The sequence below is a fragment of the Archangium sp. genome, assembly GCF_057119385.1.
Map to the genome: position 1 here is coordinate 1 of NZ_DBNGVP010000018.1, position 55,754 is coordinate 55,754.

Annotated in this window: 49 protein-coding genes (1 of these 49 running past the window's edge); 20 read left to right on the forward strand and 29 right to left on the reverse strand. The window is 68.5% G+C overall.

What is annotated here, in order from left to right; genetic code table 11:
* The 3 genes from AC16DP_RS04610 to AC16DP_RS04620 form a co-directional block, all read right to left on the reverse strand.
* A partial coding sequence (locus AC16DP_RS04610) for a hypothetical protein (protein WP_483956637.1) occupies positions 1-202 on the reverse strand: 202 nt, incomplete at its 3' end.
* Positions 203-279: 77 nt separating this feature from the next.
* Positions 280-933, reverse strand: a complete 654-nt coding sequence (locus AC16DP_RS04615) for a type IV toxin-antitoxin system AbiEi family antitoxin domain-containing protein (protein WP_329725852.1) — start codon at positions 931-933, stop codon at positions 280-282.
* Between the two features lie 753 nt (positions 934-1,686).
* Positions 1,687-2,889 (reverse strand): DUF2381 family protein, encoded by a 1,203-nt coding sequence (locus AC16DP_RS04620; protein WP_414640666.1) that lies wholly within the window; start codon positions 2,887-2,889, stop codon positions 1,687-1,689.
* Between the two features lie 266 nt (positions 2,890-3,155).
* Here AC16DP_RS04620 and AC16DP_RS04625 point away from each other — a divergent pair, with 266 nt between their 5' ends.
* A complete protein-coding gene (locus AC16DP_RS04625; RefSeq protein ID WP_329725854.1) occupies positions 3,156-3,299 on the forward strand; it encodes a hypothetical protein in 144 nt (47 codons plus the stop codon).
* A gap of 3 nt (positions 3,300-3,302) precedes the next feature.
* On the opposite strand, the gene AC16DP_RS04630 is transcribed toward AC16DP_RS04625, so the two are convergent.
* From AC16DP_RS04630 to AC16DP_RS04650, 5 genes are all read right to left on the reverse strand, one after another.
* A complete protein-coding gene (locus tag AC16DP_RS04630) occupies positions 3,303-4,121 on the reverse strand; it encodes a hypothetical protein (RefSeq protein ID WP_329725855.1) in 819 nt (272 codons plus the stop codon).
* Between the two features lie 278 nt (positions 4,122-4,399).
* Positions 4,400-6,445, reverse strand: coding sequence for a lipoxygenase family protein (locus AC16DP_RS04635; protein WP_329725856.1), 2,046 nt, complete (start codon positions 6,443-6,445; stop codon positions 4,400-4,402).
* A gap of 54 nt (positions 6,446-6,499) precedes the next feature.
* Positions 6,500-7,213 carry a hypothetical protein gene (locus AC16DP_RS04640; protein ID WP_329725857.1) on the reverse strand — a complete coding sequence of 238 codons (714 nt, stop codon included), beginning with the start codon at positions 7,211-7,213 and terminating at the stop codon, positions 6,500-6,502.
* Between the two features lie 103 nt (positions 7,214-7,316).
* Entirely contained in the window at positions 7,317-9,257 is a 1,941-nt protein-coding gene (locus AC16DP_RS04645; RefSeq protein WP_329725858.1) for a M56 family metallopeptidase, read from the reverse strand.
* A complete protein-coding gene (locus AC16DP_RS04650; protein ID WP_043397949.1) occupies positions 9,254-9,649 on the reverse strand; it encodes a BlaI/MecI/CopY family transcriptional regulator in 396 nt (131 codons plus the stop codon). Before AC16DP_RS04650 ends, AC16DP_RS04645 begins: the two co-directional genes overlap by 4 nt.
* Positions 9,650-9,753: 104 nt before the next feature.
* On the opposite strand from AC16DP_RS04650, the gene AC16DP_RS04655 reads away from it, so the two are divergent.
* Positions 9,754-10,260: a hypothetical protein gene (locus AC16DP_RS04655; protein ID WP_329725859.1), complete on the forward strand. Its 507-nt coding sequence runs from the start codon at positions 9,754-9,756 to the stop codon at positions 10,258-10,260.
* 59 nt (positions 10,261-10,319) lie between these two features.
* Here the strand turns inward: AC16DP_RS04655 and AC16DP_RS04660 are convergent, their stop codons facing one another.
* Positions 10,320-12,032, reverse strand: a complete 1,713-nt coding sequence (locus AC16DP_RS04660; protein WP_329725860.1) for a lamin tail domain-containing protein — start codon at positions 12,030-12,032, stop codon at positions 10,320-10,322.
* Positions 12,033-12,354: 322 nt separating this feature from the next.
* Here AC16DP_RS04660 and AC16DP_RS04665 point away from each other — a divergent pair, with 322 nt between their 5' ends.
* Together AC16DP_RS04665 and AC16DP_RS04670 are read left to right on the forward strand one after the other, a co-directional pair.
* Positions 12,355-13,365 carry a DUF2169 family type VI secretion system accessory protein gene (locus AC16DP_RS04665; protein ID WP_329725861.1) on the forward strand — a complete coding sequence of 337 codons (1,011 nt, stop codon included), beginning with the start codon at positions 12,355-12,357 and terminating at the stop codon, positions 13,363-13,365.
* 55 nt (positions 13,366-13,420) lie between these two features.
* Positions 13,421-14,446, forward strand: coding sequence for a hypothetical protein (locus tag AC16DP_RS04670; protein WP_329725862.1), 1,026 nt, complete (start codon positions 13,421-13,423; stop codon positions 14,444-14,446).
* Between the two features lie 9 nt (positions 14,447-14,455).
* Here the strand turns inward: AC16DP_RS04670 and AC16DP_RS04675 are convergent, their stop codons facing one another.
* The 9 genes from AC16DP_RS04675 to AC16DP_RS04715 form a co-directional block, all read right to left on the reverse strand.
* A complete protein-coding gene (locus AC16DP_RS04675) occupies positions 14,456-15,232 on the reverse strand; it encodes a hypothetical protein (RefSeq protein WP_329725863.1) in 777 nt (258 codons plus the stop codon).
* Positions 15,229-16,194, reverse strand: a complete 966-nt coding sequence (locus AC16DP_RS04680; RefSeq protein ID WP_329725864.1) for a type VI immunity family protein — start codon at positions 16,192-16,194, stop codon at positions 15,229-15,231. Before AC16DP_RS04680 ends, AC16DP_RS04675 begins: the two co-directional genes overlap by 4 nt.
* A gap of 45 nt (positions 16,195-16,239) precedes the next feature.
* Complete coding sequence (locus tag AC16DP_RS04685; protein WP_329725865.1) at positions 16,240-17,115, reverse strand: DUF4150 domain-containing protein; 876 nt, start codon at positions 17,113-17,115, stop codon at positions 16,240-16,242.
* A gap of 219 nt (positions 17,116-17,334) precedes the next feature.
* Complete coding sequence (locus tag AC16DP_RS04690; protein WP_329725866.1) at positions 17,335-18,432, reverse strand: hypothetical protein; 1,098 nt, start codon at positions 18,430-18,432, stop codon at positions 17,335-17,337.
* Positions 18,433-18,449: 17 nt separating this feature from the next.
* Positions 18,450-19,865 carry a vWA domain-containing protein gene (locus tag AC16DP_RS04695; protein WP_329725867.1) on the reverse strand — a complete coding sequence of 472 codons (1,416 nt, stop codon included), beginning with the start codon at positions 19,863-19,865 and terminating at the stop codon, positions 18,450-18,452.
* Between the two features lie 106 nt (positions 19,866-19,971).
* A complete protein-coding gene (locus AC16DP_RS04700) occupies positions 19,972-22,503 on the reverse strand; it encodes a hybrid sensor histidine kinase/response regulator (RefSeq protein ID WP_329725868.1) in 2,532 nt (843 codons plus the stop codon).
* A gap of 136 nt (positions 22,504-22,639) precedes the next feature.
* Entirely contained in the window at positions 22,640-25,147 is a 2,508-nt protein-coding gene (locus tag AC16DP_RS04705; protein WP_329725869.1) for a sensor histidine kinase, read from the reverse strand.
* A gap of 112 nt (positions 25,148-25,259) precedes the next feature.
* Positions 25,260-26,966, reverse strand: a complete 1,707-nt coding sequence (locus AC16DP_RS04710; protein WP_329725870.1) for a sensor histidine kinase — start codon at positions 26,964-26,966, stop codon at positions 25,260-25,262.
* A gap of 91 nt (positions 26,967-27,057) precedes the next feature.
* Positions 27,058-27,570 carry a GreA/GreB family elongation factor gene (locus AC16DP_RS04715; protein ID WP_329725871.1) on the reverse strand — a complete coding sequence of 171 codons (513 nt, stop codon included), beginning with the start codon at positions 27,568-27,570 and terminating at the stop codon, positions 27,058-27,060.
* Between the two features lie 62 nt (positions 27,571-27,632).
* Here AC16DP_RS04715 and AC16DP_RS04720 point away from each other — a divergent pair, with 62 nt between their 5' ends.
* Complete coding sequence (locus AC16DP_RS04720; protein ID WP_329725872.1) at positions 27,633-27,914, forward strand: rhodanese-like domain-containing protein; 282 nt, start codon at positions 27,633-27,635, stop codon at positions 27,912-27,914.
* 189 nt (positions 27,915-28,103) lie between these two features.
* On the opposite strand, the gene AC16DP_RS04725 is transcribed toward AC16DP_RS04720, so the two are convergent.
* The 4 genes from AC16DP_RS04725 to AC16DP_RS04740 form a co-directional block, all read right to left on the reverse strand.
* Complete coding sequence (locus tag AC16DP_RS04725) at positions 28,104-29,387, reverse strand: MFS transporter (protein ID WP_329725873.1); 1,284 nt, start codon at positions 29,385-29,387, stop codon at positions 28,104-28,106.
* A 99-nt stretch (positions 29,388-29,486) separates the two neighbouring features.
* Positions 29,487-30,044 carry a hypothetical protein gene (locus AC16DP_RS04730; RefSeq protein ID WP_329725874.1) on the reverse strand — a complete coding sequence of 186 codons (558 nt, stop codon included), beginning with the start codon at positions 30,042-30,044 and terminating at the stop codon, positions 29,487-29,489.
* Positions 30,045-30,234: 190 nt separating this feature from the next.
* Positions 30,235-30,816, reverse strand: coding sequence for a class I SAM-dependent methyltransferase (locus tag AC16DP_RS04735; protein WP_329725875.1), 582 nt, complete (start codon positions 30,814-30,816; stop codon positions 30,235-30,237).
* Between the two features lie 34 nt (positions 30,817-30,850).
* Positions 30,851-31,663 carry a prolipoprotein diacylglyceryl transferase gene (locus AC16DP_RS04740; RefSeq protein ID WP_329725876.1) on the reverse strand — a complete coding sequence of 271 codons (813 nt, stop codon included), beginning with the start codon at positions 31,661-31,663 and terminating at the stop codon, positions 30,851-30,853.
* 433 nt (positions 31,664-32,096) lie between these two features.
* Between AC16DP_RS04740 and popC the strand changes: the two genes are divergently transcribed.
* Both popC and AC16DP_RS04750 read left to right on the forward strand, forming a co-directional pair.
* On the forward strand, positions 32,097-33,524 hold the full coding sequence (popC, locus tag AC16DP_RS04745) for a subtilisin-like protease PopC (protein WP_329725877.1): 1,428 nt from the start codon (positions 32,097-32,099) through the stop codon (positions 33,522-33,524).
* A gap of 55 nt (positions 33,525-33,579) precedes the next feature.
* Positions 33,580-33,978, forward strand: a complete 399-nt coding sequence (locus tag AC16DP_RS04750) for a hypothetical protein (protein ID WP_329725878.1) — start codon at positions 33,580-33,582, stop codon at positions 33,976-33,978.
* A gap of 483 nt (positions 33,979-34,461) precedes the next feature.
* On the opposite strand, the gene AC16DP_RS04755 is transcribed toward AC16DP_RS04750, so the two are convergent.
* The gene (locus AC16DP_RS04755; RefSeq protein WP_329725879.1) at positions 34,462-35,208 is read right to left on the reverse strand and encodes an SDR family oxidoreductase; all 747 of its coding nucleotides are present in this window, start codon (positions 35,206-35,208) and stop codon (positions 34,462-34,464) included.
* Positions 35,209-35,313: 105 nt separating this feature from the next.
* Here AC16DP_RS04755 and AC16DP_RS04760 point away from each other — a divergent pair, with 105 nt between their 5' ends.
* The 6 genes from AC16DP_RS04760 to AC16DP_RS04785 all read left to right on the forward strand — a co-directional run bounded on the left by AC16DP_RS04760 (position 35,314) and on the right by AC16DP_RS04785 (position 42,045).
* Positions 35,314-36,000: a TetR/AcrR family transcriptional regulator gene (locus AC16DP_RS04760; protein WP_329725880.1), complete on the forward strand. Its 687-nt coding sequence runs from the start codon at positions 35,314-35,316 to the stop codon at positions 35,998-36,000.
* Positions 35,997-36,992 (forward strand): 3-oxoacyl-ACP synthase III family protein, encoded by a 996-nt coding sequence (locus tag AC16DP_RS04765; protein ID WP_329725881.1) that lies wholly within the window; start codon positions 35,997-35,999, stop codon positions 36,990-36,992. The genes AC16DP_RS04760 and AC16DP_RS04765 overlap by 4 nt, the downstream gene beginning before the upstream one ends.
* A gap of 36 nt (positions 36,993-37,028) precedes the next feature.
* Positions 37,029-38,576, forward strand: coding sequence for an acyl-CoA synthetase (locus tag AC16DP_RS04770; RefSeq protein WP_329725882.1), 1,548 nt, complete (start codon positions 37,029-37,031; stop codon positions 38,574-38,576).
* 127 nt (positions 38,577-38,703) lie between these two features.
* Positions 38,704-39,300: a hypothetical protein gene (locus tag AC16DP_RS04775; protein ID WP_329725883.1), complete on the forward strand. Its 597-nt coding sequence runs from the start codon at positions 38,704-38,706 to the stop codon at positions 39,298-39,300.
* Between the two features lie 91 nt (positions 39,301-39,391).
* Positions 39,392-41,017, forward strand: a complete 1,626-nt coding sequence (locus AC16DP_RS04780) for a hypothetical protein (RefSeq protein ID WP_329725884.1) — start codon at positions 39,392-39,394, stop codon at positions 41,015-41,017.
* Between the two features lie 8 nt (positions 41,018-41,025).
* Positions 41,026-42,045, forward strand: a complete 1,020-nt coding sequence (locus AC16DP_RS04785) for an alpha/beta fold hydrolase (RefSeq protein WP_414640667.1) — start codon at positions 41,026-41,028, stop codon at positions 42,043-42,045.
* Positions 42,046-42,147: 102 nt separating this feature from the next.
* Here AC16DP_RS04785 and AC16DP_RS04790 read toward each other — a convergent pair whose 3' ends face one another.
* Positions 42,148-43,191, reverse strand: coding sequence for a lipase family protein (locus AC16DP_RS04790; RefSeq protein WP_329725886.1), 1,044 nt, complete (start codon positions 43,189-43,191; stop codon positions 42,148-42,150).
* A gap of 209 nt (positions 43,192-43,400) precedes the next feature.
* Between AC16DP_RS04790 and AC16DP_RS04795 the strand changes: the two genes are divergently transcribed.
* From AC16DP_RS04795 to AC16DP_RS04805, 3 genes are all read left to right on the forward strand, one after another.
* Positions 43,401-44,159 carry a DUF2381 family protein gene (locus tag AC16DP_RS04795; RefSeq protein WP_483956638.1) on the forward strand — a complete coding sequence of 253 codons (759 nt, stop codon included), beginning with the start codon at positions 43,401-43,403 and terminating at the stop codon, positions 44,157-44,159.
* Positions 44,160-44,197: 38 nt separating this feature from the next.
* Positions 44,198-44,371, forward strand: coding sequence for a hypothetical protein (locus tag AC16DP_RS04800; protein ID WP_329725888.1), 174 nt, complete (start codon positions 44,198-44,200; stop codon positions 44,369-44,371).
* A 138-nt stretch (positions 44,372-44,509) separates the two neighbouring features.
* Positions 44,510-45,649, forward strand: coding sequence for a hypothetical protein (locus AC16DP_RS04805; protein WP_329725889.1), 1,140 nt, complete (start codon positions 44,510-44,512; stop codon positions 45,647-45,649).
* A 14-nt stretch (positions 45,650-45,663) separates the two neighbouring features.
* Here AC16DP_RS04805 and AC16DP_RS04810 read toward each other — a convergent pair whose 3' ends face one another.
* A complete protein-coding gene (locus tag AC16DP_RS04810) occupies positions 45,664-46,968 on the reverse strand; it encodes a cytochrome-c peroxidase (protein ID WP_329725890.1) in 1,305 nt (434 codons plus the stop codon).
* Between the two features lie 227 nt (positions 46,969-47,195).
* Positions 47,196-48,401 carry an alanine racemase gene (gene alr / locus AC16DP_RS04815; RefSeq protein ID WP_329725891.1) on the reverse strand — a complete coding sequence of 402 codons (1,206 nt, stop codon included), beginning with the start codon at positions 48,399-48,401 and terminating at the stop codon, positions 47,196-47,198.
* A gap of 205 nt (positions 48,402-48,606) precedes the next feature.
* Between alr and AC16DP_RS04820 the strand changes: the two genes are divergently transcribed.
* Positions 48,607-48,801 (forward strand): hypothetical protein, encoded by a 195-nt coding sequence (locus tag AC16DP_RS04820; RefSeq protein WP_329725892.1) that lies wholly within the window; start codon positions 48,607-48,609, stop codon positions 48,799-48,801.
* A gap of 212 nt (positions 48,802-49,013) precedes the next feature.
* Positions 49,014-50,246: a metal-dependent hydrolase family protein gene (locus AC16DP_RS04825; RefSeq protein WP_329725893.1), complete on the forward strand. Its 1,233-nt coding sequence runs from the start codon at positions 49,014-49,016 to the stop codon at positions 50,244-50,246.
* 10 nt (positions 50,247-50,256) lie between these two features.
* Here AC16DP_RS04825 and AC16DP_RS04830 read toward each other — a convergent pair whose 3' ends face one another.
* Positions 50,257-50,817: a regulatory protein RecX gene (locus AC16DP_RS04830; protein WP_329725894.1), complete on the reverse strand. Its 561-nt coding sequence runs from the start codon at positions 50,815-50,817 to the stop codon at positions 50,257-50,259.
* A gap of 82 nt (positions 50,818-50,899) precedes the next feature.
* Entirely contained in the window at positions 50,900-52,717 is a 1,818-nt protein-coding gene (locus AC16DP_RS04835; RefSeq protein WP_329725895.1) for an acyl-CoA dehydrogenase, read from the reverse strand.
* A gap of 160 nt (positions 52,718-52,877) precedes the next feature.
* On the opposite strand from AC16DP_RS04835, the gene AC16DP_RS04840 reads away from it, so the two are divergent.
* Together AC16DP_RS04840 and AC16DP_RS04845 are read left to right on the forward strand one after the other, a co-directional pair.
* The gene (locus tag AC16DP_RS04840) at positions 52,878-53,846 is read left to right on the forward strand and encodes a hypothetical protein (RefSeq protein ID WP_329725896.1); all 969 of its coding nucleotides are present in this window, start codon (positions 52,878-52,880) and stop codon (positions 53,844-53,846) included.
* A 63-nt stretch (positions 53,847-53,909) separates the two neighbouring features.
* Positions 53,910-54,941, forward strand: a complete 1,032-nt coding sequence (locus AC16DP_RS04845; protein WP_329725897.1) for a synaptic vesicle VAT-1 family membrane protein — start codon at positions 53,910-53,912, stop codon at positions 54,939-54,941.
* 406 nt (positions 54,942-55,347) lie between these two features.
* On the opposite strand, the gene AC16DP_RS04850 is transcribed toward AC16DP_RS04845, so the two are convergent.
* Positions 55,348-55,754 carry the 3' portion of a type II TA system antitoxin MqsA family protein gene (locus AC16DP_RS04850; RefSeq protein WP_329725898.1) on the reverse strand. It continues 79 nt past the right edge of the window, so 407 of the gene's 486 nt are visible here — the last part of the coding sequence; its start codon lies off the right edge, out of view — the gene reads right to left on this strand; its stop codon occupies positions 55,348-55,350.

Sequence of the window (55,754 nt, forward strand, 5' to 3'; positions counted from 1 at the left end):
TGTGTGCCCAGAAACGGAAGACCAGCCCGGCACCGGCTTCCTCCACGTGGCTGGCTACTCCACGCATGCCCGAGAGTGCTGCAGTGGCCTCGGCCCGGCGCGCTTCTTCGTCCGTCTCCGCGTGACGTGTCTCCCACGGTGGAGGCAGGTCCCTCCCGACGTCTTCAGACGGAATGTCTTCCTCGGGCTCGATGCCATCCATCGCTCCTGTTGTCGCGCAGGCCTGGAGCACCAGTGCCAGGAGGCATATCCACCCGGCGGTTCGAGTCGTTCCCCATCTCATGGGGAACGAGCCTGGCTGGCCTGGTTTCGGAAGAGCTTTCGGGAAGTCTTGCGTTTCTGTCGTGGCGACGACGCGAGGTGCCTCCCTTCAAGGAGCGGGGACAACCTGTCCCGTAGTTCACGGGGAGATGCGAGACCCCGCTGTTGTATTTGCCTGTAGGCGGCGTGGATGAACTCGGGGAGAACGGCCGCGGTCGCGCAATCAACGAGCGTGCGCAGAGGCGACGTCACGGGGACTCCGCCAGCCCAGGTCCGATCGGCCCCCTTCACGTCCGCGAAGTACAGGCGAACGCCAGATGGAGTGCGGAGCCGGCGCCGTGACCATGTTGCTGGCAGCGTGAGGTGATACACCGCTGCCAGGGCATCCGAGAGATGGTGCAGCGAGAGTGCTGTCTCATGGCTGAACACGCCCGCCTGTTCGCTCCACAGCCAGAGCACGATGAGGTCTTCATGCTCCCCCGCCGGGTAGTGCGTGAGCCGGTAGACGCCACGTCGTGCGCGCTGCAGGCGGCCCTGCTTCACATGGTGGGTCAGGAGAGGCAGGGAGTAGCCCGCCTCCTGCGCCTGCCGCGTGGTGACGTAACCACCCTGGCCCGCGGCGACTTCGTAGAGCTGCCCCCAATCGGGTGGATTCGGGCGATTCGGCTGCATGCACGAACGTTAAATCAGATTGAACATTCGTGCACGAGGTAGACCCTGACCCCAACCCTCTCCCAGGGGGAGAAAGGGTCCTCCAGTAGTTTCGGGCACTTAGACCGAATTGATGGGGGCAAAAACCATCAATTCAGGTCTCCTCTGGTGCTCGCAGCTACATTCTCCACTACACGGGACACGCACCCGACGTGAACCGACCGGCTGGGGCGTTCGGGCGACGTGTCCCGGTGGGTGTGGGTCGGCTCACCGGAACGAGTTCACAATGAAGACCCCAGCACTGGAGAATTCGAGGATGGCCGTTCCGGGCTTGGACTCGGGCTTTTTCTGCATCTGCCCGTGAGCAAGTCGAGCCACGGCGCAAATGGGGAAGGGCTCGCCGTCTGCTGGGTGTGCCTCGTAGTACCGGACAGCGACCTGTGGCCCCCCGGTCCACACGCGCCCATAAAGACGGGTTCCTGTCGAGAGGGGTCCGAGGCTGCTGGTCAACATGCTTTCAATGGGACCATCCGACAGCGTAATGGGACTGGTAAGACTCTGATTAACATCTAGTTCAACCGTAGCGCCGTCCCCCACACGCAGGTTGAGGACCCGCATCGCTTCAAGAGCCTTTTGCGGACACTCCTGTGGGCCCGGGCCCCCGTCCGCACGAAGCGGAACACCTCCGGTGGTCGTGCAACCGAAGAGCACGCAGAGCAGTAGAACAGTTGCGACAAGTGGCGCGTGGGTTGGACTCATAGGGATACCCATCTACTAGCGCAGCATCACCGGGTCCAGATTCACCAGCGCCTCCCGCAACCCGCTTCCTCGGCGGAAAAGTTCCAGCACCAGCCGCTCAGGACCTGTATTCGAGTCGAAGGCGCTTGCATCCAAGACAACCGCTATCCGCCCGCTTTCACCACCCGGTCCCCAAACCCCCCGGGTGGCTCGTAGAGCACACGGCTTCTTCTCTCTACTTGCCTCGCTAGCCAAGCGGGCATCCAACAAACTCCAAGACTCGGTCGGGTGGTTGTTGGTCACGGTGAAGACCACCGCAATCTTATCGTTCTTTTTTCTATCCTTATTCTTGGTGCCGAGTACGGTTATCATTACCTCAACATCGTAGGGATTCTTGAAAAGATGGACGAAGAGCGGAGTAAAAGGAGTCAGTTTCACCGCGTCCGTTGCCAAGAGCGCGGCAAGGGCATGATCAATTGAGGTCTCTTCCTTCCGGTAGCGCTCGTTTTCTTCCGTGAGACGCTGCTCTTTGTATTGGGAATACTCCAGTCGGCTCTGGAGAGCGCCCTTAGTCTCATTGTCTGGGAATACGTTCACCTGATGGTCGAACTGCTCATTGCGCGCCGTCACGGTGAAGGGTACTTCCTTCCCGTCCGCTAGCGTCACCACCAACAAGAAACCATCCTCGGGCTTGAGGTCTTTGAGCGGCTCTACGATCACCTTCCTTCCGACGCATTCCACAGGCTCAAAGCGACCTTCCCAGCCCAGCAGCTTCGTTCGCTCCCGGTCACAAGGTTGCTCAAATCGGAGGACCGTTACCATTTCGCCCGCGACGTAAACCGATGGCACTTCCGCCTTTGGTTCGTCCGAAAGATAGAGGTTACGAGACACGGGCTCGTGTCCCTTGGCCACAGCCACGGGCGCCAGCAGGACGAGAAGCAGGGTAGACCAGGGAGGTAAGAAGTTCCGCATATCGCGGGTTGACCTACCAGATAAGGGATGGGAGCGGCCAGCCCCCTGTGCGAGGGCCTGTCGTGGCGTCTCGAAAAGAGACTGTCCTGCGCTGGCCGTATGAAACCCTTGACTTCTGTTGTGTTCGTGGATGTGGCCCTGCTTTGGGGGCTGTTCGCGTCCGGTTGTTCGGCTGGTAGGGCGCATTACGCCTACTCCAGCGGGACGACGGACTACACCTACATGTCGAGCCGTCCCGTAGTCCCTGGCGCAAGCGGCCTGCTGCATCAAGAAGCATCCACAGGACCCAGTGGGCGCTTGTGGGGCGACGCAATCCGAGGTTGAGCAGGTGCTCAGGGCTGCGCGCGCCGATGCTGACGATGACGACTACTCCAACAACGCTTCTCTGCCCGAGTGGAAGCAGGCTTGCATTCGCAACTTCAATAGGTGCCAGGATCGTAGATGTTACCGCGCACGCTTGTTGATGGGCGCGTGAGCGAGTTGGTTGATGGGCATCACGTCGGTGGTGGTGTGCCACCGTAGGTGATGGGGAGGTGTCGCGCATCGTGAGCGGGGAGCTTTACGCCCGCGTACCGCTCAGCACGAAGGAACAGGACCAGAGCGCTCGACGCAAGGCGATTACCGAGATGCTCGAACGCGAGTACGCCAAGGTGACGGCGAGCCTTCCGCGCGCATAAGAGCTACAGCCCGACCAACCGCTCGGCGGACTTGATAAGTCCTGGGACGGCGTGCTCGATCACCATCCGGACCGCAGCCCATCGGGTTGCCCGGATGTACCAAGTCATGTCGCGCTCTAAGTAGCTGGTTTCGACACCGGCGAGGCGGGGTTGATAGTGCCTGTTGCCGTCCATGAAGATCTGCCACACGGGTGCCCCACTAATTCCTTGCAACGCTGGGGCTGAGGTGGGCTGTCCATCAAAAGTTCCGAAGTCGTTCCTTTCGAGGGGGAATAGGAGCTCGGTTTCGGGGTTGTACGGCTCTGTTCCCGCATCGAACTTGGCCGTGAACCGAAATTTGTCGGCCTCCAGACCACCTGTTGTGCGAGCACAAAGTTGAAGCGGCCAGCCGGTGACGTGGAACCACGCTTCTTTCAGATCCTGCTGTGGCGCCAGATCGGCCACGGTGACCGGTGTCCAGTTTTCTCGGATCGGGTTTGGGTCTGTGAGCCGGAGGATGGCTACGTCGTATTTCGGCGACGCACTCCATTTGCCTGATAGGGGCACCAGAACACCGCCAACTCCAGGAACCAACAGGTCGGAGTCGTGCGGAGTGCCCCTTGGAGATCTTGGCGGGGCAAGATCTCTGAGGACATGCTCGGCGGTGACCAGGAACCATTCCTGTTCGCATCGAAAGAACCAACCAGTTCCGAAAAGCCGGGGGTTGCCACCAACCTGCTTGGCTACCAACGGAACTGAGTAGGCGTCTCCGAGTTTGCGGAGTGGCTCCGCAATATCCCGCAGAACTTGGAGACCGGCATCGGTGGTGGACTTGATGACCATGGTACTAGTGGACTGTCCACGAAGTCCTTGGACATAGTCGAAACAGGATCCCGCGCGGCGCTATAGGCGGGAAGTGTTGGCCTGTTTGGAGGTCGGCGCTCCGAAGATACTGCAAGGGGAGCGCTCAGCGCTCAGGCCGAAAACTCCCGATGGGAACACCTTCCCTCCGCGAGATGCTCCGACTGGTCCGACAATCGGACCAGCTGCTCATGTTCGCCCCCGGAAGCAGCCCGACTCTTCGCTCCGCGACTATGTCCAAAAACTTCGTGGACACTCCACTAGATGTTGATGCTCTGCGGAATCGCCGTGGGCAGCAGCGTCTCGTAGGGGATGCGCGAGAGGTTGCGCCGGCCGATCTCCTGCTCCGTGGCGCGCAGGCGCTTCTGGAAGACCTCGAGCGCGGGCCACACGCGCGCGTCCGCGAACCAGGGCTCGCGCAGGTACGTGTCGTAGCCGCCCAGCCGCGTGAAGTACACGTTGCCCAGCCCGAAGGTGACCGCCTGCTGCAGGAAGGCCATCTGCAACGGCGGCAGGTGGGTCAGCTCCGTGCTCGCCGGCAGGTACTGCACCGAGGTGGGCGCGGGCGCGTAGGCCGCCAGCGGCAGGGCCGGCGTGTAGCTCATGACCGTGCGCTGCGGGAAGTTGACCGCCGCGTGCTGCACGCTCGCGGTGAAGAGGACGTAGGTGGCCAGCTCCACCAGGTACTCGAACGTCTGGATGCCCCCGCCATTCTCTCCCACGTCCTTCAGCTTGCCGGCCTCGGGGCTGCCGAGCTCCGTGACCCAGGCCTGCAACTCGGAGTCGCCGCGCACGGCGGCGTCATCGTTGTAGTAGATGGCCAGGTAGTCGTTCACCCACGCGCGGATGTCATTCCAGAGCAGCAGCGCGTCGTCGCGGTACGGGTAGTCCGGCAGCTTCGAGGCGTCCTCCACCCGGCGGGCCGCCAGCGCCCGGGGCAGGAAGGCCTGGTTGATGGAGTGGTGGGCCACGGCCTGGATGCTCACCTGGGTGGAGGCCTTGATGTCTCCGGCGAGCAGCCGGTCCACCGGGCCTCCGGGCGCGATGAGCGACGTCTCCGCGGCGTTGTTGATGGCCAGGGTGCCCTGGAAGTGCGGCGTCAGCAGCAGGTAGAGCGGGTGCTGGGGCGCGAGCTGCCGGTGCGTGGACAGGGTGAACTCCTCGAGGACCAGGTGCGTGAGGCCCAGGTGCGAGATGAGCTCGTGGTAGTTGCCATCCGCCACCTGCACGTGCAGGCGCGCCAGGCGCCAGGAGGTGCCGTCCTTGGGGGTGAAGATGGGGTTGGCGCGGCCCGGCGTCTGGGCGCACTGGATGGCCACCGCGCGCAGCTTCCGGTCGGGCTGGCCCGCGGCCGGCACGGCGAACAGGGCGAGCGGCGCTTCGATGTACTTCTGCCCGCCCGAGGTCTGTCCGGTGGGAATGCCCTGGAAGACGGCGTAGTCCAGCAGGTACAGCCGTCCCTCCCTGCCCGCGCGGGCCAGGGTGTCCTCCGGTCCCATCACGGATTGGAACTGCGGGTCCGTCACCGGGAACTTCTCGGGGAGGACGTCGATGCCCTGGAGCAGCACCGGGTTGGGGCCGGCCAGCCGCATGCGCGCGAAGATGAGATCGGTCTCGTAATTGCTCGCCACCGCCGGGGGCTGCAACAGCGAGAACTGGGCCGAGTAGGCGTCGAGCGACCCCGCCTTGCCGGACAGCCCCAGGTATTGCAGGAACAGCTCACCGGCCTCGGACAGCAGCTTCTTCAGCAGCTCATCGATGAGGCCGAAGATGTCCTGTGCGAGGGCGGCGGGCGCATCCTTCCCGGCCTCGGTGGCGATCTCGGAGACCACCGCGACACCGGCGGTCTCCTCCAACACCTGGCCCGCGGCCTTGAGCAGTGTCCGGGGGCGCTCGATGATACCGGCGATGAACGCCACCCCCGGGGTGTGCGGAGCCTGGTGGAGCCGGGCGGTCCGGTCCGACAGCCGGCTGAAGCCCTCCGTCAAATCCTGATAGAGCGCTTCGACCCTGCGCAGCTCCGTCTCGGACAGGTTGGCGTCGTTCTGGACCGCCTCTCCGTTGTCGAAGAGCTTCGCGCCGATGGCCAGCACGTTGCCCAGGAGCTGCAGGGCGGTGGTGGCGATGCCATCCAACCAGACGAAGGAGAAGTTGTCCTGACGGGGGACCTGGGCGGCGATTCCCAGCGGACTCAGCCGGCTGTCGAAGTTGTAGGCGTAGACCTGCCGCTGTTGCGTGAGCGTGGCGAGGCGCTGCTGCTGCTGGGCGGGAGAGTCATTCTGGGGAAGGGAGGGAGTGGGACGCATGGCGCTCCTGGGCGGTGGGGCCATGCATCATCTTTCATTTCCCCTCCCGGCCCGTCATTCCTTTCGGCCGCTTCCCTTGTTCTTGGAAAGAGAGCGAACGTAGTTCCCATCGATTCGGTGGATGCGCATGTCCACGAGCTGCTGGAGGGTCACATTCGGGTAACCCGCCTCGCGCATCTCCTTCACGAACTGCGGGGTGACGCCGTGGATGCGCGTGGCCACCAGGTCATCGAAGTCCAGCTTGCGGAAGCCCAGGTCCGCCATCTCGCGGATGTGCTCGGGCGTCACCTGGAAGATGGCCACCTGGAGCAGCTCGTCATGGGACAGCTTCGTGTAGCCGAGCTCCGCCAATGCCTTCACCCGCGCCGGCCCCAGGTCGAAGATGGCCAGCTGGAAGTGCTCGTCCGGGGTGATGTTCGTGTAGCCGAGCTTCCCCATCTCCTCGAGGTACGCGGCGTTCGGCTCGAAGGTGTAGTGGCCCGCGCCCTCGCCGTTGGCGAAGCGGCCCTCGAAGCGCAGCGTGCCGGCCTCGCGGGCGAGCTGGAACTTCGTGTCCGCGCCGTCCTGCGTGTTCAGCCCCTGGATGGCGGAGCGGGGGATGCTCAGCCCCATGTTCCCGTGCTCCTGGACGCGGAAGTTCATCTGCAACGTGTCCTCGCGCGGGGTGGCCGTCCACGTGCCGCTCTTCGCCGGCGCGGCCAGCGCGGAGAAGGTCCACATCAGCAGGGCGGAGACGAGCAGTGCGTACGTCGTGCGTGGGGTGTTCATGGTTCGGGCTCCTTCGGGAGACTTCGGGCAAAAGGGAGCCCGGCGGCGCGCGCGCGAGGCGCGGCCGGGGGCTCGTGGGAGGTGGGGGGAAGGGGACTGCGCGTTACTGCTTCTTGCGCAGCTCGCGGATGAAGTCCGCGTCCACGCCGAGGGCGCGCATCTCCACCACCTTCTCCGCGGGGAGCTTGTCGAGCCCCGCCTCGCGCAGCGTGCGCAGGTACTCCGGCGACACGCCGAGCGCCTTGAGCTGCGTCAGGTTCTCGGCGGAGAGCTTGTCGTAGCCCGCGGCCTTCAGGGCCTGCACGTACTCGCCATTGACGCCGAGGGCGCGCAGCTCGACGAGGTCGTCGAAGTCCAGCGTGTCGTAGCCGGCGGAGCGCAGCTCGGTGATGAAGCGCTCGTCCACCCCGAGGGCCGCCGCCTGCGTCAGCTCGTCGGCCGAGAGCTTGCTGTACCCGGCCGCCGCGAGCCCCTTCACGCGCTCGGGCGTCACGCCGACGTGCCGCAGCTCCACCAGCTCCTCGGCGGTGGGCTTGCCGCCGAGGAGGGCCGTCATCTCCTTCACGTACTCGGGCGTCATGTGGGCGTGGCCGAACCGCACCAGGTTGGCCACCGTGGGCTCATAGCCGAGCGACTCCACTTCCTTCACGCGCTCGGGCGTGACACCGGCCACCTTGAGCGCGACGAGCTGATCCACCGAGAGCGGCTTGTCGCCCACGCGCGTGGTGTCCTCGTCCGAGTCGTAATCCGAGTCCGCATCCACATCGATGTCCACATCCCCGCCCCGCTTCCCGGAGAGCATCGGCCTCGGAGCGGGAGCAGGGGCGGGCGCGGGAGCGGGGACGGGCGCCTGGGCAAGCATCAGCGCTGGAGGCGCGGGCGGAGCCGGAGGCGCGGCGGGGAGCGTGGGTGCCAGGGGCGCGCTCACGGGAGCGGGCGGCTCGGGGGCCTCGGCCGTCGCCGCGGGAGGCGCGGGAGGAAGGGCGAGGGCCACCAGGGGGCCGGCCACGGCCATGCCGCTCATCAGCGTGACGACGGACGCACCGGCCACCCACCGCGAGGAGCAGCGCGCCGCGGGGGTGCCCACCAGCCGGCGGACGCGGTCCGTGAGCGAGCCGCCCAGGGCGGACATGGCCGGGCTCGCCGTCTCCAGGGGCATCAAGCGCAGGGACTCGAGCGCGGTGAGGGCGCGGGCGTAGGAGATGGGGTTGCCGCTGGTGCCCACGGCGATGTCGTCACAGCAGTGCTCGCGCTCGACGCGGATGACGCGCGACATCCACCACACGGCCGGGTGGTAGAAGAGCAACGTCTCCACCAGCGTCTGCACCAGATTGACGGCGAAGTCGTAGCGGCGGATGTGGGCCAGCTCATGGGCGAGCACCATCTCCAGCTGGCGGGCGGACAGTCCGGTGAGCGCCGTCACGGGGAGCAGTACCACCGGCCGTAGCCAGCCCACCGCCGCGGGCACGTCCAGCGCCGCCGAGCGCAGCAGCCGCACCGGGCGCGTCATGCCCAGGCGCCGCGCCAGCCGCTCCAGCGCGTCCTGCCACTCGGTGGGCGCGGGCTCGGCCTCGCGCACCAGGCGGCGCAGCTTCAGCCACCCGGACAGCAGCCGCAGCGACGACACCGTCACGCCCAGCCCCCACGCCAGCACCAGCCAGTGCATGTGCTCGCCGAGCAGCGGCAGCACCCGCTCCAGAACGGGCGTGGGCCGGGCGGCGAGGGGCGCCACCGGGGAGCGCTTCTCCACCGCGCGCTCCATCACGAGGCCGGGAGCCCGGGCCACGGTGGAGGTCCGCTCCACGGAGGCGGGGGTGCTCGGAAGGGGCTCCGCCTTCTGGAGGGAGGCGTAGTGGTGCCAGCCGGTGAGGGCGGGCAGCACGAGCAGGAGGGCCAGGGCGCCACAGGAGAGCAGGTAGCGCACGGAGGCCGCGCGCCGGTCGAGCACGCGCAGCGCCACCGCGAGCGCCGCGGCCACCAGGGTGCCCTGCCACAGCAGGTGCAACAACGCCCAGCCCAGGGACTGCGACACGGCCTCGCTCATGGCGTCTCCTCCCCTTCCAGGGTGTCCAGCAGCTTGCGCAGCTCGGCGAGCTCTTCCGCCGAGGCCTTCTTCGTCGACAGCGCCTGCATCGCGAGCTGGGCCGGGGAGCCACCGAAGGCCCGGTCCAGCAGGTCCGTCACGAGCTGCCGCTGCGTCTTCTGCTGCGTGGCCCGTGCCTTGTAGACGTGGGCTCGCTGGGACTCGTCGCGCTCGACGAGCCCTTTTTCCGTCATGATCTGCATCAGCTTGAGCACCGTGGTGTAGCCGGTGCCCTCCTGGCCCTTGTTGAGGGCCTCGTGCACGTCGCGCACGGTGCTGGGGCCTCGCTCCCACAGCACCCGGAGGATGCCCAGCTCCGCGTCCGTCGGGCGCGGCAGCGTCGGTTCACTCATCGCACTCCCTCCCGTCAGCTTTCTCCCTCAAGGTATACGAAGGGGTTCGTAGATGTCAACGAAGGTCTTCGTAGATGGTGGGGCGGTAGGCCGGGGAACAGGCAATGGCCCTACGTCATGGGAGCGTGCTGATTGCCGACTGTCTGCCTGGCCGCACCCGCACCGTACCGGGAGGGGACTTCCGGCTCCTGGGAGCGCACCCCACCTTCCGGGGAGATCGGAATGTGGAGCAGGAGGCCGCGATGGCGGACAAGCGCAAGGGTGGAGCGGGGAAGCAGAAGCGTACGGTGGTGCGCCGGCGCCGGACGGCGGGAAGCTCCGCGGGACGCATCGCGGTGCGCCGGGACACCGCCGCGTATCGCAGCGCCGCGATGGACGAGCACTCCGTGGCGGTGCGCGAGCAGATCAACGCCGCGCTCGCCGAGGCCCGGAAGATGCGCGAGGACATCGAGCAGCGCATCGAGGAGCGCCTGAAGGAGGACGACCAGGGCACGCCCGGTCAGGTCATCTCCCGGCTGACGGCCGAGGCCCGTCTGCACATGGTGCGGCCCCTGGGTCTCGAGGCCCGTGCGAAGGCCGAGGACAAGGGCCGCTCGAAGAGCTCGAAGTAGGAGCGGGGCCCACCGGCTCCAGCCAGGACGGCGCTGGAGCCGAGGGGAACGGCCGTGACTCAGTAGGCGGTGCCGTTGGCGCGCGTGCCGGGCGAGGACGTGGCGCTCGACAGGGTGGTGTGCAGCACGAAGGTGGCGCCGCTGGTGACATCCGGGCCGCGGTTCATGGACACACCGTCGGTGCCCGCGAGCGACGAGCTGTAGGTGGTGGTGTCCACCGTCGTGCCCGCCGCGTTCTTCAGCGTCACGGTGTCGCCGCTGTTGCTCAGGTTGAGGCCGCCCGAGGTGGAGCCCACCGCGTTGCTCACGCCCGTGGGAATGCCCGCGGCGGCGCCGAACACGGTGATGGCCTTGCCCGCGGCGAGCGTCGTGCCGCTCGCGAAGGTGTGGCGCAGGCCCGCGGCATCGGAGAGCGTCCAGCCGGAGAGGTCCGCGGCCGTGCCGCCCGAGTTGACGATCTCCACGAACTCCCCGTTCACGTCCGAGCCGGCCTCGTTGGCGAGGATCTCATTGATGAACACCACCGCCGCGCCGCCCCCGCCACCCGAGGTGGTGATGGAGAAGTTCGCGTCGCTCGTGTCGGTGATGGCGGAGTTGGAGGCATCGCTCACGCGCACCTTCGCGGTGGTGGTGGTGGTGCTCGGGACCGTCCAGCCATAGGAGCCCGTGGAGGCCGAGGTGCTGGCGGTGAGGGGGGTCCACGTGGAGCCGTTGAGCGTGTACTCGATCTTCACGCTCGTCACGCCGGTGGCCGTCCAGGTGATGCTCTGGGCGCTGCCGGCGGCATAGCTCTCGCCGCCGTTGGGCGAGCCCACCGTGATGCTCGCGGTGGTGGTGCTGTCGGGGATGAGGAAGTCCTTGATGACGGCCATGTGCTGCATGTTGGTGGCGCCGCTGTCGGAGCTCAGCGCGGGAGCAATCTCCGAGATGGGCGAGTACACGCGGGTGTCGATCACCGTGCCGGCGGCGAAGGAGCTGGAGCCGATGACGGTGGCCGTCTGCCAGGCGCGCAGGTCCGCGTCCACGAGCACGTGGTCATACGGGCTGCCGCGGCTGGCGTTGGTGTTGGTGTTGCCGTTGCGGTCCGCGGGGTACGGGCTGGCGGTGCTCACCACCTGGGAGAAGGTGGTGAAGCAGGACTCGGTGCGGCTGCTGGTGTTGTAGTCACCGGCGATGACCAGGTAGTCCGTCGTGGGGACGTTGGCCTTGATGAAGTTGACGAGGTTGGTGGCCTCGGTGTTGCGGATGCTGCTGCTGGTGGTGAGCAGGTGCACGCTCACGACCCAGAGGTCCTTGGGGCCCGGCACGTCGATGCGCGCCCAGGCGAAGTCGCGGTTGGAGACCTGGGTGTCGTCCCACTCGCCCGAGGCGATGATGGGGTAGCGGCTGATGATGCCGTTGGGGATCTGCGCGCCGCCCTCGCGGTAGTAAGAGAAGCCCGTGCCGAACGCGGTGTCGACGAAGCTCCGGATGGCGCTCGCGGAGTTGTCCCCGTAGTTGAACTCCTGGATGGCGACCACGTCCGGCCTGGTGCCCTGGAAGATGCGGATGCCGTGGCCCGGGTCGTAGCTCTGGTAGTTGCCGCTGGAGATGTTGGCGGCCATCACGCGCAGCGGCACGCTGACCGCGGCCTCCTGGGTGCCCAGGGGGTCGTTGACGGCCTCCTCCTGTGACACGCCACCGCAGGCCGCCAGCGTGAGGGAGAGCACGGCCGCCAGCAGACGGCTGTCGAGCCGCGTGGGCCTCGAGGACGAGGTTTCTGTCTTTCGCACGATGTCGGTTCCTGCCCCGGGAGCCGGGAGCGGTGGGAGGGTTCCTCTCGTTATCGGCGGAAAAACGAACCTTGTTGCGTGACGGTGTGTGAATTCCGCTATGGCGCGATGCGTGAGCGGAAGCGGGGCGCTCAGCTCCCGACGCGGGTGGACTCGGGGAGGGGAGCCGGAGCGGCGGGAGCGCCCGAGTCCTCCTGGCCATCTGGCTCTGATGCCTACACCCCGTGCGACCGTTTCGTCGACTCAGGGGCCTCGCGGACGCATGCTGGGCCTGTGGGTCACTGCGCCCGTTTCAAAGGAGCATCCCTTACAGGAGTATGCCATGTGGCAGTTGGTCAACCAGACCCCCTACGCTGCGGAGCGGTGTTTTGCTCGGGACCGTGACGGAGCGGAACTGTGGGTGGTCGCTGTCAAAGGAACTTTCGACATCCTCCCTGATGGCTCGACGAAGCTCTCGGCATCGCAAGAGGAGGTTTGCAAGGTTCCCCGCTTTCATGGCGAGCCCGGTAAATCAAGCTTGATGTACGAGAGCGAACTCGTTCCTGGCAAGCAGGCGACGGACGTGCTTCTTCACGGCTCGGCTTGTGCTCCCGGGGGGCGACCCGTGACTCAACTGGATGTTGCCATGCGGGTGGGTCCTCTCACGAAGGTGCTCCGTGTCTTTGGTGAGCGGCGCTGGCGCAAACGCGTGGGGCTCGGTCTGACGTCTCCCGAGCCGTTTGTAGAGATGCCTATCGTTTACGAGCATGCCTTCGGTGGGGTGGACACGGAAGCAACCCCACGGACTGACGCGTGGGAGCGACGTAATCCCATCGGAACTGGCTTCGCATCATCCCCCGACCGGTTGGTAGGCCAGCGCGCGCCATGCATCGAAGACCCACGGTTTCTCATCAGCTCTTGGGCGGATCGGCCGCCGCCCGCGGGTTTTGGTCCCCTGTGCCGTGACTGGTCTCCTCGTCGAGAGCGTGCGGGCACGTATGATGCGAAGTGGCAGCAGGAGCGCCAGCCTCTCGTCCCGCTCGATTTCGACGACCGTTTCCACCAGTGTGCTCCTGACGACCAACAGGTGTCCGGTCACCTGCGAGGCGGGGAGCTCGTGACATTGCTCAATCTGGGGCTGCGTGAGGAACTGCGCTTTGCCCTACCTCGCGTCTGGCTGGTATTCAGCACTCGGCTCGGTCGACAGCGGGTGGAGCATCGGGCCCGGCTGCACAGCGTCATCCTCGAGCCGGGCGCTCCCCGCGTGATGATGGTCTGGGCAACCAGCGTGCCGTGTCATCATCGCGAGCATATGCTGGAGCAGACCACCATTCGCGAGAAGCAGTTCATTTGATGGGTCAAGCCTTGTGGGAGGAGGGAGCCGCACGATGCAGGAGAGTTCTTCCATCATGATCGCTGGCCTGGGGGCGCGTACGCCTGTGGGCACTAGCGCTCCTATGTCTGCTGCGTCGGTGCGCGCCGGCATTGTGCGCTTTGCCGAGCACCCCTTCATGGTGGACGGAGCGGGCGCCCCGATGGTGGTGTCGGCTGCATCGTATGTCCCCGCGACGGTTCTCGGGCTCGAGCGCTACCTTGCTCTTGCCGTGCCCGCGATGATGGAGGCGTTGGAGCCACTCGCGCAGGTGCTGCCCTCGCTGCGGCCTGTCCCCGTGGCATTGGGGCTCCCGCTCGAGCGTTCGGAACTGCCCCCACGCTCACAGGTCGCGTCACGGTTGGAGGCTGCGCTCGAAGGGCCGCTGGAAGGCCGGGTCCGCATCTCGCGAGTACACTCCGCCGGACACGCGGCGGGGTTGTTGGCGCTGCAGACGGCGGCGGAGTGGCTGAACCAGGGTGCCGAGCTCTGCCTCGTCGGTGGAGTGGAGAGCTATATCGAGCCCGAAATCCTGGAATGGTTGGATCGGCGCGAGCAGCTCAAATCCCAGACCCATCGTTGGGGCTTCGTCCCTGGAGAGGCCGCGGCTTTTTGTCTCGTCGCTTCCGAGCGAGTGATGAGCCGGTATGGACTTCGGCCGCTGGCACGTGTCACCGCAGTAGCCTCGGCGATTGAACAAGACCGGCCGGACACGGGCCGGGTGTGTACGGGGATTGGGTTGACGCGAGCGCTACAGGGGGCTCTCGCCGCGCTCCCATCGGGTGCGAAGGTCGATCACGTCTTCGGGGATCTGAATGGGGAGCGCTCCCGTGCCGACGAGTACGGTTTCAGTATTGCCAGGCTCGGGGAGCGCTTCGTGGATGCCACGGAGGTGTGCACACCGGCGGACTGCTGGGGAGACGTGGGCGCCGCCTCGGGGCCGCTCTTCGTCAATCTGGCGGTGGCTGCCAGGCTGCGACGTTACGCCAGGGGGCCTTGGAGCCTGCTGTGGACCAGCTCGGAGTCTGGGGATCGCTGTGCCGCCCTCGTGGGCCCGGCGTGAGTGTGCACGTCATTCAATGATGAGCCGGCTCAGCCTGGCCTCTCGCGCGTGGAAACCTGCCAGCATGTTCAACAAGGGGATGACGCAATCCGGGGTGACTCCGTACTGCGTCACCTGCCATGCCACCTCATCCCCGGAATCCACGGGAAGATCGAGGAGCATTTCCAGGGACTCCTCCTCGACGGGGGCCTCCAACTGCGACGGCGTAGCGTAGGCCCCCAGGTCGCCGAGGACGACCCACGCGGCGACGATATCGTCGAGATGATCCACCACGCTCGGGTCTACTTCCGATGCGAACTGCACGGTGAGCAGTGGGCGCTTGGTGCACCATTGCACGGAGGCGGGGAAGGGGAGCTGAGATGTTTCGGGTGGATACTCGAGGATGTCCGCGGTCCTCCACAGGCGGGTGGATGCGGGGATGCCAATGCCTGCTTCCGTGTTGGAGAGGGTGACGTCTACGCGCGAGCTCCAGTGCCGGTGCTGGTACACCAGTGCGCGGACGAGCAGCCCGATGCTCTGGGGCTGATAGGGATACGACGTGAAGGTGATGTGAATCGCGTCCCTGTCCACATGAAGCGTACCCGTGGGTGCTGTTCCCGCTTGTGCAGCGAGCGGGAGCCTGAAGGCCTCCCACTGGAGGTGGGTGTTGAACGACTTCATTGCCCTCCCATAAGTGTCCGCGACCTGCTCGGTGGTAGCGCCCTGTCCATCCCACGTGAGTGTGAGCTGAAGGGGTCGGGAAGGATCGACAGGCATGGGGAGCAACACCATGGGGCGAGCCTTCATGCAGCGGCGTCCTCCGCGAGCCTGCGCATCCACGAGAGCGTATCCTCGTACGCTTGTTCCTTGAAGAGAACGGCGGGTCTGTCAGAGAGGAGCGGGCGCAGGCGCCGTGCGAGGGTCCGTTGCTCCTGTGAGACATCCTCCTGGCGGTTGCGGTCGCCCAGCCGTGGCTCCGAGCCGGCCTGAATGCTCCACCCGTGCTCCAGGGGTCTGAAGACGAAGTCCCCCTTCAGCGAGCCCCGGAGTTCCTTCTCTCCCCCGAGTTTTTCGAGGAACGGGTGGGAGAGGAACGTGATCCAGCTTGGAGGCCGCAGGACGGCCTTCATCTCATAGTTCTCCAGATGGGGCTTGGTGATTTCCAATCCAGGGTACCGTTGCGCCGCCGCGTAGACCTTGGTCGCGATGATGCTCGAGTACGGGCGGATGGTATCCAGGGCGGAAGTCCCCAGCGTGTACCCCAGGTAGCCGGAGTGAAAGGGTAGGTGCTGGAGCATCTGGTGGAGGCGGGTCACCAGGGGCTCCAGACCCATCGTTTCGAGCAGATTCCAGGGGAAGAAGATTTGTAGGAATCCGGAATCGTCCGGGCGGTTGGCGTGGTCCTGACCGAACAGGCGGAAGAGATGCTCTCCAGTGCCCATGTCCGTTGGGCCATCCTGAAGCCAGATCGCGCAACTGCTGCCATAACTTCGGCGCAGGGAGAGCCATCCGTCTATGGTCGAAAAGGCGCGTGACGCGATGGGCTTGTAGCTATTGGAGGTGCCACCGAGGCTCTGCCAACGGAAGACGGTCTTCGGAACGAGCTGGAGGTATTGTTCGAACAACTCCCTGACAGCACTGGCCACATCGCGGAAGGGAATGGGCAGGAAGAGGGTGAGTCCCATGCTCAGGCTGACAAGGCGGACGCTCTGTCCGTTGATGGTCTCGATGTGCTCCAGGTTCCTGGCGGAGGTTTCGGTTATCGGCATGAGAGGCTCTTTCACGAGAGCTCGGGTTGAGCCCAGGGGCGCGGCTCAGCCGCATATGGATTCAGATGGCATGATCATTTCCACATCTTGTGGAGGCGTGCTTAGTTCCCGGTAGGCGTTCCGCTCTTTGTCGTTAGGCTTTTGCGGTTGCCCGTAGCCTTTCCCGTCGCTGGAGGGATCGGGATAGGGCTTGCGTGTGGACGGGGGGCAGGGGAACTTGAACTCCACCACCCTTTTGATGTCCCCTGGCTTCAGCGTCGATTTAAGGGCACGCTTACGCTTACCGACGCTGATGGTGCTCTCGGGAAATGTCCCCGGAGCTGTCAGCACCACATCAGGTATGATTCGAGTGACGGGCTTACCTGTCTTCGGGTTGGTCATACCCTGCGGTGCCTCGAAGCGTGCATTGACCCAGATGCCCTCCCCCTCCTTGTCCTTGAGCTTGCGCGTTGCGCACTTGCCGCGCCGGTCGATGAGATCCGCGCACTGCTTTTCCTGAGGGAGGTTGCGATTGGGCTGCTCATCATTCTGACACTTGCAGGCGACCTCCTCGAGTGTCTTGATCATCGCGGCAAGCTGTGTGGGCTGTATGAGGCCCGCCATGCAGAGGGTGTTGCCGTGATTCATGGTCATCTTGTCCGTCAGCCGGCACGCGTTCTTTCCCTCCAGCTTCACGTCGAAGGAGTAGGTGAGCCACTTGGCCTCCTTCATGTTGGTGCTGGACTTGACCCCACCCGCAGTCCCCGGTTCGTCTCCGTTGCTGCTGCTGAACTCGGACCCCTTGATGGCGCTTTTCTTGCCGTCGGACGTGACCGTCTTCGTCCCGTTCTTCAGGGTGCTGGACTGGGCGATATTGGGATAGGGAATGGGAACGGGGCCACCGGGGCTGGGCGTCTTGCAGACGTTCGGCAAGGTGGCCATGGAAAACCCAGTACTCTCCTCATGAACGAGTGTCAGTCCGTTGACGATGACAGTCACTGGCATGGAGAGCCCTCTGGCATGAGTACACGGAGAGTGTGAGACGTCAGTCTCACGCAATCGCGTAGCATACTCAATGTCGTTCTGGCCACCACGAGTGGGGTGGCCAGCGTCACTCTTCATGGCTCAGAGCGTCTCGGCGGTGTCGTGCTCGCGGGGCGCTCAGCTCCCGACGCGGGTGGACTCGGGCAGGGGGGCCGGAGCGGCGGGAGCGCCCGGGTCCTCCTGGCCGAGGGCCGCGAGCTTGCGCGCGAGTTGCTCGGCCTGGGCGCCCTTGGAGCCGATGTCGCCGCCCTTCACGCCCACCAGGGACACGCGGGCGCGCTCCAGCAGGGCCACCTGCGCGTGCAGCTGCGCGAGCAGCCGCTCCCGCTTGCGGCCCAGCAAATCCAGGTGGTTGAGCTCCTCGCCCAGCGACGAGGCCGCCAGCTCCAGCTGCCGGCGCGCCACCGCGTCCGTCGCCGCGGCCGCCTTGGCGCGCAGCTCCTGCACCTGGGCGTCCACCTCTCCCTGGTGCACCGCGCGCAGCTGCGCCTCCAGCTCCGCGTGGGACTCGGCGAGGGAGAACACCTCGCGCGCCATCTTCTCCAGCACGCCCAACAGCTCCGTCTTCCCGGGCCCCGGCGTCAGGCGCGCGGCCTCCTTCTGGCACTGCCGGTACAGCGTCACCGCGCGAGACACCAGGCCCTGGGCCTCGCCGGACAGCTGCTTCTCCAGCGCGGTGCCCTTCGCCTCCACCGCGTTGCCGTGCACCGTCACGTGCGTGGCGAGCATGCCCACGCTCCAGAAGAGCGCCACCGCCGTCAGGCCCAGCACCGTGCCCACCGCGCCCAGGCGCCCGTCGAAGAGCCGCGCGTCCATCACCGTCTTCACGTACAGCCCCAGGGGCACCAGCGCGCCCGCGCCCACCGCACCGGCCAGCACCTGCAGCGGCTTGGGCTTCCACTGCGTCCCCAGCCAGCCCACCACTCCGGCGGCGATCGCGCCCGTACAGGCCTCGGACAGGGGCGAGGGGACGAAGAGCATGTCCGGGAGGTTCAGCAGCACGGGGAAGCCCAGGAGCATCCCCACGCGCACCTTCCAGTCCGTGCGTGCCCCGGCCAGTGCCGCGCCCGCCACCGCGAAGAAGCCCACGTCCACCTGCACGTTCAGCCGTGAGGCCGCCACCGCCAGCAGGCCCGCGGCGGCTCCGCCACCCAGCGCACGCAGGGTGCGCACCTCGAAGTCCTCGCGTTCCTGGAGCTGTATCGACAGGGGCATGGCCGGGCTTTCCTGAATCAGTCTGTACCGTAGGAGTTGTTCTGTCCGAACGTCTTCAGCGACTTGCGATGAAGCTGTAACGCCTCACGCTTCACGGAGGTTTCATCCTGGGCGTTGAGATAGGCTGCCTTCGTCTGGTCCACGTCCGCAAGCTCCCCCGCGAGCGCCGACGCGGAGCTGCCGAACAGCCTCCGGGCGTTGTCCAGCAGGCCCAGGGCCTTCTGCCGGTTGCCGCGCTTCATCTCCTCGGCGGCCGCCTGCATCTCCCGGGCCCCGAGCGCCTTCACCGCGTGCACCCGCACCTCCTGGTCCAGGTTGGCTCGCACCAGCGCCTCGTCGTTCGTCACCCTGGCCGACAGGGGCAGGGACGTCTCCACCGCCCGTGCGGCCTCCACGTCCTGGTAGCGCAGCTGTACCCCCAGCACGCCCCGCTCCGCGCTGGAGGTCTCCCTCAGGCCCAGCTTCAGCTTCACCACCACCTGGACCTCCTGGCCGCCCGCCAGGTCATACAGGCGCACCACCCGGGTCAGGCCCTCGAGCCGCGTCGGCACGCCCATGACCTCCACGTCCTCCACGCCCTCGGGCAGCTCCAGCCGCAGCTCCACCCCGCGCGCGACCGTCCCCGCCGCTTGATCCAGCTCGCGCCGGAGGATCTCCGCCAGCTTCTCCGAGTCCTGGATGTAGCCGTAGAAGCCGCCGCCCTGCTCGGCCATGCCCCGCATCAGCCGCTCGTTGAAGTCCTCGCCCACGCCCAGGCCGCTCACCGTCATGCCCTGGTGCTGGTACGTGTCCACCAGCCTCAGCAGCTCCGCGTCCTCGACGAGGCCCTCGGTGGGCTGCCCGTCGCTCAGCAGGAGGATGCGGCTCACCCGGAAGTGCTCCACATGCGCGAGCAGCTGCTGGGCCGCCGCCTGCAGGCCGCCGCTGATGTTGGTGGCGCCCTCGTCCTGGATGGCGTCCACGAACGCGAGCATCCGCTGGCGTGCCTCCTCCGTCACCTGCTCGCTGGGGAAGACGCGCACGTCCGAGCCGTAGTGCACCAGGGCCAGCCGGTCCTCGGCGCTCAGGCGCTGCACCAGCAGCCGCGCGGCGCGCTTGGCGTCCGTCAGCTTCTGGCCCTGCATGGAGCCCGAGCGGTCGATGACGAGCGCCAGGCTCACCGGCACGCGCTTCTCCTCGCGGGGCTTGTCCGCGCGCACCGTCAGCACGGCGTAGGCCTCGCTGGGCCCGGTCATGAGGTACGCCCCGGACAGCTTGCCCTGGAGCGTCAGCGGGCCGTCCTTCGCGCTGGCCAGGGGCAGCACCACGCCGGTGGGAGCCTCGCCGGGCCAGGCCAGGGTGTGGCTCGTGTCCTTCGCGCGGGGCAGCCCCACCACCGCCGCCGTCAGGGCGAGCAGTCCGGTGGTGGCCAGCAACAGGGTGGTGCGGTTCATCGGCGGTCCTCGACAGACGGGGGAGGGCGGAGAGCGCAGCCTGTCCCAGGTACGCCGCTTTCCCCATCCGTCACCCGGAGGAGGGTCGGACAACCGGAGGATGCCGTCAGTTCCCCACGGCGGCCGCGTTGTTCATCACCAGCTCGCGCACCACGCGCCGCACGGCCGTCTCGTCGAAGGGCTTCTCCAGCGTGGGGTTGGGCACCCGGGCCAGGAAGTCCCTCGCCCCCTGGGTGAAGGCGCCGCCCGAGACGAAGACGAAGCGCCGCTCCAGCCCCGAGCCGCCCTGCTGGATGGCCTCGTACAGGTCCTTGCCGCCCAGGTCCGGCATCATCACGTCGCACAGCACGGCGTGGAAGCGGTGGTCCGTGGTCAGCTTCTCCAGCGCCTGCCGCCCGCTGGTGGCCAGCTCCACCTCGTGCTCGCGAAGAATCCGCCGCAGGGCGCGTCCCACGGCGGGCTCGTCGTCCACGATGAGCACCCGGCCGCGCTGGGTGATGGGCACCTGGGGCGGGGGCGCCGGCTTCTGCACCCGGGCGCCCTGCTCGGCCGCGGGCAGCACCACCCGCACCGTGGTGCCCCGGCCCGGCTGGCTCTCCACGGAGATTTCACCGCCCAGGCTGGTGATGATGCCGTGGCAGATGGACAGGCCCAGTCCCGTGCCCACGCCCACCGGCTTGGTGGTGAAGAACGGATCGAAGATGCGGCCCATCACCTCGGGAGGGATGCCCGAGCCCGTGTCCTGCACCTCGGCGATCACCCGGCCCTGCTCGCCCTCGCGCGTCACCAGGCGGATTTCATTCTTCTCCGCCGCGCCCTCGGGGATGGCCTGCGCCGCGTTCACCACCAGGTTGAGGAATACCTGGCACAGCCGGCCCTCGTTGCCCTTCACGTGGGGCATCGGCCCGTACTCGCGCTTGAGCCGAGCCCGGTGCTTGATTTCATTGGCGGCCAGCATCACCGCCGAGTCCAGCACCGCGTGCAGATCCACCGCCTCCAGCCGCTCCTCGTCCGGGCGGGAGAAGGCCTTGAGCTGGCGGACGATCTGCCGCACGCGCTCGGCGCCCTCGCGGGCCTCCATGATGACCGAGCGCCACTCGTCCACCTCGGGCCGGGCCGCCAGCCCGCCCGGCATCATGGACGGCATGCGGCGCATCTCGTCCAGGAGGAAGCCCAGGTTGGAGATGACGAAGGCCAGCGGGTTGTTGATTTCGTGCGCGATGCCCGCCGCCAGCGTGCCCATGGAGGCCATGCGGTCCGCCAGCGACAGCTGGGACTGGAGCTTGCGCTGCTCGGTGACGTCTCGCGCGATGGACACCACGGCCGGCTCGCCGTCGAAGAGCAGCGGCAGCGAGGCGAACTCCACCACCCGCACCTTGCCGTCCTGCCGCCGCATGCGCCGCTCGCCCGTCACCAGCGACACCATGCCCTCGGGCGTGGGCGGCTCGTCCACCAGGAACTCCTGCAGCCGCCGGCCCATCAAGTCGTGCGGCCGCTCGAAGCCCAGCGCCGTCACCAGCGCCGAGTTGGCGTAGATGATGTGCTCGTCGCGCTGGATGGCCGCCGGCTCCGGCACGCCCTCCAGCAGCAGGCGGAAGCTGGCCTCGGACAGCTTGAGGGCCTCCTCGAACTGGCGGCGCTCGGTGATGTCCCGGGCGATGCCCTCCACCGCCACGCACAGCCCGGTGGCGTCCAGCACCGGCGTCACCACGTGCTGCAGCCACACCAGCCGCCCGTCGCGCCGGGTGAAGCGCACCACCACGGGCGTGTCCGCCATGCGCTGTGGGTCGGACAGCAGCTGCTCGAGCACCTGCAGGTCCTCCGAGTGCACCTGGCGGTGCCACAGGTCGGGGTCCCGGTAGTGCTCCTCCGGGGAGAAGCCCAGGTTGTTCGTCACCACGCCGCTGATGAAGGCGAAGCTGCGCGTGCCCGCCAGCTGGTAGCGGTACAGCACGTCCGAGGCGTTCTCCGCGATGCGCCGGAAGCGCAGCTCGCGCTCACGCAGGGCGCGCTCGGACTGCCGCTGCTCCATGCACAGGGCGATGGCTCCCGCCGCCGCCCACAGCAGGTCCACCTCCAGCTTGTCCCACGCGCGCTCCTCGGCGCAGTTGTCGAAGCCGATGAAGCCCGCCAGCGTGCCGTGCACCCACAAGGGCAGCGTCAGCACCGAGCGGATCTGCTGCGGCTCCAGGACGGCCCGCTCCTCGGGCGGAAAGTCCTTCACCAGCCCCGACAGCACCTGCCCGCGCGACAGCCGCTCGTACAGGTACGGCATCTGCCGCTCCAGCGGCATGTCCTGCAGCACCGGGTTGTGCAGCTCCGGCGTCACCCCGGGCGCGCACCACTCGGCGCGTTGGCTGAAGAGCTGATTGCCGTCCGGCGAGCGGTGCGCCTCGAAGATATAGGCGCGGCTGGCGCCCGAGGCCTCGCCCAGGGGCGCCACCAGCCGCTCGAAGAGGTTCTCCGAGGCCGTGGCCGCCAGCAGCCGTTGTTGGATCTCCACCACCGCGGTCAGGTAGCGCTCGCGCCGGGCCAGCGCGTCCGTCGTCGCCCGCCGCTCGGCGACGTCGTTGGGCGGGCCGCACGTCCCGAGGGCCGTGCCATCTTCCGCGTGGGTCTGCAGGGGCTTCGGATGCATGAGGATGGGGGTGCTTCGGCTCCACGGGTTCGGGGGGGGCCCGGGGGAACCGCCTCGCTGGAGAATTACGATAGCCTGCCCTACACCCTTCTGCACCATCCTCCAAGAAAACCGTGTCTTCCTGCTTGTTCGTGGATCAGCTGGCTGCGGCGGCCACGCGGGCGATTGGTGCCTCGCGGGGCAGGCGGACGTGGAAGCAGCTGCCGAGCTGGGCGCCAGGGCTCTCCGCCCAGATGGAGCCACCGTGGCGCTGGATGATTTCCCGGCAGATGAAGAGGCCCAGGCCCAGGCCGCCGAAGTGGCGCGCGGTGGCGTTGGAGGCGCGGGCGAAGGGCTGGAAGAGCAGGGCGATGCTCTCGGCGGGGATGCCGATGCCCTGGTCTCGCACCTGGAGCTCCACCGCGTCGGGGGACAGGTGGAAGCTGACGTGCACGGTGCCGCCCTGGGGCGAGTAGCGCACGGCGTTGGCCAGCAGGTTGGTGATGACCTGCTCCAGCCGGGGCCCGTCCCACAGGCCCTCCACCGCCTGGGCGGGGGCCTCCAGCACGAAGCGCAGCCCCTCGTTGCCCCGCATCTCGAAGCGTTCGATCACCTCGCGCACCAGCGGGAGGAGATCCAACGGGGCGCGCTCCAGCTCGAAGCGGCCGGCCTGGATGCGGGAGGTGTCCAGCAGATCATCCACCAGGCGGGTGAGGCGGTCCGTCTGGCGGGCCATGGAGCGCAGGGCCTTGAGGGTGCGCTCGCGCTCGGGGAAGTCGCCGCCCTTCTCCATGCGGCTGAGGGTGAGGGCGGCGAAGCCCTTGAGGGGGGTGAGGGGCGTGCGCAGCTCGTGGCTGGCCACGGAGAGGAACTCCTCGCGCAGCCGCACGGCCTCGCGCAGCTCGCCCTGGGCGGCCTCGGTGCGGGCGGCCATCTCGTTGAAGCCGTGGCACAGCCCGCCCAGCTCGTCGTTCTCCTCCACGGGGACGCGGCGGGACAGCTCGCCCCGGCCGATGGCGGAGGTGGCCTCCACCAGCGTCTCCAGGCGGCGGATGATGTCGCGGGCGACGAACCGGGACAGGGCCAGCATGAGCAGCACGCCCAGCGCGAGGATGGCGATGAAGGCCACGCTGGTGCGGGTGATGGCGCGGTAGGCCACGCCCAGGTCCTGGGCCACGACGACGCTCCACTCGGTGCCGGGCACGGGCGCGTCCGCGGCCAGCAGAATCCGTTGATCCTCCGGGCCGAACGTCTCCACCACGCCCTCCTCGCTGGTGGACAGCTGCTGGCGCAGGACGGCGGGCAGGTGGGTCTCGCTCAGCAGGGGGGCGCCGGGCTGGGTGTCGCGCAGCAGCAGCAGGCCGCGCCGGTCCAACACCTGGACGCGGAAGCGCTGGGCGGCGGGCGTCACCGCGGCGGACAGGCGCTCCAGGGAGAGCAGGCCCACCAGCATGCCGTCCAGCTTGCCCTCCTGCTTGAAGGGCAGGGCGATGGCGACGTGGGGCAGGTCCAGGATGCTGATGTAGGGGCGCGAGATGTAGGGGGCGCCGGTGCTCATCACCCCGGCGTAGTAGTCGCGGTGGGCGAAGCTGCCGAGGTTCTTCGTGCCGTAGGAGGCGGCGAAGCCCTCGCCGTCCTTGTCCACGACGATGGCGGCGTCGAAGGCGCGGGCCTGGGCGGGGAGGTTGCGCAGGTAGAGGGCCACCTGGGCGTTGTCGCGGTGGGCGTAGGCCTTGCGGAAGCCGGGGGACTCGAGCAGCAGTTGCAGGGACTCGCGCGCGTCGTCGAGGTAGCGCACGAGGAAGTCGGCCTCCCCGGCGGCGGCGCGGATGGTGTCGTCGCGCACCTGGCGCTCGATGGCGTTCTGGGCCATCCAGGCCGCGAAGCCGCCCAGGGCGAGCAGGGGCACCACGCCGGCGAAGGCCAGGCCGCGCAGCAGCTTGAAGCCGATGGTGCGGGGAGCGCGGGGGCTCAGGCCGAGCGCCGAGGCGACGCACGCCAGGGTGAGGATGAGGTAGATGCTGGCGCCGGGCCCCGCGCCGAGGCGGCTCTGGGCCCAGGCGAGGACGGAGAAGTCCAGCGCGAGCAGGCCCAGCAGCAGGCGCGGCAGCCGTGGCCAGCGGGGGTGGGCGGGGGAGAGCAGCCCCACGCCGCAGCCCAGGAAGACGAGCCCCATGGGCACGAGCAGCGGCGCCACGGAGGCGTAGAAGACGGGAGGTAAGTGCTGGCCGGCCAGCAGCATGAGCAGGCCGAAGGCGAGCGCGACGAGCGCCACCACGCCGCGGAACACCTCGCGCCGCCGCCACGCGGGGGACGCCTCCAGGGCCAGGCCCGCCAGCAGCAGCGGGTAGAGGATGGCGCCGGTGAGGCCGCCGGTGCGCACGTTGAGCACCCACCAGTACAGCCCGGTGACGGCGCCGAAGCCCACGCGTCCCAGCACGTCCAACCAGCGGGGGACCTGGGCGTAGAGCAGGGTGGCCATGAGCACCACGCTGCTGGCCAGGTAGGCCACGCCCATGGGGCGCACGTACGGGTACAGGGGCCGGAAGGAGGCCGCGTGGAATTCGTACGGCACGTACGTCATCGCCACGCCGAAGATGAGACCGAATACCGCTGCGGGCCAGGTGAGGGGTAACGGTGGCGGGCGAGCGGGCTCGGCTCTCATGCTCCCCCCTTCCAATCAGCTTGCCCGTTCCAAATCCACCGCCCCCGCGTGATTCGTCCATCGCCCGACACCCGGGGCCTGCCCGTGGGTGTGGGGAAGGGTGCTCAGGCGCTCAGTGGGTGGCCTCGAGCGGGAGCAGGACGGTGAAGGTGGCGCCGGCCCCCGGGGTGCTGGTGACGCTCACGGTGCCGCCCAGGGCCTCGACGATCTGCCGGGTGATGTAGAGGCCCAGGCCGAGGCCGCCGTAATGCCGGTCGGACACGGCGCGCTCGAAGCGGCCGAAGAGGCGGGGGAGGCTCTCGGGGGCGATGCCGATGCCCTCGTCGCGCACCTCGAGGCGGGCGCACGAGGCGTCGGAGGAGACGCGCAGGCGCACGGGCTTGCCGGCGCCGTACTTGAGGGCGTTGGAGAGGAGGTTGGTGACGACCTGCTCCAGGCGGAGCCGGTCCCAGGAGCCGGTGGCGGGGCCGGAGAGCTCCAGGAGGATGGGGCTGTGGGCCTGGGAGGCGGGCAGCTCGAAGCGGGCGGCCACGTCCTGGACGAGCGCGGCCAGGTCCACCGGCTCCAGGTCCAGGCGCAGGCGGCCGGCGTGGATGCGGGTGACGTCCAGCAGCTCGTTGACGAGCGCGTTGAGGCGGCCGGCGTTGCGGTCGATGTTCTCCAGCTTGGCCAGGAGGGAGGGGGGAGTCTGGCCGGCCTCGGCGCGGCGGGCGCCGCGCAGCAGGGACTGGACGTTGAGCTTGAGGGAGGTGGTGGGGGTGCGCAGCTCGTGGGCGGCGACGGTGAAGAACTCATCGCGCTGGGCCACGGCCTGGCGGGCCTCGCGGAAGAGCAGGACGTTGTCCACGGAGAGGGCCACGCGGTCGGCGAGGTCCTCGGCGAAGCGCAGGTCCTCCCGGCCGAAGGAGCGGGGGGAGAAGGTGAAGAGGACGAGCGCGCCGAGGATGCGGCCGCGCGCGCGCAGGGGCACGGCCACCAGGGAGCGGGGCCCGAGCGCCTGCATGAGGCGCAGGTGCTCGGGGTCTCGGGTGAGGGACTGGAGGAGGGCGGGGGTCAGCTCGGTGAGGAGCTGGGGGACGTCCTGGGGGAGCAGCAGGCCCACGAGGCCGGGCTGGCCGGGGACGACGCTGGAGGCCTCGCCGCTGGAGTCCTCGCCGCCGGAGTCCTCGGACGAGCGCCGCAGGACCTCGAGGAGCAGGGCCTCCTGGACGGGCTCGGTGGCGACGGTCTCCCGCAGGAGGGGCTGGCCGCGGCTGTCCATGACCTGGAGGACGCAGGCGTCGGCGAAGGAGGGGACGCAGCGGCGGGCCAGCTCGTTCATGGCGCTCTCCACGTCGAGCGAGGCGGTGAGCAGGTGGCTGGCCTCGGCGAGGAAGGTGGACTCGCGCTCCTCGCGCTTGCGGCGGGTGATGTCGTTGAACCAGACGGAGAGCCCATCGCCGCGCTTGAGGGCGACGAGGCGGAACCAGCGCTCGCGGTTCTCCAGGGGGAAGTAGACCTCGTCCACGTAGGGCTGGCCGGTCTCCACCACGAGGGCGAAGCGGGAGTGGATGCCGCGGCTGCGCGCGTCGGGGAGCAGCTCGACGATGCCGCGGCCGAGCACGAAGGCGAGGCTCATGCCCATCAGGGTCTCGGCGGCGGGGTTGGCGTACAGCCAGCGGAAGTCCACCAGGGTGCCGGAGTCGTCGCGCACGGCGGACACGGCCATGTAGCCATCGGGGTGGTCGGCGGCGAAGGACCAGTCGTCCCCGGAGGTGGGAGAAGGCGCCTCGGCAGGCTCCGGCCGGATGCTCTTCGCGGCTCCACGGGATTGGGACATGGCGCGCGACCTCCTCTCGGGCAGGGCCCCCCGGCGACTGCTCACCCTGGAAGCGTGAGAGGAGTCGGGGTCGCGGAGCAAGCCGGGGAGGTCAGGCGACCTCGAGGACCGTCCACTCGCGTACCTCCCCGGCGAGGGTGACCTCGATGGTGTCACCCGCCCGACGTCCGAGGAGGGCGCGGCCGACGGGGGAGGCGGGGGTGATGACGGAGAGGAAACCATCGCCGCCGGGGCCGGTGAGCTCGGTGCCGGCGCCGACGGGGAGGAGGAAGAAGGTGCGCTCGGAGAAGCCCTCCTCGTCCTCGGTGGACACGTCGATGAGGGCGCCGAGGCCGACGGGGCTCTTGCGGGAGAAGCGGGGGAGGCCCTCCTGCTGGAAGTCGGAGAGGGCCTTGATCTCCTCCTGGACGCGGCGGGCGCGTTGGGCCTGGCCGGTGGCGAGGCTGCCGTACTCGATGACGGCGCGGCCGTCTTCCTTCTTCTCGGACTCGGTGGCGAGGGTGCGGGCGGCCTCACGGGCCTCGAGCTCGGCGCGGTGGGCGAGGCGGTCGCTCTGGCGGAGCCTTTCGGCGAGCTGATCGAGCAGGGCGTGTTTGTCCAACATGGTGCGACGGGACTGTAGCGCCGTGGTGGGAGGGCTCCAGTTTCCGGCTACAGTCCGGGGGCATGACGCCGAAAGAACTGTCGGAGAAGGCCCGGGAGCTGGTGGGGGAGGGGTGGGTGTTGCTGGACGTGAGGACGCCGGAGGAGTTCCGGATGGGGCATCCGGAGCCGGCGAGGAACATCCCGGTGCAGGAGTTGCCGCAGCGGGTGGGGGAGGTGGGCCCGCCGGGGACGAAGGTGGTGGTGTACTGCCAGGCGGGAGGGCGCAGCGCGATGGCGACGCAGATCCTCCGGGCGCACGGCATCACGGACATCTTCGATTTGAAGTCCGTGAACTACTGGTAGCAATAGCAACTGAGTGGCGCGGAGGAGCAACAGCAGCTGAGTGGCACGGAGGCCCCTCCCTCTCCCTCCGGGAGAGGGTCGGGGTGAGGGTATCCGGACCCCGGGTCGAGCCTGTGAGAGCGCCTCGTGGACCCCAAGGCCCCGTGCTCCACCGCGAGCAGGGGCCGTGGCGCCGAGCACCCCCCGTGCTCAGGACAGCGCGGGCTCGGTGGACGGCTTGGGCGGAGCGGCGGCGGACTGTTCGCGGATGCCGGCGAGCACGAGCAGGGCGGCGACGACGAGCGCACCGAGCATGAAGTGGAAGCCGGTGGCGTAGTCATTGCCGTTCCACTCGATGACCTTGCCGATGAGGATGTTGGTGAGGAAGCCGCCGATCTGCCCGCCGGTGTTGATGAAGCCGGAGCCCGAGCCCATGAGCTTGGGGGGGACGAGAATCATGGGGAGGGTCCAGATGGCGCCGGCGGCCATGAAGAGCAGGAAGCCGGCGATGCACTGGGCGATCATGTACGGGACGGGATCGTTGATCTGCGTGAAGAGGTAGAGGCAGATGCCGCCGAGCGCCTGGCAGCCGAACACGAGGTACTTGCGGCGGCCGCGGAACCAGCGATCGGACACGTAGCCGGCGAGCGTGCAGCCGATGCCGCCGAAGAGGAACGGCAGGGCGCCGAGCAGGCCGGTCTTGGTGAGCGAGAGCTTCTTCACCTCGAGCAGGTACGTGGGCAGCCAGTTGAGCCAGCCGTACATGGTGAGGTTGTAGATGAGGGCGACGAAGAAGAGGACCCAGATGGCGGGGGAGCTGAGCAGCTGGCCGAAGCTGGCCTTCTCGAGCGTCTGCTCGGCGTTGGCGGCCTGGGAGCGGCTGTCGCGCTCGAACTCCTCGAGCTCCTCGCGGGAGACCTTCGGGTTGTCCTGGATGGAATTGGTGATGTAGAGCCAGGCGGCCAGCAGGCAGAGCACGCCGGCGCCTCCGAGGGCGAAGAAGCTGCCGCGCCAGCCGAGCTTGGGGAGGAACCAGGCCAGCAGCAGGGAGGAGATGGCGGGGCCGAACGCCACGGACGAGAGGATGATGGCGTTGGCGGTGCCGCGGTTCTTCTTGGTGTACCAGTTGCCGATGACCTTCCAGACGGCGGCGGGGAAGATGCCCTCACCGATGCCGAAGAGGAAGCGCACGGCGAGCATGCTGGCGAGGCCCCCGACGACGCCGGTGAGGGCGGTGAAGACGGACCACCAGGCGAGCGCGAAGAGGATGACCTTCCGGGGCCCGATGCGGTCGGCGAGCATGCCGCCGGGAATCTGGAAGAGGGCGTAGCCGAGGAAGAAGGCGCTGAGGATCCACCCGATGCGCTCCGGCCCGACGTCGAGCTCCGTGCGGATGAACGGGATGGTCATGTTGATGGCCATCCGGTCCAGCCAGGCCACGAGGTAGCACAGGAGCACCGCGAGGCCGACCTTGTAGCTGGTCTTGAAAGTCATGGCGCGGGAGCATATCCGCCCGGTTCACTGACAGGTAGGCGCTCCGAGGAGATGACGCGGCGTGCTGGGGGCTGGGACCGCGGGTGGAGGCGCCGGGGTTCAGAACTCGTAGCCGAGGGCGAGCGCCACATCCGGGAGGAAGTTGGGGGAGGGGATGGGCCCGAGGGCCCCGAATCCGAGCTCGTGGTCCACGACACCGGCATGGGGACCGTCCTGGTGGTCCGCGTGCTGCGCGTAGCTGAAGGACTGGCCGATGCCGAGCTCGAGGAACGTCTCGCGCCAGCGGAAGCGCCAGCCGACGGTGGCCGAGAGCGAGGCCAGCGAGACGAGCCCGCTGCCGTAGGAGCCGAAGTAGCTCAAGTGGAGGGAGCCGACGAGGCCCGCTCCGGGGCGTGAGAAGGCCTTGATGCCGAGGACTCCCGAGGGCCCGCGGAGCAGGGGCAGGCCGGTGCCGGCGAAGACGGCCCAGTGGGAGGAGCGGGCTTCCAGGTGGACGCCGAGCAGGGCGTACGCATGGCCCGCGCCGGTGGCGAGCGCGAGCTTCACGGGCTCCGGGTGCTCGGGCTGGAGCACCGTGTCCCCCTCACTGGCGCGAGGGGTGAAGGGGACGAGCAGGACAAAGGCAGACAGGAGCACGGAGAGGGAGCGCGTCTTCATGGCCCCTGGGCGATAGCAAGAACCGGGCGCACGGCGTTCCTGCTCTGACACCGCTGATGCGAAGGTTTCACGGAGCGGGAGCGGGATGCCAGAAATCCGAGGACCCGTGCATCCCGTGTCAGGCCAGGGGCCCACGCGTCGGGCCACTACTCCGCGCGAAGTAAGTGCAGGAACCGCTGCACACCGAATCTCAAGCGGGAACGGCGACGAGCTCCTCGACGAGCTGACGAAGCCGCTGGGCGCGGTGGGTGATGCGGAAGCCGGAGGACTGGACGAGGGAGACGGTGTCGCGGTTGAGCTGACAGCCCATGGCGAGGTGGCTCCAGGCGGGGGTGAGGCGGTCCTGGAGACGGGCGACGGTGGGGTGTGGGGAGCGGACGTGCTCGAGGAGGCGGAGCTGTCCGCCGGGGCGGAGGACGCGGCGGATCTCCGAGAGACCGCGAGCGGGGTCCGCGACGGTGCAGAAGACGAGGCAGGCGACGACGGCATCGAAGGAGCCATCGGGGAAGGGGAGCTGCTGCACATCGGCCTGCAGGAGGGAGACGCCGGGGCGGCGGAGGCGAGCGCGGGTGAGGAGCTCGGGGTCGATGTCGATGGCGACGACGGAGGAGACGCCGGGCGGATAGGTGGGCAGTTGGAGTCCCGTGCCGGTGCCGACCTCGAGGACGGAGCCGGAGAGGCCGTCGACGAGCCGTTGCCGGGCGCGGTCGAGGCCGAACCACCCGGCGGGAACCATGACCGCGTCGTAGATCAACGCCCTGGCATTGCACATGGAGCCCCCTCCATCACCCCGAGACCCGTGGAACCTACCGTGCCTGGGCCTGAACCCCGGCGTCCGTGCCGACAGCCGAAGACTCCTTGCGTTCAGGAGCCCGCCACTTCGCCAGGCCATAAACGCCAAAAGCGATGAGGGCGAAGCACCCGAACTGAGCGGGCGTCAGGCCGAGGTACCGGGCATCGACATAGGAGAGGTCGGTGGCGCGGAGGGAGTCGAAGAAGAACCGGCCGCACGCGTACAGAATCGCGAGCAGCGGCAGCAACCTGCCGCGCAGGGCCCCGGCGTTGCGCAGCAGCAGCAACAGTCCGGAGATGGCGAAGAGGAAGACGGCGTCATACATGCCCAGGTCGTGGCGGGGCCCGAGGGGCTGGGGGAAGTTGACGGCGAGGAAGAAGTCGGTGCGGACGCCGGGGTGGTCATGGACGGCGAAGCAGCCGAGGCGGGCGATGGCCCAGCCGGGGGCGACGGAGAGGGCGAAGGCGTCGGCGTAGTCGCGGAAGCGCAGCTTGCGGACCTTGAAGAAGACGACGGCGGCGAGGATGCCGCCAATGAGCCCGCCGAAGGAGGACAGCCCGTCCCACACCTTCAGAATCTGGAAGGGGCTCTTGGAGAGCTCCTCGGGGTGGTAGGCGAAGAGGTGGAAGAGGTGCCCGACGACGACACCCACACCGACGCCCCAGGGGGCGTAGTCGGCCAGGGGGTTGGAGTCGAGGCCCTCGCGCTCGGCGTGGCGGGCCAGCATGCGGGCGGCGAAGAGGACGCCGAGTGCCACGAAGATGCCGAAGGGCTCGAGGGTGAAGGGACCGAGCGGGATGGAAGGCGGTTTGATGTAGGGAATCAAGAGTCTCTCCGGCGGGCGGGCGGGGCACAGCCATAGTCCGCCCTGCCACCAGGTGGCGAACAAATGTGGGGGGGGGGGTGCTTCCCCCCGGTTCACCCCAGGGGCAGGCGGGCGAACGCAATCTCCCCAGCGGACATTCCGTGCGGCCGCTATTTTCCGGCCTGTCGCGGCTCGTATTAGGCTTCCCCGAAGTGAATGGTTTCCGGTTTCGTACGTTGTGTCAGTCAACCACTGGAACACACGGGGGGCCGATGGCGTCCAGAGCGGGGATGCTCGCGCTTCATGTCAGGGGGGGCCGCTCTAGTCACACTGTGAGCCGACGGTGTGACGCAGGACGGTGTCGCACCCCGGCGCCGCGGGGGCGCGGCCGGAGTCAGGGCGTGGCCGCCGGGCAGTCCGAGCAGTCGGTATCGAGTAAAGGAGCGAACCCATCATGAAGTCCTACCTCCTGGTTCCGAAGGAGTCGATCGAGACCCGCGCCCATCCCGGCGTGCGGGGCACGGAGCAGGGAGAGCGCGTGCTGCAGCGCACCACCGCCCTTCAGTTCATGATCAGCGGGCGGGCGCCGGACATGCTGCGCAGCCTCGGGTTGCGCTCCGCCACGCTGCCCGGGCGGCTGCCCGAGGTGAGCACGCCTCCCACCGCGCCGAAGAAGAAGACGGCGAAGCCGGCCAGGGGCCGCGGCCGCAAGAACGAAGTGCAGGTGTCGGTGAACAACGATGGCCCGGTGATGGAGCCGGCCACGGCCTCGGAGGTGGGCACCTACCGCCACATGCCGCTCATCGGCGCCACCATGGCGCACTTCACCTCGGAGCAGGCCGAGCGCGTGGCCAAGGAGGAGCTGGGGCGCGACTTCGAGTTCATCCCGGACACGGTGCAGCTCACCTTCCCGGGCCCGGTGTCCGCGGGGCAGCTCGGCCCGCGCAACCAGGGCCTGTCCTCGCTCGTCAACCGCGAGTGGCCCGAGGAGTGCGGCATCAACTCCGCCCATGCCCAGGGAATCAAGGGCGCGGGTGTGATGCTGGGCATCCTCGACACCGGCGTGGACGCGGACCACCCCGAGCACCAGAACCGCATCATCCAGTTCCGCTACGTCTCGCTCTTCCCCAACTCGCCGCACAACCCGGCGCGGGACGTGCGCGGCTTCGACCCGGATGGGCACGGCACGCACGTGGCCGGCATCGCCTCCGGCCAGTACCACGGCGTGGCGCCCGAGGTGGACCTCTACGTCGCCTCGGTCATCGAGTCCGAAAGCATACGCACGAGCCTGGGCCGTGTAGCCGCCGGCATGGAATGGCTGCTACACCAGTTCTCACGTCCCGAGAACGCCACCCGTCCCGCGGTGGTGAACATGTCCCTGGGGTTCCCCGTGCAGCCGCCTCAAGGTGTCAGTGACATGGAGTACCGGCTCAACATCCGCGCGCTGCAGACGCTGCTGCGCCGGTTGGTGGACTCCAACGTCCTGCCCATCGTGGCGGCCGGCAATGGAGGCGCTGGGACGGCTGGTTACCCGGCGGCCTTCCCGGAGGCCCTGGCCGTGGGGGCGGTCGACTTCTCGCGGCGGGTGGCCAGCTTTTCGGCCAGCGGCGTGGTGAATCAGCGATCTGTTCCCGACGTGATGGGTTATGGCGTGAACGTCTACTCGAGCACAGAACGAAGGTGTAACAACCAGGCGTTCTATGAACGAATGAGCGGAACGAGCATGGCCGCCCCTTACGTCGCGGGACTCGCCGCGCTATATCGCTGCCGTTCCCCGGACTTGACGGCACTTGAAGTCAGGGATTTGATTCTGGACAATGTGCTGAAGCTGCCCAAGACGCCTTCCGGGCGCGCGGGCAGGGGTCTGGCGGTCTACAAGTGATGGCGGCTACCAGGGCCGGCGGCAGGTGAGCGCCGGGCCTGCGGGAGGAAGCAGGATGAGCAGGAAGACAGCCACATCGCCGCGCCGGGCCTCCGGCCGCTTCCCGAAGATCTCCGCGGTCACTCCGCTGCCCGGCTCTCGCGTGGAGAGCGCGCAGGGGTGGATCGAGGCCATGGTCATGCCCCGGGAGCAGCCCGGAGCGACCTGGCAGCCGTCCATCGCCCGCGACCGTTCGCACGCGCACAAGAGCGCGTGTGAGCAGAGCAAGTGCTTCCGCGACGCCGTGCTGAACTACCTGCAGGCGCACCACCTCATGGGCGCCGTGCGGTGGATCAGCGAGCCGGGCTCCACGGAGATGGTGACGCTCTACTGCACGCCCCGCGTGTTGGAGCAGCTCCAGCGCTCGCGCGAATTCGATGCCGGCCGTGCCGCTGGCCTCGAGATGTACACCTGAGCCATCCCCTCAGTTGTGACACCTGAGCGGGGCTCGAGGTTCCCCTCGGCGTCGGGACTCCCGGACTGCGTGCGGTTCGCTCGGCTCCCTCGACTCGCGGGGCTCGCTGCCCTGGGTGGGCGTGTCCCGCCTGCCGTGCTCGACCTTCCGAGCGTCCCGTCTATTCCCGACTGGAAATGATTTACTCACTTGACTTGCAAGCGGCAACCCCCTGAACGCTTGTTGCGGTTGCATCTGGGCGAAGAAGTCCCACCTTGCACCCTTTTTTCCCGGCCTCGGTTTTCAAGGGGCCCCCCCGGGCGCTCCCTCTCCCTCTGGGAGAGGGTGGGGGTGAGGGTCTTCCCGAGCCCTCACCGCCTCCTTTCCTTCTGAAACGCACGGGCCGGGCGGATGGGTCTGACCCGTTCCGCGCCGGCCCGTTGGATGGTGAGCGCAGCCGCGAGGCCCACGTTCACCGGCCTACATGCTGGCCTACATGCTGGCCTACATGGTGAGGCCGCCGTCCACGTCGATGGTGCGGCCGTTGAAGTAGTCGCACTCGAGGACGAACTTCACCGCCAGCCACAGGTCCTCGGGCAGGCCGATGCGGCCCACGGGGATGTTGGCCACCAGGGCGTCACGGGCCTTCTGGTTCATGCCCTGCGTCATGGGCGTCTCCACCATGCCGGGGGCCACGGCGCCCACGCGGATGCCGAAGGGAGCGAACTCGCGCGCCCAGGTGAAGGTGTTGGCGGCCAGGGCGGCCTTGGCGGACACGTAGTTGCTCTGCCCGCGGTTGCCGTGCCGGGCAATGGAGCTCATGTTGACGATGACGCCGGGCTTCTGGTCCGTCTGCACCATCTTCGCCACCACCTCGCGCACCATGAAGGTGGCGCCGGTGAGGTTGACGCCGATGACGGCGTTCCAGTCCGCGGTGGACAGCTTCTTCACCTCTCCGGTGGTCCGGTCCTTCTTCACCAGCAGTGAGTCGCGGAGGATGCCGGCGTTGTTGATGAGGCCATTGAGGCCGCCCATGGACTCGTGGGCCCACTGCACGAAGGCGATGCAGTCCTCCTCCTTGGAGACGTCCAGGCGGCGGCGGTGGATGCCCGCGGGCAGCGCGGCGAGCTTCTCGTCGTTCACATCGCCCACGGCCACCTGGGCGCCGGCCTCGTGGAGCCGCGTGGCGAAGTGAGCGCCCATGCCCTGGGCGCCGCCGGTGACGATGACCTTCAAGTCCTTGAGCTGCATGCGTTCCCTCTCGTGGCTGACGCAATGCGTTGCATGTTCATGCGTCAGGGATGTGATGACGGTTTTTGACAATACCGCGCGGGGGGTGTTACGCAAGGTTGAAAGATGAATCGGTCTTCAACTTCGCCAGCCGAGCGCATCGTTCCAGCGACCCCACGCGGCCAGCGCACGCGCCAGCGGCTGCTGCTGGCGGCGGAGACCGTCTTCGGGGAGAAGGGCTACGAGCACGCCTCCATCGCGGATATTACCCGGGAGGCGGAAGTGGCGCTGGGAACTTTCTACGTCTATTTCCCGGACAAGCAGTCCATCTTCGTCGAGGTGGTGGACGAGCTGGGGGCGCGGCTGCGCCGGCTCATCGCCGAGGCGGTGGCGGAGTGCGAGGACCGGATTGAAGTGGAGCGCGAGGGCCTGCGCACCTTCTTCCAGTTCGTGGGCCGCCACCACAACCTGTACCGCATCGTCCGGCAGGCGGAGTTCGTGGATGAGGCGTGCTACCGGCGCTACTACGACCGCTTCGCCGAGGGCTACGTGTCGGGCCTGGAGCGGGCCATGACCCAGGGCGAGGTGCGGCGCATGGACTCGGAGGCGCTGGCCTACTGCCTGATGGGCATTGGCGACTTCCTGGGCATGCGTTGGGTGCTCTGGGACAAGAAGGGCGGCCTGGAGCACGTGTTGGACACCGCGATGGAGTTCATCCGCCACGGCATGGACGCACGTCCTGTTGGAGGCGCCACCGGCAGCAAGAAGGGGCCGCGCAAGGCGCGCGCGCCGCGGAGCAAGACGAACCGATGAGATACGCGAACATCCTGTCCACTGGCCGCTACGTTCCCGAGAAGGTCCTCACCAACGCCGACGTGGAGCGCATCATCGGCGAGCCCGTGGACGCGTGGCTCCAGCAGAACGTGGGCATCAAGCAGCGCCACCTGATGGCGGACAACCAGGTGACGAGCGACCTGTGCGTGGAGGCCGCGAAGCAGGCCATGGAGCGCGCGGGGGTGAAGCCGGGGGAGCTGGACCTCATCATCATCTCCACGGACACGCCGGACTACCTGAGCCCGGCCACGGCCTCGGCGGTGCAGGCGAAGCTGGGCGCGAGCAACGCGGGCACGTTCGACATCAACGCCGCGTGCGCGGGCTGGGTGACGGCGCTGGACGTGGCGAGCAAGACGATCGCCGCGGACGACAGCTACCAGCGCATCCTGGTGGTGGGCGCGTACGGGATGAGCCGGTACATCAACTGGAAGGACAAGAAGACCTGCACGCTCTTCGCGGACGGCGCGGGCGCGGTGGTGCTGGGTGCCAGCGACAAGCCCGGCTTCATGGGCGCGAAGCTGCTGGCGGCCGGCGAGTACCATGACGCGCTGGGCGTCTACACGGGCGGCACGTACCGGCCGGCCACGGCGCAGACGCTGGAGCTCACCAACGGCAAGCCCTCGGTGCAGTTCGTGCGCAAGTTCCCCGCCACCTTCAACACCGAGCGCTGGCCCATGCTGCTCAAGCAGCTGCTGGAGCGGGCGAAGCTGACGATGAACGACGTGGACCACTTCGTCTTCACCCAGCTGAACCTGCGCACCATCGAGGCCACGATGAAGGTGCTGGAGCAGCCCATGTCCAAGACGAACTGGACCATGGACAAGTGGGGCTACACGGGCTCGGCGTGCATCCCCATGACGCTGGATGACGCGGTGGTGCAGGGCCGCATCAAGAAGGGCGGCCTGGTGGCGCTGTGCGCCAGCGGCGGCGGCCTCGCGATGGCCTCGGCGCTCTACCGCTGGACGGCCTGAGCGCGGCACCGGCGACACCCAGGGAGGGGAGGATGCATGTTCATCGGCGATTGGATGGGCCGGGGGGCCACGTACTGGCCCGAGCACACCGCGGTGGTGGACGAGGCCAAGGGCGAGGCCGGCCGCTTCACCTACCGGGCGATGAACGCGCGCGCCGAGGCGCTCGCGGGCTGGCTGCGCGACGTGGCCGGCGTGGCTCCGGGAGACCGGGTGGGCCTGGTGGCCCACAACGGCGTGGAGTACCTGGATGTCTTCTTCGCCTGCGGCAAGCTGGGCGCCATCTTCGTCCCCTACAACTGGCGCCTGCACGCGCAGGAATTGACGGAGCTGGTGCGCGACACCGGCCCGCGCGTGCTCCTCTTCGGCGATGACTTCCGCGACGGCGTGGCCACCGTGCGCCAGCAGGTGGGCAGCGGGCTGCAGCTCGTCCACCTGGAGGGGAAGGGGGTGCCCGGAAGCATCCCGTACGCCCAGACGCTCGCGCACGTGCCCGCCTCGAGGGTGACGAACCCGCGGGTGCACGAGGAGGACATCCTCTGCCTGCTCTTCACCGGCGGCACCACGGGCAAGAGCAAGGGCGCGCGCATCAGCTACCGGATGGTGGCGTGGAACACGCTCAACACGCTCATCCACGAACTGCTGCCCGGGGACGTCACGGTGACGCACACGCCCATGTTCCACACGGGCGGACTGCTCGTTTACACGGTGCCCATCCTCTCCAGCGGTGGCACGGTGGTGCTCATGCGCCGCTGGGACGCCGAGGAGATGCTGCGGCTGGTGGAGCGCGAGAAGGTGACGCTCTTCTTCGCGGTGCCCACGCAATACCAGCAGATGTATGACTCGCCGCGCTTCCGCTCGGCGGACCTCTCCAGCGTGCGCTTCGTGACGAGCGGTGGCGCGCCGCTGCCGGTGCCCCTGCTGCAGGCGTGGCAGGCGGTGCACCGGGTGCCCTTCAAGCAGGGCTTCGGCATGACGGAGTTCGGCCCGGGCCTCTTCAGCATGGGCCCCGAGTTCGCCGTGTCCAAGGCGGGCTCCATCGGCCGGCCCAACTACTTCATCGACGCGCGCCTGGTGGACGATGACGGCCGCGACGTGCCCGAGGGCGCCACGGGCGAGCTCATCCTCAAGGGCCCCTCCATGTGCTCGGGCTACTTCGAGAACACGGAGGCCACGGCCGAGGCCATCGACAAGGACGGCTGGCTGCACACGGGCGACCTGGCGCACCGCGACGCGGACGGCTTCTACTTCATCAACGGGCGCAAGAAGGACATGTTCATCTCCGGCGGGGAGAACGTGTACCCGTTGGAGCTGGAGACGGTCCTCTACGAGCACCCCGCCGTGCAGTCCTGCGCGGTGGTGGGCGTGCCCGACCCGAAATGGGGCGAGGTGGGCCGGGCCTTCGTGGTGCTCAAGCCGGGAGCGCAGGCCACGGCCGAGGCGCTGCTGGAGCACCTGCGGGGCCGGGTGGCGCGCTACAAGGTGCCCAAGCAGGTGGAGTTGGTGGCGTCCCTGCCGGTGTCCGCGGCGGGAAAGATTCTCAAGCGCGAGTTGCGTGAGCGCGCCATCGCGGCCGGAGTAAGCTGAGCGCCTCCCCCCTCTCCCTCTGGGAGAGGGCTGGGGTGAGGGTATTCCCCGCTGTGTCTGCCGCGGGGCAATCCCAGACACATTGCGTCAACGGAGCCGGCACACGCCGGGAGAGAGGAACTGTCACATGAAGAAGCAACTGCTGTCGGCGGTGATGCTGTGCACGCTGGGCGTGGTGGGCTGCGGGGATCCGGTGGAGCCGACCCCGGTGGACCCCAACACGCAGGTGGGGACGAAGCTCGAGGGCAAGACGATGGTGATGGAGGGCGACAACATCCCCAGCCACCCCAATGGCTTCAACGAGGACATGAACCTCGAGGGCTCCACCCAGTGCTACACCAAGAGCACCATGCAGGTGGGCAACAACACCTATACCGTCACCAGCATCCTGGGGACCCTGCGTGACGCGCCCCAGAGGTTCAACGTGGGCACCTGTGACCACACCGCCCCGGGCGCGACGTTGCAGTTCACCACCACGGCCGTGCTCATCGAGAACGCCAAGGCGGACCTGAGCTGCTTCGACGCCACGTTCACCTACAACGGCTTTGGCCAGGAGGGCCGTGGCAGCCTGAGCGCGGATGGCAAGACGCTCAAGCTGGAGCTCTTCTTCACCGGCCAGGCTACGGGACACCGCTGCGCGGACGGCGCGGTGGGCGCGGCGACGGTGAAGCTCAACGGCGCCACCTTCACCGGCAACGCCGTGCAGACGTTCATCGTCCAGTAGAACGCCCTGTTCCAGCGCGCATCCTCCTTCCCCCTCCGGAGACGAGACACGTATGACGTGGCGGTGGCTTCCTGAAGCAACCTGCAGGACCGTGGTTCGCGGATGCGCGCTGGCGCTGACCCTGGGCTCGGCCGGGCTCTCCTTCCCCGCGTGGGGACAGAGCACGCCGCTGCCCGGGGCCTACGGCACCTGGTACGAGGACAGGAATCGCGACGAGGACCCGGAGCCTCGCGAGTTCGTCCTCATCAACTACTTCTTCACCCGCGTCACCGCCACCAACCAGCTCGGCGACCCGACAGGCCTCAAGGGCGTGTCGCTGGGGCCCATCGGCCAGGTGGCGGGCAGTGCCGTGCGCGTGGAGAACGCCCCGGCCTTCTACGTCGAGCAGCGCTGGATTCCGGTCATCGAATACAGCCCGCACTTCGTCGACGGCCTGGCCAGCTTCCGCGCCCAGTTCGAGGTGGACTACCTCTGGGGCCGCTCCGCCAATGCCGTGCAGCAGAACGAGGGCGGCGGCTTCAACGCCGACCAGGTCAACATCCAGACGAAGAACGTCAACGTCGCCCTCTACCCCACGAAGAATCCCAACCAGCTCACCCTGCTGATGGGCACCCAGCCCGTCTACGACTCGGTCTACGACCCGACGCGCGCCCCGCTCGGCGACATCATCCGCACCGGCTACAAGCTGACCTTCCTGGGCAGTGACGCCACCGGCCTGTCCGTCTTCAGCAACCACCTCAAGGGCCAGTCCCGCCTGAGCCTGCTGCCGCTGGGCAGCGTGCAGGCGGACAAGGCGGAGTTCAATGATCCCCGGCTCAAGTTCGTCTGGCTGGGCATGGCCGACTACAGCTACCCGGTGGCGCCCGGCACCAACGTGGGCGCGTCGCTGTGGTACCTGCGCGACGACACCAAGGGCGATGCCTACGCCTTCGAGGGCCTGGTGAAGAGCGGCCCGTCCTCCAGCAGCCTGGGCAACTTCACGGGCGTGCCCCGGCTGTCCATCGACCGGCCCTCGGGTTGGGTCGGCTGGGCGGGCCTCAACTTCCACCACAACATCGACTTCCGCACCGGCCGGTTCGGCGCCTCCGGCTTCCTCATGTACAACGGAGGCCAGTTCGTCTCCAACCGCGCGGACACCACCCTCAACCCGCGGGTGGACATCAGCGGCCTCTCCGCCAACCTGGAGCTGCTCTACAACTTCGGGCGCACCAACAGCGACCTGGTGACGCTCGAGGGCATGTTCTCCACGGGCGACGCGGACCTCGCCGACAGCCAGTACTCCGGCGCCTTCACCCTCAACCAGTACGGCCTGCCGGGCGCGGTGTGGTTCAACCACAAGATGCTCATCCTGTTCCCCTTCACCAACACGGTGAACAACTACACGGGGGCGGTGACGGACATCTCCAACCAGGGCTTCGGTCTGCAGAGCGTCATCGCCACCGGCGCGTATGACCTCATCCCCAACAAGCTCAACCTCAAGCTGGGCGTGGGCCATGCGCGCAGCAGCGTCACCCCGCCCGAGGAGACGGTGGGCGTCGCCCGTGGCCGCGTCATCGGCACGGAGATCAACGCCGAGCTGCGCTACACCATCCGCTACCTCATGACCGTGGGTCTGCACGGCGGCTACATGTTCCGCGGCAACTTCTACGACGGAAACCCGCGCGTCACCGCCAACCCGTGGGCCGCCTTCACCACCTTCACCTGGTACGCCTTCTGACCATGAAGATGACCCTGAAGACTCGTGCCCTGGGCCTGCTCGCGCTCGCCGCCCTCTCCACCGGGTGCGCCACCTCGTACAACGCGCGTCCCCCCCTGTCCTTCCAGGACTTCGACTACTCCTCCCTCGACGGCAAGCCCTGGCCCGTTCAGCGTCTGGCCCTGCCCGAGACCGCCGCCACCCACGGCACGAAGCGGGTGCCCGAGGTCGCCTACGTCGAGCTCAACCCCCAGGGACAGCGGACCGTCCTCTTCATCCACGGCCTGGGCTCGTACCTGAAGTTCTGGCGCTACCAGCTCGATGCCTTCGCCGCCCAGGGCTACCGCGTCATCGCCGTGGACCTGCCCGGCTACGGCAAGTCCGACAAGCCCGCCTCCTTCCCCTACACCATGGAGGCCATGGGCGACGCCGTGCACGAGCTCGCCCAGAAGCTCGGCGTCCAGAAGCCCATCCTCGTGGGCCACTCCATGGGCGGGCAGACGTCCCTCTCCTACGCGCTGCGCTACCCCGAGGACGTGAAGGCGCTCGTGCTCACGTCCCCCGCCGGCTTCGAGAAGTTCAGCGCCCGCGAGAAGGCCTGGTTCCAGCGCGCCTTCAGCACCGCCCTCATCAAGGGCTCGCCCGAGTACGGCATCTGGGGCAGCGTGCGTCAGTCCAACTTCGAGCGCTGGCGCCCCGAGCTCGACTGGCTCATCGAGGAGCGCGTGCGCGTGGCCAGGAGCCCCGAGTTCGACTCCTACGCCTACGCCAACGTGCGCACCGTGAATGGGCTCGCCCACAATGACTTCGTGCGCGACAGCCTCCACCGCGTCTCCGTTCCCACCCTCATCATCTACGGCGAGGACGACCGCCTCATCCCCAATCCCTTCCTCCACGGGGGCGAGGTGCGCGACATCATGAGCTACGGGCACGAGAACATCCCCGGCTCCAAGCTCGTGGGCCTGGACCGCTGCGGCCACACCGTCCAGATGGACTGCCCCCAGGACTACAACGCGCAGGTGCTCGTGTTCCTGAAGGGATTGCAGTGACGCATCCTCCCTCTCCCTCTGGGAGAGGGTCGGGGTGAGGGTCGACACGCGGGCAAAGACCCTCACCCCCCGCCCTCTCCCAGAGGGAGAGGGAGTCCGTCACTACGGGATGGAGTGGTACTTCACCATGTTGAACTGCACGTTCTGCGTGAGGTCCTTCGAGTTGAAGTGGCCATACGGGTAGGCCGAGTAGACCTTCTCGCCCGTCTGGCCCGGGATGCGCGGGGTGTAGCTGCCGTAGACGAGCCCGTTGTAGCCGATGACCTCATCCGCGGTGGACCAGATGGTGTAGCGGTAGGCGCCCTCGTAGCCGCTGCTGGCCAGCAGGTTGTTGAGGTACGCCGAGCGGCCGCTCACGCCGATGCCGTTCCAGTAGCCCGGGTACAGGCCGTTGGTGCTGCCGCACGTGGGCGTGCTCGGGCCCGTCTGGTAGCACGAGGTCAGGCCCAGGTTCGCGCCCGCGATGCCCACGAAGGTGTCCACCGAGGACGTCAGCGGCGCGCCCACGTAGTACTGGCCGCCCTCCAGCGAGTCCGTGGCGTAGCCGCCGAGCACCGCCTTGCGCGCCAGCGTCACACCCATCGAGTGCGCGATGATGTCCACCTTGGCGGCGCCCGTATAGGCCTTCACCGCCTCGATGAGCTTGCGGACCTTCATCACGTTCGTCTTCGAGTGGTACTGGTACGCCGACAGCGAGGCGTCCGCCGGGCCCCACGTCGTCGCGTACAGCTCGCTCGGCTTGTAGCCATTGGCCAGGAAGTACTCGATGGAGGCGTTCCAGCCCGACTGGCCCGCCGTGCCCGTGCCAATCGCCTTGTCCGAGTTGCCGTGGATGAAGATGACCGGCTGATTCACCACCGTGTCCGTGCTGCTCGCCTTGCCACCGTAGCTGCCGCCCACCAGGTCCGCGCGGACCAGGTTGTACGCGGGCTCATAGCCATTGGCCGACAGCCACGTGCGGAAGTGCGAGGTAAAGCCAGACGTGGACACCGCCGCCTGCTGCGTGCTGCCCGTCTCCCGCGCGGGCGCCTCCTGCTTCACGGGGGCCTGCGCCGGGACGTCCACCTCCTCCGCGGGACCACAACCGGGAACGAGCGCGCCCAACAACAGCGCACCCGTCAATGAAAGGGAATGATGCAGCCGCATGATTGCTACTCCTTGTATGGGGGTGGGGTGCATGCGGCACGGGGGTCTGTGCCGCATTGCACGATTATAACGTTTTCCACGGTTCATTGCCCGTGCGTTGGAGTTGATGGGTGCACGAAAGGCCGACCTGTCCCCTCGCCATGTCAGTCCTTGCTGCATAGGTTGGGTGATGCATGAGGTCAGGACTCGCGGAGATGACTCTCTGCGTCATGCTGTTCCTGACCACGCGTGTCTCCGCTGGGGGGTGGGAGGCGCAGCAAGGCTGTCGCAAGCCGAGGCTGCGCGCAGTCCGGGTGACGGGTCGGGCCGAGGAGGTGCGCGTGGCCGCCAGGACGGCGACGCGGATCCGTTTCGACACCGCCCTGGACGCGCGGCGCACGCGTCTGGAGGACGGGCTCGGGAGATTCGAGCCGCTCCTGGTGGGCAATGGCTTCCTCGTCGTCACCCCGCGCGAGGAGCTCGCCGGCGGCGAGCACGTGACGCTGCGGGTGGTGCTCTCCGACGGCACCGAGGTGCCCTTCGTGCTCGCCACCAGCGCCTCCGAGGTGGACGTGCAGGTCCGTGTTTCCCGCTACGACGCCGCGCCACGCCCGCGTCAGGAGGAGCGCCGGGCCGGGCAGCTCGCGGAGTCCATGCTGGTGCTCGCCGCGCGCTCCGGGCCCCTGCCCCCGGCCGTGCCGGGCGAGGGGCTCGAGGTGGAGCGGCGCGTGTTCCACGCCGGAGGACTGTCCGGCTTCGTGGTGCGCGTGAGGAATCCGGATCCGCTGCGCTCCTGGGAGCCCGGAGATGTCCGGGTGCGTCGCGTGGAGGGGGGAGGGGAGGTGGAGGTGCTGGCCCTGCGCATGGGGCCCGGGTCGCTGCCGCCCGGTGGGTGGGGGTGGCTCGTCGTCGTCACGCCGGCGCTGCCCGAGGACGGGCAGGCCCGGTTCGAGCTGGAGCTGCGGGGGCGGATGGGCGTCGCGCTGTGAGAGCAGCCGTGTGTGCAGTCGTGAGCCCGGAGGACGTCATGAAGACGAACAAGAAGACGTACTGGCGCCGTTGGATGTTGGCCCTTGGTGCTGCCGCTGCTCTCGCCGGAGGCGCGGCCTACGCCATGCAGAAGGAGTGCTGGCAGTGCTCGCCCTGCGGCTGCTCGTCGGATGGTGGCTATCTCATGTGTTGTGACGCCTACGCTTGCTGAGCGAGGCGCACGGCTCATGAAGATTGGTGCGGAACCCGGGCACGCCTTCCTCCCATAATGGGGAAGGAGTGTCTGGAGACATCGCACCGTGAATGGACTCGCCACCTCACGGAGGGGATGACATGAGAGGCGCAGCACATGCGTGAGCGGACACGCTCGAAACGGTACGCGCTCGCGTTCGCCTTCGGCGGCGTCGCGGTGTTCCTCTGGCAGCTCGCCACCGCTTCCCCGGGCCCCGTTCCCTGGGAGCCGCCGTCCGGCCCCTTCTTCGTCCCCCGCCCGGCCTCGCGGCCGCGTGCCCTGCTCCACGGCGCCTCCGTGCTCGATGCCAGCTTCGCGGCCACCTCGGCCTCGCGTCTGGTGCGGGCCGTCCCCGCCTGGGTGGGCTCCCGTCCGTTACATGGCGTGCCGGCTCCTCCTCCCGAGCCGCCGCCTCCTCCTTCTCCTCCGCCTCTCGCCAGCGTGCTGCCGCTGTCCTCGCGGGAGCTCGCGCCGGATGGCCTGCCCGTCTCGGCGATGCGCTGCACCCGGACCGGCGAGGGGCTCGACTGCGGAAGCTGCCGCACCGATGGGGACTGTCCCGCCGGCCAGGGGTGTGTGGCCAATCGCGAGACGCGCCGCTTCGAGTGCCTGGCGTCCGAGTGCGAGGTGGATGACCACTGCTTCCCGGGCAGCGTGTGCCGCGCCGTCACCACCGGCGCCACGGGCACCGCCGTCGTCCGCCGCTGTGTCCCCGAGGGCGTGCGCCGCGAGGGGGAGTCCTGTGACGCGCTGCCCGTCTCGCCCGGGAGCTCCTGCCGCGAGGGCCTGCGCTGCGTCAACCAGGTGTGCTCGGCGCCGTGCTCGATGGATGGGGCCGTGCGCTGTGCGCAGGGCTTCGTCTGCACCGACAGCCGCGAGGGCCCCGGGTGTGTCCCGGACTGTCAGCGGCTCGGGTGCCCCGAGGGGCAACAGTGCTCCCGCGTGGGAGAGGGCCCGTACCAGTGTCTCGTGGCCTCCCAGGGGGATTGCCGCGACACCCCGTGCCCCGAGGGCGAGCGCTGCAACATGCGCATGTCCCGGGGCCGGGCCGTCTTCTGGTGCGCTCCGCTCTGCAACCCCATCCGGCCCGGCTCGTGCTCCGCCGGGAATGTCTGCGGCATGGGCAGCTCCACCGCCAGCACCTGCTTCCGCCAGTGCGACCCCGGGGACCTCCAGTCCTGCGGCGCCGGGTGGACCTGCTCCACCGTCACCGAGGACATGTCTGTCTTTGGTTGTACCCCGGAGTTGGGCCCGTAGCCCGGCCGCCCGGCTCAGCGCTGGAAGTAGCCGTCCGAGAGGGTCCTCAAGAAGGCGACGATGGCGGCCTCCTCCTGCGGGGAGAGGCCCAGGTCGCCCAGCTCCTTCGTGTTGACGTTCAGCCCCACCTCCGGGGGGGGCCAGCAGTCCTCGCCGGGCGTGCCGGGGAACTCGGGCAGGCACACCGGCAACACGTCGCGCGTGTTGTAGAAGTGCACGAGGGACTCGAGGCTCTTGAAGTAGCCGTTGTGCCCGTAGGCCTTGATGAACCCGGGGTGGGGCCGCTTGTCCACGTTGCGCAGGGTGGGGACCTTCACCTTGCCCAGGTTCTCCCGCGCGAAGGGCCTCCACTCCTCGCGCCTCTGCAGGAAGGCGCCCAGCCCGTAGTCCACCCAGAAGGGCCCGAGCGGGTTGAATTCGTCCTGCCAGTACCAGGGGTTGAGCAGGTTCCTCGGGGTGCCCAGGTTGTCGTACGTGAAGTCCGTGAAGAGCGGTGGCTCGCCCCGCGGGCCCGGCCGGCTCGGGTGACAGTTGGCGCAGCGGGCCTTGCCCTCGAAGAGTCTCAGGCCCCAGTGCTCCTGCGGCGAGAGCTGGGCCTTCCCCCTCAGCCACGCGTCGTACCGGGAGGTGAAGGCATTGACCTCCGGCGAGTCCTCGTAGGCCGCGATGGCCCGCGCGATGGAGTCATAGGCGCGCTCCACGTTCGCGCAGATGCGCGAGCCGTAGACGGAGCGGAACAGGCCCGCGTACGGGCCCTGGCAGACCTTCGCCACCACCGCGGCCTCGCTCGGGTTGTTCTGCTCCACCGGGTTGAGGAAGGGGCCCTGCGCCTGGTCCGCCGCGGGGTTGCCCAGCTCCTCGCCCGTGGCGCGCCCATCCCAGAAGTTGCCGCCCACGAACCCGGCATTCCGGGGGTGCTCGCGATGGAAGAGGGGCGCCGGGGTGGCATAGGCGGACGACGGCGGCTTGCGGTTGCCGAAGCGCCCCTTCACCGCGCCCTCGTAGACCGCGCCCGAGGCGTTGATGAGCAGCTCCGGCCCCGTCCACCCCACGGCGGGCCCGTGACAGACGGCGCACGGCTGGCCGGGTGGCTCCGAGAGCCGGTGGTCGAAGAACAGCAGCTTGCCGAGCCGCTCCACGGGCGTCAGCCGGGCTCCGGCGGCTGGTGCGTCCTCGAGCGCCAGTGTGGCCTCGAAGACGGCTCGCGCCTCGTCCGGCGCGGAGCGCAGGGGCGTGGGTGGAACGGCTTCGGGGGCGGACTGGGGTTCGCAGGCCAGCAGTCCGCCCGTGAGCAATGAGAGGAACCAGACACGTCGCATTCGCACCACCTCTGCAAGCGGGGCGCCTACGGTGCGGTCCCTCCCTGGCCCCAGCCATCGGTCCAGGGATGGGGGGCGCTGTGTGTTGTTGGATGACTCAGTACCGCGACAGGTAGGCTCGCGAGCCGCCGTCCGCCGCGCCGTGGTTCCACATGAGGGAAGACCCTCACCCCAGCCCTCTCCCAGAGGGAGAGGGGGTCACCCTGTGTTGGGGATTGGACCCTGGTTCAGGGGACCACGACCCGGCGCAGGTGCGCGCCCAGCCGCGTCGCGAACTCGTAATGGATTGTCTGCGCCCAGTCCGCCAGGTTCTCCACGTGCAGGTGCTCGTCCCCGTCCTTGCCGATCAGCGTCGCCGTCAGCGGCCGCTCGTCGTGCGTCGCCCTCGTCACGTCCACGATGATGTGGTTCATCATCACCCGCCCCAACACCGGGCACCTCCTCCCGTTCACCAGCACGTGCGCCTTCCCCGACATCAGCCGCGCGTACCCGTCGAAGTACCCCACCGGTAGCACCGCCACCCGCGTCGCCTCCGCGCACCGGTACGTGCACCCGTACCCCACGTAGCTCCCCGACGGCAGCCACTTCACCACCTGGCTCGGGCACCTCCACGACAACACCGGCCTCAGCTCCGGCACCCGCCCCAACACCAGCCGCGCCGACAGCCTCGTCTCCGTCGACGGCCACAGCCCGTACAGCGAGATGCCCACCCGCTGCGCGTCGTAGCGCGCCCTGGGTAGCACCAGCGTCGCCGCGCTCGCCGCCATGTGCCGCTGCAACGGCTCCTCCACCGGCACGCTCGCCTTCAGCGCCATCAGCCCACCCTCGAAGATGTCGAGCTGCGACTCGGCGTACGTCTGCTCCGTCACGTCCTCCGTGTTCGCGAAGTGGCTCAGCACCCCCACCACCCGCAGCACGTCCGCCGCCTCGCGCAGGAAGTCCAGCTCGCCTCCCGCGATCTGCCCCGGCGTGAAGCCCTCGCGCCCCAGCCCCGTGTCCACGTGCACGTGCACCCGCAGCGGCTGCTCCAGCTTCGCCCGGCGCAGCTCCTCCACCGCCTCCCTCCACGAGCCGTCCCCCACCACCCCCTCCACCCCCGCTCGCGCCAGCGCCACCGCCTCCTCCGCGTCCGTGGCGCCAATCACCAGCACCTGCTTGCGCTTCAGGCCCTTCGCCTGCTCGAAGGCCCGCACCGTCAGCGCGTCCCCCGGCGTGATGAAGTACAGGACGTCCACCAACGGGTGCACCAGCGGCAACATCTGCGTCAGCCCGTGGCCGTACGCGTTGCCCTTCAACACCGCCCCCAGCGCCCTCGGCCCGTTCGTGTCCGCGGACAGCTTGCGCAGCGTCGCCACGTTCGCCGCCAACGCTCCCGCCGACAGCTCCAGCCTCGACGCCACCTTCCCCGGTGCTCCCGCAGTCACTTCGTGCATCTTCCGCCTGACCATCCTTCGCGCCCGCCGGCGCCCTGTGTGATTCTTTTTCTTCCAAAGCCCGCCCCATTGCACGCGCCATCCGAGCGGGCAGGGATGCGAGCGTCCGATGCTCCGCACCGGGAGAGCCGGGTCGTATCCCAGCCAGGGGAGGGGGCTCGCTTCGTTCCCGGAGTGCGCATCCTCTCCGGCAGGAGGTCTCCCCATGAGCATCTGGCAGAAGCTGTCCTCGCGTTTCCGTGCGCATTCCGAAGAAGAGGCGTCTCGCCCCGGTCCCGAGTCCCCCGGCATGACCTACGCCGATCTCGAGCGCGACAAGGACCTCAAGGAACGCCAGCTCTCCGGTGCCTTCGAGCCTCCTTTCGGCAAGGACGCCTCCGCCATCGAGCAGGACGAGTAGGGGCACGGGGGAAGAGAACGGGGACGGGTACCCTCACCCCGGGGGGCTTGCCCCCCCTTTGAACGACGGGGGGCTCCTCTCCCGAGGGGAGAGGGGATGGATGGCAGGGGTGGGCTCCTGTGATAGGTCGCTCGCTCGTTCCTCCTTCCTCCCTGCTCTCCATGCGCCTCCTGCCCGCTCTCCTCGCCGCGCTCCTCTGCGTCGTGCCTTCCATGGCCTCCGCACAGGCTGCCAGCTCCGCCGTGTTCCTCCTGCGCCCCGCTCGCGTCTTCGACGGCGTCTCCGCGAAGGCCCAGGAGGGGTGGGTCGTGCTCGTCCGCGGTGACCGCATCGCCGCCGTCGGGCCCGCGGCTCAGGTGACCGCGCCACTTGGTACGGAGATCGTCGAGCTTCCCGGCACCACGCTCGTTCCCGGTCTCATCGAGGGCCACTCGCACCTGCTCCTCCACCCCTACAACGAGACCTCCTGGAATGATCAGGTGCTCCGCGAGCCGCTCGCCCTTCGCGTCGCCCGCGCCACCCATCACGCCCGGGACACGTTGTTCGCTGGCTTCACCACCGTGCGCGACCTCGGCACCGAGGGCGCCGCCGATGCCGATGTCGGGCTCAAGCAGGCCATCCAGCAGGGCATCATCCCCGGGCCCCGCGTCCTCGCCACCACCCGCGCCCTCGTCGCCACCGGCTCCTATGCGCCCAAGGGTTTCGCTCCCGAGTGGCATGTCCCCCAGGGCGCCGAGGAGGCCGATGGCGTCGACAACCTCATCCGCGCCGTCCGCGGCCAGATGGGCAAGGGCGCTGATTGGATCAAGGTCTACGGTGACTACCGCTGGGGCCCTCGCGGCGAGGCGCTCCCGTCCTACTCCCTCGAGGAGATGAAGCTCATCGTCCAGACCGCTCGCGATGGCGGCCGCCCCGTCGTCGTCCACGCCAGCACTCCGGAAGGCATGCGCCGCGCCGTGCTCGCCGGTGCGGAGAGCATCGAGCACGGGGACGGTGGCACCCCCGAGGTCTTCAAGCTCATGGCCGAGCGCGGTGTCTTCTTCTGCCCCACGCTCGCCGCCGGGGACGCCATCCACCAGTACGGCGGTTGGAAGAAGGGCACCGACCCCGAGCCCGCCGCCATCCAGCAGAAGCGCGCCAGCTTCCGCGCCGCCCTCGCCGCTGGTGTCACCGTCTGCAATGGCAGTGACGTGGGCGTGTTCCCCCACGGTGACAACGCCCGCGAGCTGGAGCTCCTGGTTGCTTATGGCCTGACGCCCCTGCAGGCGTTGAAGGCCGCCACCTCCGTCAACGCGCGCATGCTCCACATGGAGGACCGCATCGGCCAGGTGAAGGAGGGACTGTTCGCGGACCTCGTCGCCGTCGAGGGCGACCCCACCCGCGACATCTCCGCGCTGCGTCAGGTCCGCTTCGTCATGAAGGGCGGCACCGTGTTCCGGCGGTAGTCGCGCGTGTCTATCCCGCCGAGTCGATGATCTTCTTCGCGATGGCGAAGGAGAACCCCGCCCTCGCCAGCGCCGCGAGGTCGCGTTGCCGGTTCTCCTCGCGCGTCTTCGTGTTCGTCCGGAAGGGGCCCAGCCGCTTCTTCCGCGCCCAGATCTTCGCCGCCTCTTCCTCCGAGAGCTCCGCGGTCGCGTCCGCCAGCTTCTTCGCCACCACCTCCGCCGGGACGCCCTTCAGCCTCAGCTTCTGGGCGATGACCCGCGCGCTCCGCCCCGAGTTGCGCAGCGAGTGCGCCTTCATCCCCGCGTAGGCCTCGTCGTTGATGAGCCCGCCGCGCCTGAGCTTCGCGACGAGCTCGTCTACCCAACCGAGTGCCTCGGTCCGCTCTCCGCCGTGCTCCTTGAGGGAGCGGTCCACCCGGCGCATCAGCACGCGCTTGAGCTGGCTCTCCGTCGCCGCGTACCGCTTCAGGTAGTGCAGCGCCGCGTTCTCCAGATAGCGGGGAGATACCTTCCTCGGCTTCTTCCTCGGGCGCTCGGCCTTCCGGCCCTGTTCTCCCTGCTGCTCTTCCATGAGGGGTGGGATGTAACACCCGGGTCAGACGTCCGGCAGCGGTTCTCGGGTTGATGGCCTGGAGGGCAGACGGTCAGGCAGGTCAGAAGGCCTCTTCGGGCACTTCCATCAGGTCGAGCGAGCCCTGCTCCACCATGCGCGCGGCGTGGGCCAGCCCTGGCAGCACCTCGTGGCAGAACCAACGCGCGCTCGCGAGCTTGCCCATGTAGAAGGTCTTGTCCCCCGGGTTCGTCTTCATGCGCTCCAGCGCCACCGCCGCGTGCCTCACCAGCAGCCAGCCCACCACCAGGTCCGCCAGCCCCAGCAGCACCCGGTTGCCCTGCAGGCCCACGTGGTAGATGGACTCGCCCATCTTCCCCAACAGCGCGCCCAGCATCGTCTCCAGGTCCGCCAGCCCCTTGCCCAGTGCCGCCCGCTCGGCCTCCAGCTCCTTGCCGCCCTCGCCTGTCTCCACCGTCTCGCGCACCTGCCCCAGCAGCCGCTGCAGCGTCGCCCCGCCGTCCCTCGCCACCTTGCGCAGCAGCAGGTCCAACGACTGGATGTGCGTGGTGCCCTCGTAGAGCGAGTCGATCTTCTGGTCCCGGATGTACTGCTCCATCGGGTAGTCCTTCAGGTACCCCGAGCCCCCGAAGCACTGCAGCGCCGTACCCAGCAGCTCGTAGCCCCGGTCCGAGCAGTAGCCCTTCACCAGCGGCAGCAGCAAGTCATTGAGCGAGTCGTACTCGGCGGCCTCGAGCGCCCGGTGCCCGCCCTTGAGCTCCACCTGGTCCTGGATGGAGGCCGTGTAGAGGCAGAGCGCCCGCATGCCCTCGGCGTGCGCCTTCTGCGCCATCAGCATCCGCCGCACGTCCGGGTGGTGCAGAATCGTCACGCGCGGGGCCTTGGCGTCGCGCGCCTCCTTCAGGTCCGAGCCCTGCTTGCGATCCTTCGCGAACTCCAGCGCGTTCAGGTACGCCGTGGACACCGTGGCCATGGACTTGATGCCCACCGCCATGCGCGCCTGCTCGATGATGTGGAACATCTGCCGGATGCCGTCGTGCACCTCGCCCAGCAGCAGGCCGCGCGCGGGCTTTCCGTCACCGAAGGTCAGCTCGCACGTCACCGAGCCCTTCAGGCCCATCTTCTCTTCGATCTTCGTGCACACCACGCCGTTGTGCTCGCCCAGCGCGCCGCCCTCCTCCACCCAGAACTTGGGCACGATGAAGAGCGAGAGCCCCTTGGTGCCCGGGCCCGCGCCCTCGGGCCGCGCCAGCACCATGTGGACGATGTTCTCCGTGCTGTCCGTCTCCGCGCTGGTGATGAAGCGCTTCACGCCCTCGAGCTCCCAGACGTCCCCGCCCACGTGCCGGGCCCTGGCCCGCGCCGCTCCCACGTCGCTGCCCGCGTCCGGCTCGGTGAGCACCATGGTGCCCACCCACCGCCGCTCCATCATCGCCGGCAGGTAGCGCTTCTTCTGGGACTCGGTGCCCAGCCGGTCGATGACGCGCGCCAGCACGCCGGCCAGCGTGTAGAAGGCCACCGCCGGGTTGGCTCCCACCATCAGCTCGAAGGCCGCCCAGCCCAGCGAGGGCGGTGCTCCCATGCCCCCCTGGTGCACCGGCAGCTCCAGCTGCGCCATCCCCGACTCGTGATAGGCCGCGATCGCCTTCTGGATGCCCGGCGGCAACGTCACCCGCCCGTTCTCCAGCTTCGGCGGGTTGTGCTCGGGCTCGGAGAAGCTCGGCGCCATCTCCTTCAGGCACACCTCGGCGAACGTCTCCAGCGTCTGCCGCGCCGCCGTCTCGTCGAAGTCCCCGAAGGGCGCCTTGCCCAGCGAGCTCCGCCCGATGTCCAGGAACTCGAAGAGGTTGAAGCTCAGGTCTCGCAGGTTGGGCTTGTAGTGGTTGGGCGCGGATGACATCTCGGCCTCCGACTGGAACGGGTTGTGCGGGTAGAGACCCAGGCTACCGCGTGTGACGGGCCCGGGCCGCCCTGTTTTCGCGGGGGGGTCGCAACCGGGGCCCGCTCGCTGCGACAATAGGACAACGAAGCACCCCCCGTGTGTCCAGCGAGGACCTTCCATGAGCATCCGAAGGATCGGCTTCAACCCCTTCGTCCAGACGGCGAACATCATCGAGGCCCAGCGGCGCATCGAGGCACAGCAGCGCGTCGAGGCCGTCGAGAAGCCCCTCGGGACCGATGACCCGGAGCTGATGACCGAGGAGCAGGCGCTCGAGGCCCTCAACGCGAAGCACCGCGCCGAGATGGAGGCGCTGGAGGCCGAGCGGGCCCAGAAGGAGCGCGAGACCGAGGCGCTGCGGGCCCAGCTGACGCTCGCCGATGGGTACGAGACGGCCCAGCGCGAGCTGGTGGACCTGAAGGGGGGCAAGGACGTCTCGAAGGAGACACCGCCGAGCGCCCGTGCGGACACGCCGGGGGTTTCGCTCGCGCACCTGGCCCGGGCCAACGTGTACGAGTCGGTGAGCCGGGCCGAGCGCGCCGCGGCGGAGCAGCAGGCCGCGCTGGAGCGGGCCGCGGCGGAGCAGGCCGCCGCCGCCGGTGGGGCCGGGGTGGACGACTGGATGGCGGCGGAGGTGGCCGCGCTCCAGGTGGATGGTGGGGCCGAGGTGGAGGCGGGCGAGGACAACTCGTGGATGGAGGCGGAGCTGTCCGCGCTCCAGGCCCAGGCCGAGGCGCTCGAGGAGGAGGAGGTCTACAGCGATCCGGGCGCGGACACGTTCTTCGCGAGCCTGGATGACATCGAGAACCTGGAGCAGGGTGGGGGAGCGTTCGATGACGCGGGGGCCAATGCCTTCGTGGCGAGCATGGATGACATCGCGCAGCTGGTGCCCGACTCCGCACCTGAATCTGCTCCCGAGGCCGTGCCACCGGTTGCCGCCGAGCCCGTGGCGCTGGAGCCCTCCGTGATTCTCGCGGCGGCGGAGGTGGTGCCGGAGGCCGGGCCCGTGGCCAGTGAGGAGGCCCCCGCTGCCGTGTCCGGTGCGCAGCAGGCACCGGCCCTGGGGCTCCCGTTCGACGACGAGGCGTGAACTGGTCCGACAATCGGACCAGTTGGGGAAGTTCGAGCCCGGGAGAGGGGGTATATCCGGGCCATGCGCAAGGTGGTCATCCCCCGCGCCGGTGGTTACGACCGGCTCACGCTCCAGACGCAGCCCGATCCCACTCCCGCTCCCGAGGAGGTCGTCGTCACCACGGAGGCCATCGGCGTCAACTACGCCGACTGCGTCATCCGCATGGGGCTATATGCCTCGGCCAAGGAGTACGTCGGCTGGCCCATCACCCCGGGCTTCGAGTTCGCTGGCATCGTGTCCGCGGTGGGCTCCGCCGTCACGGACCTCGCCGTGGGAACCCGCGTGTTCGGCGTCACGCGCTTCGGGGGCTACTCCACCCACGTCGCCGTGCCCCGCCACCAGGTGTTCCCCCTGCCCGCGCGCTTCGACATGGCCCAGGCCGCGGGCTTCCCCACCGTCTTCCTCACCGCCTACTACGCTCTCTTCGAGCTGGCCCATCCGCGCCCGGGGAGCACGTTGCTCGTGCACTCGGCCGCGGGCGGCGTGGGCGGGGCCCTGTTGCAGTTGGGGCGCATCGCCGGTTGCAGGACGGTGGGCGTCGTCGGCTCCAGCCACAAGGTGGAGACCGCGCGCGCCCTGGGGGCCGATGTCGTCATCGACAAGAGCCGCGAGGACCTCTGGCGCGCCGCTGAGAAGGCCGCTCCCCAAGGCTATGACGTGGTGCTGGATGCCAATGGCGTCTCCACGCTGCGCGACAGCTTTCGGCACCTCGCGAGGCCCGGCAAGCTCGTCATCTACGGCTTCCACTCCATGCTGCCGCGGGAAGGAGGCCGGCCCAACTGGGTGAAGCTCGCCGCGGACTTCCTGCGCACGCCCCGGTTCGATCCGCTCTCGCTCACCAACGCGAACGCGAGCGTCCTCGCCTTCAACCTCTCCTATCTGTTCGAGCGCCGGGATGTGCTCGAGGAGGCCATGGGACGGCTGCTCGCGTGGGTGGACGAGGGCCGCATCATCTCGCCGCCCGTCACCCGCTTCCCGCTGGAGCGCGTCGCCGAGGCGCACAGCGCGCTGGAGTCCGGCTCCACCGTGGGCAAGCTCGTGCTGGTGCCGTGAGGGTGGGGGCGGCGTGCACGCTTGGGCGTGTTGGCCGTCTACCTCGCTGCTCAGCGTGCGCTCGAACTGGAGTGCGAGGAGATGCGTGTGCCTTCACTCGGGCGGTCCGTGGTCTGCACATTTCGCAGGGAAGCCCTCATAATGAATCAGGAGCGTCTCCATGCCTTCTCCCAAGCGCCCAGCGACCGATGAGCTTCTCCGCGAACTCGATGCGCTCGAGTCCGAGTTGCCCTCGGCCCTCGCTTTTGGTGAGCCGGTCCGTGGCAGGGGGCAGGAGAGGGGCGAGGCTTCGTCGTCGCGCCGGGCTCCTCAGTCCCCTCGGCGTGTCCGGTCGAAGTCCAAGGACAGGTCCGGTTCTCGTTGAGCACCGTGGGCAAGCTCGTGCTGGTGCCGTGAGGCGCGTGGGCTAGACCTCCGCCGACCAGCCTTGCTTGCGTGGCTTGAGGCGCACCCGGAGGGGCGCCGGTTTCGAGGTCGCCACGTGCTCGAGCCGTTCGAGCGGGTATTCCTCCACGGGTCGTTCGTGCACCGCCATCAACCGGAGGAGCCGCTCCGCCGTTGCTCCCATGGAGAGGGGCTTGTCGAGCCGCTCCCACCGCGACACGGTCTCCTTGGCCACGCCCATCCGCTTCGCCAGGTCTGTGCTCGACAGGCCCAGCCAGGAGCGCAGGAAGCGGATCTCCCGGGGCGTGAGTGCCGCTTCCTTGCGTGCGAGCTGCAGCGCCAGTTGTGCGTGGAGTTGCTCGACGTTCGAGTAGCTCAGCTCCTCCTCGCCACAGTCCGGGCAATGGCGGACCTGCACCCCCTCGATGA

What these genes read in the sequence shown, in the direction of transcription:
- AC16DP_RS04820 (WP_329725892.1), top strand. Translation starts at nt 48,607, where the DNA reads ATGAGCATCTGGCAGAAGCTGTCCTCGCGTTTCCGTGCGCATTCCGAA.
- alr (WP_329725891.1), bottom strand. Translation starts at nt 48,401, where the DNA reads ATGCACGAAGTGACTGCGGGAGCACCGGGGAAGGTGGCGTCGAGGCTG.
- AC16DP_RS04840 (WP_329725896.1), top strand. Translation starts at nt 52,878, where the DNA reads ATGAGCATCCGAAGGATCGGCTTCAACCCCTTCGTCCAGACGGCGAAC.
- AC16DP_RS04765 (WP_329725881.1), top strand. Translation starts at nt 35,997, where the DNA reads ATGAGATACGCGAACATCCTGTCCACTGGCCGCTACGTTCCCGAGAAG.
- AC16DP_RS04810 (WP_329725890.1), bottom strand. Translation starts at nt 46,968, where the DNA reads ATGCGACGTGTCTGGTTCCTCTCATTGCTCACGGGCGGACTGCTGGCC.
- AC16DP_RS04830 (WP_329725894.1), bottom strand. Translation starts at nt 50,817, where the DNA reads ATGGAAGAGCAGCAGGGAGAACAGGGCCGGAAGGCCGAGCGCCCGAGG.
- AC16DP_RS04805 (WP_329725889.1), top strand. Translation starts at nt 44,510, where the DNA reads ATGCGTGAGCGGACACGCTCGAAACGGTACGCGCTCGCGTTCGCCTTC.
- AC16DP_RS04710 (WP_329725870.1), bottom strand. Translation starts at nt 26,966, where the DNA reads ATGTCCCAATCCCGTGGAGCCGCGAAGAGCATCCGGCCGGAGCCTGCC.
- AC16DP_RS04715 (WP_329725871.1), bottom strand. Translation starts at nt 27,570, where the DNA reads ATGTTGGACAAACACGCCCTGCTCGATCAGCTCGCCGAAAGGCTCCGC.
- AC16DP_RS04620 (WP_414640666.1), bottom strand. Translation starts at nt 2,889, where the DNA reads ATGCAGCAGGCCGCTTGCGCCAGGGACTACGGGACGGCTCGACATGTA.
- AC16DP_RS04785 (WP_414640667.1), top strand. Translation starts at nt 41,026, where the DNA reads ATGACCCTGAAGACTCGTGCCCTGGGCCTGCTCGCGCTCGCCGCCCTC.
- AC16DP_RS04775 (WP_329725883.1), top strand. Translation starts at nt 38,704, where the DNA reads ATGAAGAAGCAACTGCTGTCGGCGGTGATGCTGTGCACGCTGGGCGTG.
- AC16DP_RS04800 (WP_329725888.1), top strand. Translation starts at nt 44,198, where the DNA reads ATGAAGACGAACAAGAAGACGTACTGGCGCCGTTGGATGTTGGCCCTT.
- AC16DP_RS04670 (WP_329725862.1), top strand. Translation starts at nt 13,421, where the DNA reads ATGATCGCTGGCCTGGGGGCGCGTACGCCTGTGGGCACTAGCGCTCCT.
- AC16DP_RS04730 (WP_329725874.1), bottom strand. Translation starts at nt 30,044, where the DNA reads ATGAAGACGCGCTCCCTCTCCGTGCTCCTGTCTGCCTTTGTCCTGCTC.
- popC (WP_329725877.1), top strand. Translation starts at nt 32,097, where the DNA reads ATGAAGTCCTACCTCCTGGTTCCGAAGGAGTCGATCGAGACCCGCGCC.
- AC16DP_RS04750 (WP_329725878.1), top strand. Translation starts at nt 33,580, where the DNA reads ATGAGCAGGAAGACAGCCACATCGCCGCGCCGGGCCTCCGGCCGCTTC.
- AC16DP_RS04640 (WP_329725857.1), bottom strand. Translation starts at nt 7,213, where the DNA reads ATGAACACCCCACGCACGACGTACGCACTGCTCGTCTCCGCCCTGCTG.
- AC16DP_RS04635 (WP_329725856.1), bottom strand. Translation starts at nt 6,445, where the DNA reads ATGCGTCCCACTCCCTCCCTTCCCCAGAATGACTCTCCCGCCCAGCAG.
- AC16DP_RS04700 (WP_329725868.1), bottom strand. Translation starts at nt 22,503, where the DNA reads ATGCATCCGAAGCCCCTGCAGACCCACGCGGAAGATGGCACGGCCCTC.
- AC16DP_RS04795 (WP_483956638.1), top strand. Translation starts at nt 43,401, where the DNA reads ATGCTGTTCCTGACCACGCGTGTCTCCGCTGGGGGGTGGGAGGCGCAG.
- AC16DP_RS04645 (WP_329725858.1), bottom strand. Translation starts at nt 9,257, where the DNA reads ATGAGCGAGGCCGTGTCGCAGTCCCTGGGCTGGGCGTTGTTGCACCTG.
- AC16DP_RS04690 (WP_329725866.1), bottom strand. Translation starts at nt 18,432, where the DNA reads ATGCCCCTGTCGATACAGCTCCAGGAACGCGAGGACTTCGAGGTGCGC.
- AC16DP_RS04720 (WP_329725872.1), top strand. Translation starts at nt 27,633, where the DNA reads ATGACGCCGAAAGAACTGTCGGAGAAGGCCCGGGAGCTGGTGGGGGAG.
- AC16DP_RS04695 (WP_329725867.1), bottom strand. Translation starts at nt 19,865, where the DNA reads ATGAACCGCACCACCCTGTTGCTGGCCACCACCGGACTGCTCGCCCTG.
- AC16DP_RS04630 (WP_329725855.1), bottom strand. Translation starts at nt 4,121, where the DNA reads ATGGTCATCAAGTCCACCACCGATGCCGGTCTCCAAGTTCTGCGGGAT.
- AC16DP_RS04845 (WP_329725897.1), top strand. Translation starts at nt 53,910, where the DNA reads ATGCGCAAGGTGGTCATCCCCCGCGCCGGTGGTTACGACCGGCTCACG.
- AC16DP_RS04770 (WP_329725882.1), top strand. Translation starts at nt 37,029, where the DNA reads ATGTTCATCGGCGATTGGATGGGCCGGGGGGCCACGTACTGGCCCGAG.
- AC16DP_RS04725 (WP_329725873.1), bottom strand. Translation starts at nt 29,387, where the DNA reads ATGACTTTCAAGACCAGCTACAAGGTCGGCCTCGCGGTGCTCCTGTGC.
- AC16DP_RS04680 (WP_329725864.1), bottom strand. Translation starts at nt 16,194, where the DNA reads ATGCCGATAACCGAAACCTCCGCCAGGAACCTGGAGCACATCGAGACC.
- AC16DP_RS04790 (WP_329725886.1), bottom strand. Translation starts at nt 43,191, where the DNA reads ATGCGGCTGCATCATTCCCTTTCATTGACGGGTGCGCTGTTGTTGGGC.
- AC16DP_RS04760 (WP_329725880.1), top strand. Translation starts at nt 35,314, where the DNA reads ATGAATCGGTCTTCAACTTCGCCAGCCGAGCGCATCGTTCCAGCGACC.
- AC16DP_RS04835 (WP_329725895.1), bottom strand. Translation starts at nt 52,717, where the DNA reads ATGTCATCCGCGCCCAACCACTACAAGCCCAACCTGCGAGACCTGAGC.
- AC16DP_RS04650 (WP_043397949.1), bottom strand. Translation starts at nt 9,649, where the DNA reads ATGAGTGAACCGACGCTGCCGCGCCCGACGGACGCGGAGCTGGGCATC.
- AC16DP_RS04665 (WP_329725861.1), top strand. Translation starts at nt 12,355, where the DNA reads ATGTGGCAGTTGGTCAACCAGACCCCCTACGCTGCGGAGCGGTGTTTT.
- AC16DP_RS04735 (WP_329725875.1), bottom strand. Translation starts at nt 30,816, where the DNA reads ATGTGCAATGCCAGGGCGTTGATCTACGACGCGGTCATGGTTCCCGCC.
- AC16DP_RS04705 (WP_329725869.1), bottom strand. Translation starts at nt 25,147, where the DNA reads ATGAGAGCCGAGCCCGCTCGCCCGCCACCGTTACCCCTCACCTGGCCC.
- AC16DP_RS04655 (WP_329725859.1), top strand. Translation starts at nt 9,754, where the DNA reads ATGGCCCTACGTCATGGGAGCGTGCTGATTGCCGACTGTCTGCCTGGC.
- AC16DP_RS04675 (WP_329725863.1), bottom strand. Translation starts at nt 15,232, where the DNA reads ATGAAGGCTCGCCCCATGGTGTTGCTCCCCATGCCTGTCGATCCTTCC.
- AC16DP_RS04755 (WP_329725879.1), bottom strand. Translation starts at nt 35,208, where the DNA reads ATGCAGCTCAAGGACTTGAAGGTCATCGTCACCGGCGGCGCCCAGGGC.
- AC16DP_RS04615 (WP_329725852.1), bottom strand. Translation starts at nt 933, where the DNA reads ATGCAGCCGAATCGCCCGAATCCACCCGATTGGGGGCAGCTCTACGAA.
- AC16DP_RS04685 (WP_329725865.1), bottom strand. Translation starts at nt 17,115, where the DNA reads ATGGCCACCTTGCCGAACGTCTGCAAGACGCCCAGCCCCGGTGGCCCC.
- AC16DP_RS04825 (WP_329725893.1), top strand. Translation starts at nt 49,014, where the DNA reads ATGGCCTCCGCACAGGCTGCCAGCTCCGCCGTGTTCCTCCTGCGCCCC.